The sequence below is a fragment of the Nitrospirota bacterium genome (genome assembly GCA_030684575.1).
Taxonomy (GTDB): domain Bacteria; phylum Nitrospirota; class Nitrospiria; order Nitrospirales; family Nitrospiraceae; genus Palsa-1315.
The window spans coordinates 1-55,047 of sequence record JAUXVD010000012.1 but is presented as its reverse complement, the minus strand read 5'-3'; the positions used below and the strand labels follow the sequence as shown (position 1 = coordinate 55,047).

The window sequence follows — 55,047 nt, the reverse complement described above, 5'->3', positions numbered from 1 at the left end:
TCATGCCATGCAACGTCTTCTCGGTTTCTACCTGCCTGAGTCGTTGCCATGCGCGAATCGGCTGCGCGACTTTCTGCGTGTCTTGCGCCGATTGAGGGCCTATGATAGGGTACCGCCGCTGCATCTGGAGCGGGAGAGAAGCCTGTGGCTACGGAATCTGAAGAAGGATTTGTCGTTCGTGATCGGCGGGGAGGGAGCGCCCCAGACCGTCCTGCTTCCACGTCGCCTGCCGCTCCCGAGGCGCAGCCTCACCAGCATGCGCCGTCCTCCGATTCGCCCCAGGGCTCCGGCATTCCCGTCTCCTTTTCATCGTTCGTCATTTCGTTGGGCAGTTCCTCGATGATGTTGATGGGGGAACAGCTGGATCCTCAGCAGCCTCCGATGCCGCCGAATCTACCGCAAGCCAAAGACATTATCGATTTGCTCTCGGTCTTGGAGCAGAAGACCACGGGCAACCTCACGACAGAAGAACAAGCGGTGCTGCGGGATATGCTCTACGCTCTTCGGATGAAGTACGTGAGTCTCACTGCCAAATCGTAGCCCCGCTCCCGCCGGTCGACTCCAGACCTGTCTGTCAGTTACCCTGATTCAAGGATCGTACGGAGAGAACCGTTCCTGTGTCGAGTTGCTGACAAGAGGGAATACCGGATGTGAGTGAGCGTACGAAAGAAACAGGCCCCTTGTTTTCGGTAAAGACGGTGACGGGTTCCGTACCCGGGGGTGAGGTCTCTCCTGCCGGGGCGAAGTCTTCTCAGCGATCCGGACCGAGTCCTGGGCCTGAACGGCGGAAGGGGCATTTACGGCCGGTCTGGATTGTCCTGCTTTTCCTGCTCCCCTGCCTGGCGCTGACGCTGTACTATCTCCAGATCGTGATTCCCGGCGGCGAGGAAACAGATTCCTTTCTGCCTACAACGAGCTACGCGTTTGTGCTCCTGCTCCTCAACCTCGATCTGATCGGGTTTGTGGTGCTGCTGCTGCTGCTCTCCCGCAACCTCATCAAGGCCTACTTCGAACGAAGGCATCGGCTCTTCGGGTCTGGATTTCGAACTAAATTGGTGGCGTCCTTCATTGGCTTCTCGCTCATTCCAACCGTGCTCCTGGCGTTGGTCGCGAGCGGATTGGTCAATAAAGCGGTCGATGTGTGGTTCAGCGATCAGATCGAACAGGTCATGCGGGATTCGTATGACGTGGCGCGGATGCAGCATGCCGGCCACATTACCCTGGCGGTGAACAGCGCCAGAGCCATCAGCCATGAAATCTACCGTGAGGATATGCTGCTGGCAGAGCAGCGAGATTTACTGGTGGCGGCCATGGCGCGCAAGCGGGCGGAGTTCGGCGTGGCCGGCATTGAAGTCTTCTCGTCCAAAATGGAAACGCTGACGAAGGCCCTGGATCCTGACGTGCCCTCATCGGTGCTCGATTTACCGATCGGGCAGCTGGTGCTCCAAGTGATTAACGGAAAGCAGGAAGTGAACGCGGTGCAGGAGGCCCAAACCGGGCGCTTGGTGCGGGCTGCGGCACCCATCGCCGCGACCGGGCGGAGCGGCGAGATCAGTGGCGTGGTGGTGGTGGAGGCCTTCGTTCCCGAATCGTTGCTGGCCAAGATGGAAGGCATCGGCCGTCAGTACGACGAATACAAACAGACCAAGGCGATGAAAAACCCGATCAAGGCCGGGGCCTATCTGTTTGTCGCCGTGATCACGGTGCTCATTTTGTTCGGGGCGACCTGGTTTGGATTCTATGTGGCGCGGAGTATTACGGTGCCGATTCAACGGTTGGCTGAAGCCACGGAGGCGATTGCGCAAGGCGATCTCTCAGTCCGGATCGATGCCAAGGCCACGGATGAAATCGGCACGTTGATCGAGTCGTTCAACCGCATGACGGCAGATCTACAGGGGAGCAAATCCAAGATCGAAGAGGCCAATATCTCGTTGCGTCACAACAATCTTGAACTCGACCGCCGTCGTGCCTATATCGAAACCGTGGTCGATACGATTGCGGCGGGCTTACTGTCCATCGATAAGCACGGGCTGATCACGAACTTCAATCCGTCCGGTGAACGGATCCTCGGGCTTGCGGCGGATCGACTCCGTGGCAGACCGGCCAATGAGGCGTTCAAGGAGTTTGGCCTCGGTCTGTTCCAGACGGTCTACGATCGGATGTTGGCCGATCAGCGCGATACGCTGGCGCTCGAGGGACCGATGGAGGTCGAAGGACGATTTTTGACCATTGGGCTTCATGGTTCGCGTATGAAGGATGAGGCGAATAAGGATCTCGGTATCGTGCTGGTGTTCGAAGATCTGACAGAGTTGATCAAAGCGCAAAAGGTGGCGGCCTGGCAGGAAGTGGCGCGGCGGGTGGCCCATGAGATCAAAAACCCGTTGACGCCGATCCAATTGTCCGCGCAGCGGTTACGGAAGAAATATTACGAGAAGTCGCCGGACTTCGATGCGATCTTCGATGAGACCACGAACGTGATCGTGAATGAAGTGACGAGCCTCAAACATATGGTCGACGAATTTTCGAAGTTTGCCCGGCTGCCGACTCCGCAGATGGCGCATCAGTCGCTTCACGATGTGATCAATGAAGTCACGACACTTTATCGAGGAGGCCATAAGGATATTGAGTTGGTCGTGGCGCTGGATGAAGACCTCCCGTCGCTCAACTTCGACCGGGAGCAGCTTAAGCGGGTCATGGTCAATCTGCTCGACAATGCGATTCAGGCGATGCAGCAAAAAGGGCGGGTGTGGCTGTCGACCAAGTACGATACGAAGCGTCGGCGGGCCGTGGTGAGCGTGGCGGACGAAGGGGTGGGGATTGCGCCGGAAGACCAGGAGAAGCTCTTTGTGCCATACTTTACACGGAAGAAGACGGGGACAGGGCTAGGGCTGGCCATCGTGCGGCGCATCATTACCGATCACGACGGACAGATCCAGGCCGGCCAGAACCAGCCGAAAGGGGCCGTGTTCACGTTCGAATTACCGGTGTAGCTGAAGAAGTGCTGAGAGGCAGGACGCGCGTCGCCTCGCCGAGCATCGATCACGTTTTACGGGGGATTCATGTCTGCATCGATCTTAGTGGTAGATGACGAAGAGGCGATTCTCTCATCCTTGAGCAGTATTCTGCGGGATGAAGGGTATGAGGTTGCGGTGGCGAAGAACGGCGTGGAGGCGTTGCGCGCCTTTACGCTGGACCCGCCCGACCTCATGATTCTCGATATCTGGATGCCTGAAATGGACGGCATGGAAGCCTTGCGCCGGATCAGGGAATTGGCGCCGACGGCACAAGTGATGATGATGTCCGGGCATGGCTCGATTGAAACGGCGGTCAAGGCGATCAAGCTGGGGGCCTACGATTATATTGAAAAGCCCCTGTCGCTCGAGAACGTCATTCTCCGCGTCAAACATGCGTTAGACCAATATAGGCTGGAGCAAGAGAATCGGACGCTCCGGACGACGGTTCAACGGAAGTTCGAGCTGGTGGGACAGTCGTTCGCGATGCAACAGCTGCGGCAATTGATCGAGACGGCTGGCCCCACGAATAGCCGGGTGTTGATCGGAGGAGAGAACGGGACGGGGAAGGAACTGGTCGCCAGAGCGATTCATATGCAGAGTGCCAGGTCCGCTCGACCGTTTGTGGCGGTGAACTGCGCGGCCATTCCTGAGACCTTGATCGAGAGTGAATTGTTCGGGCATGAAAAGGGCTCCTTCACCGGCGCGACCTCGATGAAACGCGGACAGTTCGAGCAGGCGGACGGAGGGACGCTGTTTCTGGACGAAATCGCCGACATGAGCCTGAGCACCCAAGCGAAGGTCTTGCGGGCGTTACAGGAACAGCAATTCACTCGTGTCGGAGGAACGAAGCTCCTCAAGGTGGATGTGCGGGTCTTAGCCGCGTCCAATAAGGACTTGCTCAAAGAAATCGAGAAAGGCACGTTTCGCGAAGATCTCTTCTACCGGCTCAACGTCGTGCCGATCGTGGTGCCGCCTCTCCGGGAGCGCCGGGACGATATCCCGCTGCTTATTCGCCATTTCATGAGGGTCCATGCGGAGGAGCAGGGATTGCGGAGTAAAGACATCGCACCGGATGCGATGGCGGTCTTTCAGCAATATGAATGGCCGGGGAACATTCGGGAGCTACGAAACCTGATCGAGCGATTGATGATCATGGTGCCGGGACCGGTCATTGAGGCGGCACAGGCGGCCAACTCGTTGCAGGCGCGCCCAGGCGGGTCGGGGAGCCATGCGGCCATTCCTGCAGTGAATCCGATCTTTACTCAGTCGTATGACTCGCTTCGGGACGCGCGCAATGCGTTTGAAAAGGACTATATTGGGCGAAAGCTGCGCGAGCACCATTGGAACATTTCCCGTACGGCGGAAGATTTGAAAATCGAGCGGAGCCATCTCCACCGGAAGATCAAGCTGCTTGAAGTGGAGATGCGGCCGGAAATTTAGAGGGACATTGCAGAGGCAGTCTTGGGGGTCTGTGCTGGAGTTGTGCGGGGACTTAGGAGCGACCGGCCTTTGCAAAGACCTCTTTCAGCAGATCGGTGACCCGTGCGGCAGGGTTCGTCCTGATTTTCCGTTCTTCCTCGGCGAGCATGAGGAAGAGGCCGTCGAGGCTCTTTCCCACCACGTAGCGATCGATGTCGACGGAGTCGCTTTTGGCGAACGGAATAGCCTTGAAGTGGCCGACCAGTTCTTTGTATTGCTTGGTCACGCCGACGTCGTTCATCGCTTTTTCTACTTCCGGTCGGAAGGCGGCGGTCAGTTTCTCGGTCGTCTTGCCTCTAAAGTAGTCGGTGGCAGCAGTCTGACTTCCCTCTAGAATCTGGTTGGCATCGGCGAAGGACATCTCTCGAATCGTTCCCAGGAAAATCTGTTTAGCCTGTGGTGCGGCCCGTTCTGCAGCCCGATTCATACTCATGACGAAATCGTCGATCTTCGGACCGAAGCCAAACGTACGGAGTCCTTTCTCGAAGGCCTGCAGTTGGTCCGGCATCAGAATCTTGATCGCTTGGTTGTGAAAGTAGCCATCCACCGTACCCGTCACATTCACCGCGTTTCCGGTCCCGATCTGCAGGGCTTCCTTGAGGCCCGCGGCGATTCTGTTCTCGTCCAGGAGGCCTTTCCCTGATGGGAGCCCGAGCACGTTCAACGATTGGTCAAGTTCAGCACAGGCTGGAAGGGTGAGGAGGAGCCATCCAATGAGTGCAAGGCGATAGAGCATAGGCCTGTTCCTTCGTAAGATGAGGGGAAGTCGCATCTGTATGCCCTGTGATCAAGGGGCCAGGACAGTATAGGCGAAATTAGGCCTGATGTCTTCTTCTGCGATCGGGGATCTGTGCGTTGACCTCTGCAAGGGTCGTCCGCTAAGATGCGCCCTCTTATGACAACCTACCGAGATGCCGGAGTCGATATTGATGCGGGCGACGAATTCGTCGACCGTATTTCGCCGTTGGTACGTTCCACATTCCGTCCTGAAGTCCTGACGGACATCGGCGGGTTCGGGGGATTGTTCCGGCTGCAGGCCCATCGTTATGCCGAGCCCGTCCTGGTCTCCGGCACCGACGGAGTCGGGACGAAGCTCAAGATTGCTTTCCTCACGGATCGCCACGATACCGTCGGGATCGATCTGGTGGCCATGTGTGTGAACGACATCGTGGTCAGCGGCGCGGAGCCGCTGTTCTTTTTGGATTATTTCGCGACGGGGAAACTGGCTGTTCCCAAGGCTGAGTCTGTGCTCAAGGGGATCGCTGAGGGCTGCCGCCAGGCCGGCTGCGCCTTGATCGGCGGAGAAACCGCCGAGATGCCGTCCTTCTATGCCGAGGGCGAGTATGACCTGGCAGGGTTCGCCGTCGGCGTGGTGGATCGGCCCAAGATGATCGATGGCCGCAGCATCGCGCCGGGCGATGTGCTGATTGGACTGGCCTCAACCGGTTTGCATAGTAACGGCTATTCCCTGGCCCGCCGGGCTTTGTTGGACAAGGCGAAGCTGGACATGACCAGTCGCCTGCCGGAACTCGATCGGCCGCTCGGGGATGTCTTACTGACACCGACCAGAATCTATGCCAAACAGGTTCTCACGTTGATTCAGGAATATCCCATCAAGGGCATCGCCCATATCACCGGCGGTGGCATTACCGAAAATCTCCCGCGCGTGTTTCCCTCCGGTGTCCGGGCTCAGGTGCAACGGAGTGCCTGGACCATGCCGCCTATTTTTCAGGCGATTGCCCGGCTTGGACAGGTCGAACGGGAAGAAATGTATCGTGTCTTCAACATGGGGATCGGGATGATTCTCGTGGTGCCGGCGTCGGCTGCTGAGGCGGTTATTGCGCGGGCCACGGCGTTGGGCGATCCGGCCTGTCAGATCGGGACCATCGTGTCATCGACCGGCGATGGACCATTGGTGGAGTATGTCGACTAAGCGGACGGATGCGCTGCGAGTCGCCGTGTTGGCATCCGGGCGCGGATCGAATCTTCAAGCGGTGATCGACGCGATTGAAGCGGGGACCGTTCAGGCCAGGATCGTCGCCGTCATCAGCAATAAGAAAGATTCCCCGGCGCTCGAACGAGCCAGCCGGCACGGACTCTCCGGTCTTTTTATCGATCCCAAACCCTATGCAGGCAGACCCGATAGCCGCGAGGCGTACGATCTCGCGCTCCTCGATGTGCTCAGGCAGCACGACGTGGAGTTGGTACTACTAGCCGGGTATATGAAGATCGTGACCAAAGTTTTGGTGGAGGCCTTCGCCAACCGCATGATGAATATCCATCCGTCGCTGTTGCCCTCGTTCCCGGGGTTGGATGTGCAGAAGAAAGCGATCGAGTGGGGCTGTAAGCTTGCTGGATGTACCGTGCACTTTGTGACGGAAGGTGTGGACGAAGGACCGATCATTCTGCAGGCGGCGGTGCCGATTCTCGACGAGGATAGCTCCGACACCTTGGCGGCTCGGATTCTTGTCCAGGAACACAAGCTCTACCCGCGAGCGGTTCAGCTCTTCGCCGAAGGGCGATTGCTGGTTGAGGGGCGCCGTGTGTTGATCGAGCAGGGGAAGCCGGTCGGCGATGCGGTGATCGGCCCATTCTAACTCCGTCGTGGAACGAACTTCCGGTAGAGTCTCAAGGAATGGTTGTGTATAATGCGTCGATTGGTGAGGCGTTCGTCTCGCCGGTTGTCGGTTGGTTGCGTGGGGGGCTAGCTCAGTTGGGAGAGCACTACGTTCGCAACGTAGGGGTCGGGGGTTCAATTCCCCTGCCCTCCACCAAACCAAGCTAGCTGTGTCGTTTGTTCCTCTTTCCTCTTACGTCCGATACACCACTGTCACGCGGGCGAGGTAGTCGACAAGTTCGGCGATCTGTCGTTGGATTACATCACGGTCTTCTCGTGCTGCCGCTTGCTCCAGGATGCCTCCGATGACACTGATGGCGTCGAACCCGTATCCTCCTCCATCCCCCTTCAGGCGATGACCGATCAGATGAATCGCGGGCAGGTCATTCTCTTTCAACGCACGTTCGAGGGTCTGCACGTCACGTCGACGATTTGCTAGAAAGCCTGGCACAATCTCTTTGAGTCCCTCGTCGATCTGCACGGTAATGGGTCCCTCTGCGCGTTCGTTCTGTCCCCTTGTCATGAGGTGCAGCGTCCTTTACAAGCCTGGAGCACTTCTAGGAGCGTGTGCTTCTTGATGGGTTTGGTCATGTGGGCATTACAGCCGGCGTCGAGAATCTTGATCCCGTCTTCTTTCAGAGCTAGTGCGGTTAAGGCAATGATCTGTGTCGGAGGGAGATCATGCTCCCGCTCCCAGGCCCTGATGGCCTTGGTGGCGTCATAGCCGTCCATGACCGGCATCTGTATGTCCATGAGGATCAGATCGTAATGGCCATTTTTGAATAGATCAAACGCGATGGCTCCGTGATCCGCGATGTCGAGGCGATAGGGCGTCTGCTTCAAATAGGAGCGGACGAGTACTTGATTGTCAGGGGAATCTTCGGCCAATAAGATACGAAGCCCTCTGATTTCGACCGAAGGTGAGGAGGTCGGGGGTGCTGAACCAGTGGTATGTGGGATACCCGCAGCACGGTCGAGGGCGATGCTGACGGTCTGCAGCAGATCCGATTTTCTAATGGGTTTGATCAAATAGCCGCCGAGTCCCATGTCATAGGTGCGGGCAATGTCGTCGGCCCAATGGTGAGAGGCCAGCATGACAATCGTCAGGTCACGTGAAGGGCTGGCCTGCCGGATGGTTTCAGCGACCTGGAATCCGTCCATCTCCGGCATGCGACAGTCGAGAAGCAAGAGCTGGTAGGGGCGTGCCGACGTAGAGACGCGCTGCCATTCAGCGATAGCGTCGCGGCCAGACGCAACATCTGTCACCTCTGCTCCCAAGGCAGCCAGGATTTCGCGAAGGATCAGGCGGTTGGTGGCATGGTCATCCACCACAAGGGTTCTGATCCCCTGAAGATTGACGAGAACCTCCTCCTGTGTGGGCAGAGGACTGGATTGCACCGCTAACTGCACAGAGCAATGGAACGTGCTGCCCTGCCCAAGGGTACTGTCGACCCAGATGCGTCCGTTCATGAGTTCAGCTAACTGCTTCGAAATGGTGAGGCCTAACCCGGTGCCTCCATACTTACGCGTCATGGAGGCATGGCCTTGGGTGAAGCTCTCAAAAATGCCATCGAGTTTGTCGGAGGGAATGCCAATGCCGGTATCGCTGACAGAGAAACGAATCGCTCCAGGCATGGGGGAATCAGGGTCTTGTAGGACCCGCATGGTGATAGACCCGCTGTCGGTGAATTTGATCGCGTTGCCGATGAGGTTGAGGAGTATCTGGTGGAGCCGGTGGGGGTCTCCGATCAAGGCGCAGGGAACGGTAGGCGACAGATGACAGGCCAGTTCGAGGCCTTTTTCATTGGCCCGCATGGCAAGTATTTCGATGGCCTTTTCAATCAAATCACTCAAATCGAAGTCGATCAATTCCAATTCTAGACGGCCGACTTCGACTTTCGAGAGATCGAGAATGTCGTTGATTAGATTTAGGAGGTTGCCGCCGGCTCGGCGGAAAATTCGCAAATACTTCCGCTGATCGGGGGTGAGGTCTGTTTCCCATAACAAATCGGCCATACCGATAATCGCGTTCATCGGTGTCCGGATCTCATGACTCACGCTGGCGAGGAACTCGTTCTTGGCGTGGCTGGCGACTTCCGCCGCTTCTGTTGCAAGGACAAGGGCCTGTTCGGCCTCGTGCCGTTTGAGGGTTTCACGCTTTCGGGCCGCCCGCTCCCGGTTGAGAGAGGCTTGGACCCGTGCCAAGGACGTTTTTGGTTTAGGCGTTTTCGCGGTGGGGGCGAGTGTGGACTTGGTCGTGGTTCGGGGCATGGTCAGCAGGCTATCACGATCAAGGCTATTGCTACGTGTGGGTCTGGATCCTCGTGATGGTCAATCCTCGTGGGAATGCGGGACGAGCGTGAGCATACCGGCCTGCTTGGCTCGATTGCGGCCTTCTTGTTTCGCTTGATACAGCGCTTGGTCCGCGGCTTTGATTAAATCGGTGGGGGAGGCGGTTCGGCTTGGGATGATGCTGGCAAAGCCGACGCTGATCGTGATGAATTTGCCGTCAGAATGTGTCACCCCGAGGGCTTGAATACGCTGGCGCAGTGTCTCCGCCACTTGGGCCGCTCCGTCCGTGCGGGTGCCGGGGAGGACGACTACGAATTCGTCGCCGCCGTATCGAGCGACCAGGTCTCCCGGTCTATTGACGGCTCCCGAGATCGCAGCCGCCACTTGCCGAAGGCATTCGTCGCCCGACGTATGGCCATGGGCATCGTTATAGGATTTGAAGCGATCGATGTCGAGCATGATCAGGGAGAGCGGCGTCGATTCGCGAACGGCCCGGCGCCATTCCTGATCCAGGAAGTCGTCGAATTGCCGGCGATTGGTAATGCCGGTGAGGCCGTCGAGGCAGGAGAGGCGTAGGAGCATCTGGTTCGCTTCCTGGAGTTGGCGCATGACCTCAAGGAGCTCCTGCTCGCGCGCCTGCCGGCGATCGATTTCGTGAACCAGCCGTAGGACAGATCGGACGCGCGTCAGCAGTTCAATCTTGTTGATGGGTTTCCCGATATAGTCGAGTGCGCCTGCGGCAAAGGCGAGCTGGAGATCGACAGGATCGGTTTTGACGGTGACCATCATAATGGGGGTGTCACGGAATCGCTCGACCGCTTTGATTTGGCGGCAGGCTTCGATGCCGTTCATCTCAGGCATGATGATGTCCATGAGGATCAGGTCGACTCGCGAGGCGCTGTGTTTCCCGTCATCGAGCCCGAGCAGACTGAATGCGGAGGCGGCAGAATCGGCGACCAGGATATGGTCGTAGCCGGCTGCTGAGAGAATCGATTGAAGCAGGAGTCGGTCGTCCGCCGAATCATCAACGATTAAAATTGCCATGCGTGCGGTGTCCCGTGAATACAAGTGGTGAGCCTGAGAAAGCGTAGCAACTACTCCTGATAAACTCCAGGATAAAGCTTTTTGACGCAGGGCTGGCAGATGCCGTGGCTGAATTCAGCCTCGGAATGTTCACCGATATATTCTTCCAATTGTTGCCAGAATCCACCGTCATTCCGGATTTTTTTGCAGGAAGCGCAGATGGGGATAAGTCCTCTGAGGACTTTCACCTCCCCCATCGCCTTCTGTAGCGCATCATTGCTTCGACGGAGCTCTTCTTCCCGCGCTTTACGGCAGTCCATTTCCTTCTTCAGCGCCAGCGCGGAGGCGGCACGGGCGAGGAGTTCTACGCTCGTTACGGGTTTGGTGATGAAATCGACGGCTCCGGCCGCAAAGGCTTCTTGGAGATTGGAAAGGTCGCTCTTGGCCGTGACCATGATAATAGGAATGTCACGAAGATGCGGTCGCTTTTTGATCTGACGGCAGGCTTCGACTCCGTCCAGTTCGGGCATCATGACGTCCATCAGGACCAAGTCGATCTGGGGTGGCGGTCCCTGGCCCTCCATGTTGAGCAGGAGAAACGCCGCCTGTGCTGAGTCGGCACTCTGGAGATCCGTATGGCCGGCTTTTCCGAGGATGGCTCGGAGGAGTACTTGCTGGTCCGGGGAATCGTCGACGATAAGAATACCCATGCTGTGTCCTGTCAGGCGCTTACACGGAATGTGTGAGCAATTACCTTCGAGTATAGCAGGTGCCGGTCGGGCTACTGGAGCTTGGCGCGCACGAGTTCGCTGATCTGTTTGCCGTCCACCGTTTGACCGGCCACTAGGACCATTACCGCTTTCATCACCGCTCCCATTTCTTTGAGCGAGTGCGCGCCGGTTTGTTGAATGGCGGTGTCGACGATGGTGGCAAGTTGTTCAGGCGAAATGGCTTGCGGGAGATAGGATTCGAGGATGGTGATTTCTTGTCGCTCTTTAGCCGCGAGCTCGACGCGGTTACCCTTTTCGAATTGCTCGACGGATTCACGACGTTGCTTGATCATGGTCGTCATGACGCGGCTCATTTCCGCATCGTCGAGGTCCTTTTTGAGCTCAAGCTCCTTGTTCATGACGGCGGCTTTGACCATGCGAATGACGTCCATGCGCAGTTGGTCGCGGGCCTTCATGGCGAGCTTGAGATCTTCTGTCAGGCGGTCGTGTAGCGACATGGATCCTCGGGGGTTCAGGTGGTATGTCGGGCACAATACCCTGTCGGTCTGACCCAGTCAATGCGGACGCATCTAGGGCGAGCGCGGAGGCCAGGGGGGAGGTAGTGTTCCGACTGTGAGGGGCGTAAAGTAAGCAAATATGCCGTTGAAGTCATGGGTCTCAATGCGGGAGGAACGATATGGTGATCGATCGTACAAGCGTGAAGCAATGGCAGCGAGTGGCGGGTGCGGGCTTGATGGGCTTCGTTCTCTGCTCGGTCGTTGGGGCCTGCGCCGGTGACCAACCCAAACCCACGCCACAGCCGACTGCGGATCAAGTTCGTGGTCATGCCGATCGGACGTTCGAGAAACTCAAACATGAGGAGCAAGAGCGAGCTGCCCAGCCACCGGTTCCACGGTAGCGGGACCGACGTTCTAGCGAGTTGTTTTGGGGCGCGTCCAGGTCGCAAATTGAGCAAGGGGTTTCACCAGCGGCAACTCCCAGAAGAGTTGTTGCCGCGGCAGCGCCTCCACTTGCCGTGCTTCATGGAAGGTGCCAAGAAGGCAGGCCGAAACCAGCAGCCGCAGGAGGCCTGAGAGAAAGAAGACGAAGGGCAAGTTTGATGCATAGGTGAGTGTGACACCGGCCCATTCGACGTGCGAGGGCAGGCCTTCGACCAACCGACTGCCGAGCAAGGCTCCCACCGACCATCCTACGGCATTGACCGTGCTGTACAAGGCAATGGCTTTCGCGCGGTCCTCAGGACCGACCGAATCGAATACATAATTCTGCAGACTCAAGGCCAGGCCTGCCCAGATCACACCGCCCAAGAAATTGACTGCCATCAGAAAGCCGAAGTTCGTGCTCACGAGGTAGAGCATGGGAAGAAACGGCACAGTGAATCCGGTGATGGACATCAATGCCTTGTTGCCGAAGCGGTCTCCGAATTGGCCCCAAGCCTGTAGGGTCATGAGCTGACCGAGAAGTCCTGCCGCCAGCCATCCTCCGTACCCGAAATAGGACAGATGGATTTCTTGCAGCATGTACAGGACGAAAAATGGGCCGGCTACTAACACGGCGGCATGCATGAGTCCTGCGAAGAGCAGGAAACGGCGAAAGTCTTTCGTGAGCCGCTGACGGAAAAAAACGCGAAATCCTTGTTGTGCCTCGCGATGGGCGGTCGGATGTATATCCTGAATAGGCGACAGGGCCAGGACCGAGAGCAGGCGAGCGGCTCCCGCAATGGAGAAGATGACGACGAACCCCCACCAGGCCGCAGTGGAATCCTGCCAGAGGCTGAGGACCCATCCGGCTCCGCAGAGTGCGAAGAAGCTGAGGATGGCGATGATTTGAGCTCTGCGCGCGAAGTAGGCACCCCGTTCATGCTGATCGATCCAGTCGGCAATCAAGCTGTTCCAAGCCGGTGTCGTGAAGTGGGCGCATGCGAAATAGGCGGCGGCACCGCCCACGATGAGCCATGGCCCCCACTGCGGAAGCAGCAGCGGCAGGAGCAGGATGGGGATCCACGCGAGGGCTTGCCCTACGGTGCCGACAGAGATGAGCACTTTGCGATTGGGGAACCATTGCAAGAGTTTGACGGAGGCAAGTTGAGCCCCCGTTCCGATGAGTTGGGGTAGCGCCGACAATGCACTCAACTGGAATGGGCTGGCATGCAGGAGCAGCGCAAAGGCAGAGAGGTATTGCTCTCCGCTGCCTTGCGTGATGGCCTGGCAGGCTCCATCCCGAAGGCCATATCGAAGGCCCTGTTCGCCTGCACTCGGAGATCGGGGAGTGGTTGGCGTAGTTTCGTGAAGGGTGGTGGTCGACGTCAGCGGCACTGGGTCCTTTTCGAGAGGGATATCTGATTAAGCGTAGCATAGACGCTGGGTCTGAGCGTATAAAGATGAGCCACGCCGTCAGTCGACCATTGACCCATAGCGGCGCTCCCGATACCATAACTACATGAGCAAACAGCCGTTAAAGGTGGCTTCCATGTGTACGCGAAGCAACAGTAGTACGCAGGTTCTGCTGAGCATATTGGCCGCTGTGGGATTTGGACTCTGTGCCTGGGACGGAGTCGAAGCGCGGGATTCATTCGTCTCGAAAGAGCAGGCCAGCACCGAGGCTGATCCCACGCAGAGCCCGTCATTCGACGTACAAAAGAAGGGCATCCCGCAATCCCTGTTTACCTGGATCAAGATGGCCAGAGGATATGAGGTCGAGTGGGATACGTTCGGCCGCAAAGGCTGGTATACCCAGGATCCCCGCTTGAAGCCCGTTGAGCCTGGCGCGATCTTTACGCCTGAGACGCCAGTGGTCTACATTGTGTTTGAGGTGGCTCCGTTAGAAGATCCCGCGCTGTTCGGCGTGCAATGGTTTCTGGATCAACCGGGGGAACAGTTGAGCGAGATGCCGGTAGGGAAAGATGCCATTCAGCTGCCGGGCCATGAACGGTACGGCTATCTTGAGTTGAAGAAGTCGGGCGAGAGATGGGCCGTGGGAAATTATGTGGCGAAGATTTTCATCACGCCGCTCGGACAGCAGCCGTTTCACGCGGCCAATCAAGTAGGCACCATGCGGTTTGTTATTGTGGAGCAGGCTGCTCCTGCCGGTATAAATCCGCACCAGTAAGCATGGGGAGCGGTTATACGTCGCGTCTTTTCCTCGTTTGCGACGCGATCCGGCGCGGTGGGGGGCTCGAGTCCTGCGCCGGCCGGTTTGGACCTGACAGGCATTCCTGCCCCGTCACAGATGCCGGGCGGCGGGAAATATAGCGGCGACGGCCATAGTCATTAAACGGAGAAAAGGAGCAGGATGGGAGAGCGTATTAAAGTGACGGATGCGGAGAAGCTGGCGCTGCTCTATGAACGATTCAGAGACGTGTGCCTGGTCGAGAAGGAAGTGTGGAAAGAGATTTTCATGCCGCGGGATATTACGCAGGGGCCGGTCAGGACGAACGTCCAAGACCGGTATGATGTGGAAATCGACGATCAGGCGATTGAAGATGCGCTGGATGCAAATATCCCTCGCGGCAGCCAGAGTCTGGCCGCCGCGATTCAGGAATACCGAGCCAATATTTCTTTTTATCGAAAAACGTGAGGCGTTAGCGGGCCGCGAGCATACGTTCGACATCCTGGACGATCTCGGAGGCCAAGGGCTTCGTGCGGTGCGGGTATCGCGCAACGACTTTTCCTGACCGGTCGACCAGATACTTCTGAAAGTTCCACTCCACTTCACCGGGGAACGGGCTCTGTTCGGTCAGGTACCGGTAGAGTGGATGTTTGTCGTCGCCTTTCACGCTGATTTTGCTAAAGAGTGGAAACGACAAGCTGTATTTAGTGTAGCAAAACGTTTTGATCTCAGCATTCGTCCCCGGCTCCTGCTGTCCGAAGTTGTTGGCAGGGAACGCCAGGATCTCAAAGCCCTTCTCCCGATACTGCTCGTACATTTTTTCCAGATCCGTATATTGCGGCGTATTGCCGCAGAAACTGGCCGTGTTGATCAACAACAGCACCTTGCCACGGAACTGGCTTAGTGAGACCGGTTTGCCATCGATATCGTTCAGCGTAAAGTCGTAGACCATGGGCGTCTGTGCTGCCATGAGTATGCTCCCTTCTTCTCTCGCCTGAGCGGAGCTTGGCTCAAGCAGGTCGCTTGAGCCCATGCCGACGATCGAACTCATTCCTATGAGTAATCCCACCAGACTCTGACGCAGTTGTTCCATCGGGACCTCTCGGTTAGAGTCGCTCCAAGGCATCGATACGCGCTTCAATCGGCGGATGGGTGGCGAAAATATGCATGAACCCTGTGGTTTTACCGGAAATCTTCATGGTGGCGAGCGCATCTTGCGAGGAATATTCCACTTGCGAACGGCTGACCCACCGATCGATCGCGCGCAGAGCCGAAATCATCGAGTCCTTGCCGTACACCTTGGCTGAGAAGGCATCCGCGCCAAATTCACGTTGCCGCGAAAACCAGCTGATCAGGACTGAGGCGAGGATGCTGACGATGATCTGGAGCACGATCGACAGACCAAATCCGAGCATCGCCTGATCGCGATCTGCAAAGAACCGGCGCACCCACATGGCGATGTAGTACACGAAGGTATTCATCAATCCTGCCAGCACGGTCGTTGCGAACATGTCCCCGTTGTAGACATGTCCCATTTCGTGGGCGAGGACGGCGCGCACTTCCTGCTCGTGTAAGTTGCTTAACAAGCCAGTCGAGACCGCGACCATCGAGTTGTTCTTGCTGGGGCCGGTTGCGAAGGCGTTGGGGTCGGGAGATTCGTAGACCCAGACCTCAGGCATCGTGATCTGGAGCCGCTGTGCGATTTCCTGGACTGACCCGTAAATGACCTGCTCCGCTTGGGTCCGTGGTTGTGTGATCTGGCGGCAATCCAACATGGCCCGCGCCATTTGTTTGGAGAAGGCCAAACTAATAAAGGCGCCGCCGAAGCCGAGCACGAGAGCCCAGACCAGCGAGCTGAGATCGACCGATCCCCGGAGATCGATCCCGAACATCGGCAGGACGATGTTGATAATTAACGGCACGGTGAGCGACAGCGTCACCATGATCAGAATGTTGGCGGCCAACAACAAGAACGTACCCTTCATCCACTTCATCGAGATCCTCCTTCAAGACCACGTTCTCGCCCCCTCATCGGGCGAGTCATCACTGAGGGTGATTATACTAACCGGTTCCCCGAATTGCATCTCAATCAAAGCAACCAGTGACGATGTCATGGTGTAATAACTCCGAAGTTGCCAAGGTCAAGGCGCTGGAAGTCCATGAAACTCCTAGGCAAAGTTGACCCATTCCAGCCCATCCTGTTAGAACAGGATCATGCGGAAGGCACCAGGACAACTGTTTCAGCTGTTGGTGACGGTCGGATGGCTCGCGTCTGTCGGCCTGACGGTCCTGTCTGCAGCGGAACCGCTTCTGTCCCAGGTCCCCGTCGTGGTCCCGGTGGCCGCAGATGGGGTGCAGCGAGCCACGGTCACACTCGATAGTTACTCGTATACGCCAAAACATTTGATTGTCGAAGCCGGGAAGCCGGTCGAGTTGACGCTGACCAGCGTGACGTGGATTACCCCGCACAATTTTATCATCAAGGACCCGGCCGGCAGCCTATTCGTCGAACAGGATGTGAGCGCCGACAAGACCGTCACCATTAAATTCACGCCGACTCAGCCTGGCACCTTTCCCATCTACTGTGACAAACGTCTCTGGCCATTGCCCAGCCATCGCGACAAAGGGATGGAAGGGAAGTTGGAAGTGCGATAGCTGTGGCGACGAACGTAGAAGCTTCGAAGCAGGAACTGCTCCGCGATCTCCTCAAGCAAGTCTCCCGTCTCTTCTATACGACCTTGGTTGTAGTTCCGGCAGATGTGCGCGATCAAGTCAGCCTCGGCTACCTCTTTGCCAGAGCCGCGGATACGATTGCGGACACGGATTTGATCGACCGTCCGCGGCGGTTGGATTTACTTAGCCAACTCAAAGCGCAGTTCGCGAGCGACCAGATCGTCTGGACTCAGGTGCAAGAGATCCAGCGAGCCGTGGGACCAGTCCAACAGAACTCTGCCGAGCGTGTCCTGCTTGAACGGCTTGAAGATTGCTTCAGGCTCTTCCTGACTTTTTCGCCGGACGATAGACACCGCATTCAACGGCTCATGACCACGCTGACGCAAGGCATGGAGATGGATCTCATGGCCTTTCCCGGCAGATCGGCAGCAGATCTTACAGCGTTGAAGACGCTGGACGATCTGGATCGCTACACCTATTACGTGGCTGGTTGTGTCGGCGAGTTCTGGACTGATTTGATGTGCGCACATCGGAAGGCCCTGGCTTCGTGGAAGGTGCGGGACATGGCTGAGGTCGGGGTGCGGTTTGGGAAGGGACTCCAACTCACAAACATCGTGAAAGATATTGCACAGGATCTTCAGAATGGCCGCTGCTATGTGCCTGCGCCCCTGCTGGCCGAAGCTGGGCTCACCGCACGAGACTTACTGGACCAACGAAACCGTACGCGTTTTCAGCCAGTCCTGAGTAAACTGGTTCGTATGGCGGTGGAACATCTCGATCAAGGCTGGCTCTACGCCATGTCGATCCCGCGCCACGAAATGCGGCTGCGGCTCTCCTGTATGTGGCCGATTCTCTCCGCCGGCGAATCGCTGAAGCTGGTCATGCAGTCACCTGACCTCTTGAACCCGGCCGTCAAAGTGAAAATCCCCCGAAGCAAGGTCTACCAGATCATGGCGCTCACGACATTTACCGGCGCCTGTGGCCATGTAGGGACGGCCTACTGGGGTCGGCTCCGGAAGCAAATCATCTAGCGCTTGGCACGAAGGGCTTTCATGCAGACTCAAACTGGGTGGACTCAGAGGATCGCGCGAACGCAGGCCATCATGTCGGCTGCCTGGCAGATTCTCTGGGAAGACAAGACCCTGTTGCTCCTGCCCATTGCTTCGTCTGCCAGCCTCATGTTGCTCACGGCGTCGTTTGCCGTGCCTGCGATCCTCGGAGCATTGACCGGGGCCTCAATGACTGATGGGCGTCAAGAGATGGAGTCCTGGTCCTACGTCGGCATGTTTCTATTCTATGTGGTGGCCTATGGCGTCGCCATTTTTTTTAATGCCGCCCTCGCGATCTGTGTCTTGCGGAAACTGGAAGGAAAACAGGCGACGATACTGGACGGGCTGCGCGAAGCCCTGTCCTGCTTCCCCCAGATCCTCGGTTGGGCCCTGGTCTCTGCCACCATTGGAGTGGTCCTCAAAACGATCGAACGAAGGTCCGGTTTTGTCGGGAACCTGGTGGCGCGCATGCTGGGTCTGGTCTGGACCGTCGCCACATTTCTCGTGGTGCCGGTGTTGGTGGCGGAACGAAAAGGCCCGCTCGACGCCATTCAAACGTCGGTACAGCTCCTCAGGCGAACTTGGGGCGAAGACCTCTTGGCCGGTCTCGGATTCGGGCTGCTCTACTACTTCTGGGCCATCCCAGGCGTTTTTGCCCTCATCATCGGCGCAGGCATGATTGCGACTCAGCCCATGTTCGCCATTGCGATCATGGTCCTTGCCATCCTCTATTTTCCGCTCCTAGGCCTCGTCCTCTCCACCATGTCGACCATCTTCGACGTCGTCCTCTACCTCTATGCCAGCACAGGCACCATCACCCCTGGCTTCGACCGCGAGCTGCTCGACGCGTCCTTTGTCGCCAAGTCGACATAGCCGTCATCAGGGTCTCGACAACAAGGATTGTCGCAGCGTGACGAATTACTCATTTAGGTATCCCCCTCGTTTGTAGGGGGGCTTGACGGCACTAGAATGAGGGGTCATAACCTGATTCACATGAATTGCTGATGTCCTCAGGTCTTGGAGCACTCTTAGATGCAGAGTCAGCCAAGGAGTAGTCTCCACTCACCCCTCATTTCTGGCTTGCTTGCATTCACAGACGTCTGCCTGCGTGAGAGAGTCCGTTTCCGCGCTTCGCCGAGACAGGGGATCACGGTTCACTCGACCGAGTTGAGCGGGAGCCTCTCGACCACCGACCATCACCAAGGGGTACTATGAAAATGAGGAAGTACGCTGTCATAGATTTGAGGGGCCTCACGCTCGCCGTTGCCGTGAGCTAGGAACCTGCGGCCAGGTCCGTAAGCAGCAACTCCCCTGCCCTCACTTATTCCGGCAGTACCATGTTCGGAAACTTCACAAGGAGATCACCATGCAGCGGATCACCCAGATTGCCTTGAACTGGCGTAAGGAGAATGAGCGGGCATGGGGAAAAACTAAAACAAGACTACAAGCAACCACGGTAGTTGGTGGACTAGTGCTATTGGTCGGGAGCGTCCTGTGCTCCACGTCCGAGGCCGTTCTCATAGAAATCGAAGCGGATAACTACGCGGTTGGGATAAACCTGTCCAATCTATTTGAAGGGGTGACGATCAATACATTTGACCATAACTTTCGTAGCGTTGATCCACCGACGTACGGGCCAGTCTATGTGACTGACACCTCTTTCCGAGGCTTGGTGCCACCCACAGGGACGCATTACTTTGGTGCGTACACCAATGCGTCTTATGCAGTTTCTTGCTGGAGTACGGGGCAATGTTCTGGATCTTCAAATAGCGATTTTCATGCGTTGATTGTCCAATTTGCCAATCCGACTAATTTCTTTGAGGTTGAGACGTTTTGGCAATCAGACCCCTCTGCAATTTTTGCTTTTTCTGTCTATGATGCGAGTCACCAATTGGTGGGCTCGTGTAATACCTTTGGGACAGACTGTATCGGTGCTGCACGTATTTTAAATTACCGGTACGGTGCTGCTGGTGGTTACAGTATGTTGCAAGTCGGCAGTTTGGATTCTGCTCCGAATATCAGGACCGTCATCATCGGAGGAATCCCTACCGACGTTCCTGTGGGTATCGATACGATCCGCTACAATACTGCCCCAGTATCCGCTCCACCAGTTTGTAGGGATGCGCAGGCTTTTCCTGCTGTCCTCTGGTCGCCCAAGCATCAGTTTGTCCCGATCGTCGTGATGGGCGTGACCGATCCAGACGGTGATGCGGTGACGATCACCGTCACCAGCGTGACCCAGGATGAGCCAGTCAATGGACAGGGCGATGGCAACACGAGCCCCGACGCGGTGATTCAGGCCGGTGCCGTATCGGTTCGAGCTGAGCGATCCGGGAAAGGCAACGGCCGTGTCTATCAAGTTTCGTTCCGTGCCGAAGACGGCAAGGGAGAGTCCTGCTCCGGTGCGGTTAGGGTTGGCGTTCCCCACAGCCTGGGGAAGGGGCTAACCGCGATCGACGATGGTCAGGTCTATGACTCGACCATCCCTTAGCCCAAGCTTCACGTGAGCTAGCAGGGCTACCCATCTGGCAGCCCTGCTGATCAGAGCCGTTCTGATTTCTGCCTGTGTTTTCTCCATAGGACTCTCACAAGGTTGTGGTAGGGCCCTGGCGAGGACTCCCGCCGGAAGTGCTTAATCGTGAGCTTGGGTTAGGGGGTAGGAAGGCGGAAGCTGACAGGGCTCTTTCTTTTCTCTTTGTCTCTTTCAAGGGGTGGATTGGCTGATCCCCCACTGCGCGCGTCCAACCAGGGGTAAGAGTTTCGTTCGTGTTTTCCATGTATGTCTGGCGAGAAGAGTTTCGAGGCGATTTTGCCGAAGGAGCGAAGGAGTTGAGGCGGCGAGGGAGAAGGAAAGCGGAAACTGACCGAGTCCGCGAGGGAAATTCCGAAGGCTTCCGCTCCCCCTCGCTGCCTCAGCCGCTCCGGAGGCGTGGAAGCCTCGAACTCTTTTCGCCAGACGCTACTTTTTTTGCGGCTCCAACATCTTCTCGCCCTTCTTGAACACCCCGTAGATCGCTTGCGAGGGACAGGCGTCCAAACAGAGGCGGCAGCTCTCCAGGCAGCGGGAAGGATCGAACTTGTAGGGAGGGGTCGAGAGCCAGGCGCCGGTTGGGCAGATGGGCATACAAATACCCTGGTGCGTGCAGCGGTCTGGATGGCGGACGAGGTGATCGCGAATGATCATCATAGGCTTGACTCCTTCAAAGAGACCTTGGGAAAAGATGTCGAACATGTTTCTGTTGGGGAGGCTGTCGCTCACTTCCACTCCTTCACAAGTTCCTTCAGGCGATCCTTCAGTTCTGGAATCTGTTCCAGATTGTTCTGAATCGCTCCCAGGATCTTGTCGGCTCTGGCAGACATCAGGGCGTCTTTGTCTTTCTTGGCCAGCCGATCGTATTCCATATAGGCCTGCTGGTGCGCTGGTTCGAGGAGTGCCCGTGCCACCGTCAGGGCCTCGCCGATCTCATAGGGCTCCGGCGCCATTGGGGGGACGATCGTAAAGGTGCCGTCGGTGAAGACGAGCACCGCGGCTCCCTGTTTCCCCTTGAGGGGGATGACGGCTTTGACGGTCTTCTCCGCCAAGGTTTCCCAGTTCCCGAGCAATCCTGGAAACTGCTTCATGAAGGCCACCTTTTCCAGGTTGGCTTTCCATTTTTCTTCGACGGCCATCAGCATCCTTTTCGGTCGACGCTACAATGTGAGCGGAGGGAGTATCGTGGGAATTGGGTGGTCGGGCATGACGAGACGGGTCACGACTTCGCCCTTGACGACGTGGTGCTCCATGATTTCTGTCACGTCGGCATTGGTCTTGACTTGATACCACACGCCTTCAGGATAGATCACCACGCTCGGCCCTTCTGCACAACGATCCAGGCACCCCGCTTTATTGGCGCGGACGACGTCTTTCAGGTCCAGACGTTTCGCTTCTTGCTTGAAGTGGGCATGGAGGGCTTCGGACCCCAGTTTGGAGCAGCTCCCACGGGGATCGTCCGGTGAACGCTGGTTGGTGCAGACGAAAATATGTCTCTTGAATCCGGGCATGAATTGACTCCCAGTTAGGCAGGCATCGTGACGGTGTGCATGCGGCCGATGAGTTGGGTAACGTCGGCAGAGGTCAGAAATGGGGAGTGCGTCGACGTGCCGGTGAGAATCGCGGTGATTTCACGTAGCCGTAGCGAGGCCCGTTGAAACTCTTCTTGGTCGGACAGGGCTGAGCCCTGCCCGGCTGAAAGTTTATCGAATTCCCCACTGATATCGCGAAAGTCTCGCTGGAGATTTTTCTGCATCGAACAGCCTTCGCAGTACCATTTCGGGCTTTGATCGGTCGAGGGGGACAGGCGGTCGTAGGTCCGGCCAAAAAAGTCCTTCCCGAGCGATAATTTCATGAGTGCGGTGCCGGTCGCGCCGCAGGCGTTGCAGGATGATCCAGCTGCGGAATCCATAGAGCCTCCCTCTGTCGATCGTGAGCTGAAGAGGGGCGAATCTTACACTAGGCCCGCGCGCACTGTCCACCCGATGGGCCGGTTCGCGAGAGACAGTCGGTGCATTTTTATCAGCGTTGTAGCAGAATGGACTGAGATGTCGGCGAAGGAGTTTTGCGAGGAGGGAACGACCATGGTCATCGGGGTGCCAAAAGAGATTAAGGATCATGAATATCGAGTCAGTGTCACGCCCGATGGGGTGCGGGCCTTGCGTCAGGCCGGCCACGAAATTGTGGTTGAGCCCTCGGCTGGAGTCGGCAGCGGATACTCGGACGTCAATTATCAGAGCGCGGGCGCGACCCTGGCCACATCAAAAGAGCAATTGTTTGAGCGCTCGACGCTGATTGTAAAGGTCAAGGAGCCGCTCCTGTCCGAATGTGCGCTCTTTCGTCCCGGCCACGTTCTATTCACCTATCTCCACCTGGCCTCTCTTCCAGAGCTGACCAAGACCCTGTTGAATACAAAGATTACGGCGATTGCGTACGAAACGATCGAGGCTAAAGACGGCGCGTTGCCGATGCTCAAGCCGATGAGCGAAATCGCGGGGCGCATGTCGGTGCAGATCGGCGCGCGTTATCTGGAGAAGACGCAAGGCGGGCGCGGGCTGCTCTTGGCCGGTGTGCCTGGCGTGGAGCCGGGAAAGGTCGTAGTGTTGGGGGCTGGGGTGGTCGGGAGTGCCGCGACTCGGATTGCGGTTGGGATGGGGGCTCAGGTGACCGTGATCGATCTCGACCTTGAACGGCTGCGGGCACTCGATGAATTGTATCGGGGCCGCATTGTGACGCGTGCCTCCTCCCAGGCTGCGATTGAGGAATCCGTGATGGTTGCCGATCTGGTGATCGGGGCGGTGCTCGTGGCTGGAGCTCTCGCGCCCAAGCTGGTCTCACGGGCATTGGTCGCGCGCATGAAACCAGGATCTGTGGTGGTGGATGTCGCGGTCGATCAAGGCGGATGCTTCGAGACGACGAAACCCACGACCCATTCTGACCCGGTCTATGTCGTGGATGAGGTGCTCCATTATTGCGTGGCGAACATGCCGGGGATCGTTCCTCGCACATCGACCGTCGCCTTGACGAACGAAACGCTCCCGTATCTGCTGCGGTTGGCCTCGCTGGGCGTGGCGGAAGCCACCCGGGCAGACGCTGGTTTGGCGAAGGGTGTGAACCTGTCAGGCGGAAAAGTTACTTGCCGGGGAGTGGCCGATGCGCATGGCTTGCGTTTTGACCCTCTGATGTAAGACAATCCCCCCTCGCTCGGTGGTGCTGTTCTTTTTGTCGGGGCGTAGCGCAGCCCGGTAGCGCATTGCGTTCGGGACGCAAGGGTCGGAGGTTCAAATCCTCTCGCCCCGACCAAACAGAACCGGTTTGTATCGTTCGCTCATGGTTGTGTTCGCACACCTGATGCGGGCGAATAACCCCCTCCAACGTTTCCGTTCTCCTTCTCCAGTGATCTCGCCCCGAATGTTGCCTGTGCGTTTCACGCAGATCGAACGTCTCGCCGCCCATCCATTTTTTATTTTGTGAACCAGTATGTGAAATTTACTCGCGCCGAATCGCAAATCGCGTGACGCCTCTGTAGAGGTGTGAGAGTATCCGTTCGTTGGATAGACTGATTTGGAAACCCCGCGTCTACCTGGTTGTATGGCCGAACCGACTGAACCGATAGCATGCCGGGCAAAGTTGTATGTGAAGGGGCGAGTGCAGGGGGTCGGGTATCGAGCATTTGCGTTTCGGGTGGCCTCGCAACGAGGCCTCTACGGTGGTGTCAGGAATCTTGATGATGGCCGAGTCGAGCTTGAAGTTGAAGGCACCAAAGAACAGATTGTGTTGCTGATCGAAGAGGCCAAGGTTGGACCGCCGGCGTCGCGAGTAACAGAGGTCGAAGTGGAGTGGAGTCCGGCGACCGGGCGATTTTCAGATTTTCAAGTGTGGTACTGAGCGAACAACGTAGGAGCGAAGGAACAGATGGCGCGAGGAGGCGAGGAGCTACATAGTTCGGGCGAAGCGCGCCGACACGTCGCCGATCGTGACGACGAGGAAGTCGCCGCGTCGTCGCCGGAAGTGGATGAATCGTCGGTGGAAGAAGAACGGACAAGCCAACGCTCCGAAGGACTAGATACCCTCAAGTGTTACTTGCGCGAGGTTCGCCACTCGACCTTGCTGACGTTTAAGCAAGAACAACAATTGGGTAAGCGCGTCATGGCGGGCGACGAGCAGGCGCGCCAAGAGATGATCGAATCGAATCTCCGTCTGGTGATCAGCATCGGCAAACGGTATATGCATCGAGGGTTCCCCTTTTCCGATGTCATCGAAGAGGGCAATCTCGGGCTCATCAAGGCCGTCGAGAAATTCAACTACAAGCGCGGGTTTCGGTTTAGTACCTACGCCTCCTGGTGGATCAGGCAATACATCGAACGCGCCATCATCAATCAGGGCAAACTCGTGCGGCTGCCGGTGCATGTCGTCGAGCGGCTGAATCGTTATCTGGGCAAAGTGGAGGCGCTGGTTCAGGAACTTGGGCGAGAACCGACCGCATCGGAAGTCGCGGCCAAGATGAAGACGACGGACGAAGAGGTGTTGGATCTGAGGCAAGTGGTTCGCACGACCTGTTCGTTGGATAGTCCGATCAACGACGGCGCGGATACATTCTTGCGCGATGTGATTGAAGACTCGTCCTGTATTTCGCCTGCCGATACGGCCGAAGGGGTCATGCGCCGGGCCGAGATGATGGAGTGGGTAAAGGAGTTGCCTGAGAAGGAGCAAACTGTTATTGTGTCGCGCTTCGGGCTCGATGGGAGTGAGGCCAAAACGTTGGAAGAAATCGGCCGGGAGATGGGGTTGACCCGTGAGCGGGTCCGGCAGATTGAAATGGCCGCCTTGGCGCGTTTGCGCCATACCATTGAGCGCAGAACCATGACACAATCCGATTTGCTCTGATCGATGTCCGCTATCAATTATCACGCCCTCATCCGCGAAGTTCCCGACTTTCCCAAGCCTGGGATCCTCTTCTACGACATCACCACGCTGCTCAAAGATGCTCGCGCTTTGTCGTCGATTGCCGATGAGTTGACCGCCTTTTATCAGGGGCAGCGAATCACCAAAGTCATCGGGATTGAATCGCGTGGGTTTATTTTTGGTGGGATCTTGGCGGACCGATTGAACGCCGGGTTCGTGCTGGTCCGGAAGCCTGGGAAATTACCGGCTGACTGTTTTGAAGTCAAATATAGTCTTGAATACGGATCGAACTCCCTGGCCATCCACCGCGATGCGATTGCGGTGGGGGAGCGCGTCTTGATTGTGGATGACTTACTGGCCACGGGGGGCACGGCAGCTGCGACGGTGTCTCTCATTCGACAATTGGGCGGCGAGATTGCCGGGCTCGATTTTCTCGTCGAGCTTAAGGGCCTGAAAGGCCGAGACAAGCTGGCCGGTCACCCCATCCATTCAACGATCCTCTACCCCTAGGGCCTCCCAGCACCCACACTACAAGGTCTTGTCAAAGATCCTAGCGCCGTGATATGAATGCCGAACTTTTTTCGGCTATTCGACGTTTACCCCAGGAGTAGGATCTGTCATGGCAACAAAAACCCCCGCCAAGAAGAAACCGGTGGCGACAGTGAAGGCGACGGCTAAGGTGGCGGCGAAGACTGAGAAGCCTGCCAGCAAATCGAAGCCTGCTGAAGTCGTGGTGGTTGAAAAGCCCATCAGCATGGCTGTCTCTCCCCTGGCTGCCAAACCCAAAGAATCGCCCAAAGAACGCGAAGACCGGGAGCGCCGCCGCCAAGTTCTTCAGCAGATGCTGATGCGGAAGCGCCAAGAGATCATTAAAGAGATCGAGGGGAGTCTGGGGCAATCCCTCATTGAAGATAAGCAGCGGCGGCTTGAGTCTGCACGCGACGTGGGCGATCAAGCCCTCATGGACCTCGATCGTGAGCTGGGCATTTCCTTGATGGAAATGCGCAATCGCCGTCGGCAGGCTATCGATGAAGCGTTGACGCGGTTGACCGAAGGTACCTACGGCATCTGCGCCGAATGCGGTGTAGAGATCAGCGAACGACGATTGGAAGCCGTGCCTTTTGCGAAGCTCTGTGTCGAATGTCAGTCGAAAGAAGAGCTGCTGGAGAAAATCGAGCGAGAAGAAGATCGCGACTAGCCGATCCTCCACGCGATCGGTCTAGTACTTCCCCTCACCGGATGCTGAAAAAGTCCGCCAGCTTCGTTCTCGACTCATCGAAATCCTCAACGTACCCCCGAGGGTACGCCTCTGGTTTCGATTCGTCTGCGGCCTTGCTGGACGGGCTTTTTGAGCATCCTGACCGGTATTCTCCCTTGCCCCATACGCGGGGATCATTGAATTTTCACCCTTCCACAATTGTCCTTTCCCTGCCTGCTGGTTGTTCTCTCGTTAGGCGAGCCTCGCGTTCTATGACCACCCTTGGTACCCTGCGTCGTATGCGGGAGTGGATGAAATGAAGCTACCGAGTCATCGAGCGGTCGTGCTGGCAAGCGGAGGGCTGGATTCCACCGTCACCGCGGCGATCGCCAAGCAGGAGGGGGGCGAGCTCTTCTTCCTCACGATCGACTATGGACAACGCCATGCCGTCGAGGTGGAGCGGGCTCGGCAGGTTGCCGCCGCTTTGGGCGCGGCGAACCATCTGGTGATGTATCTGGACCTGCGCGCCATTGGCGGGTCGGCGCTGACCGGCCAGGAGGCCGTGCCCAAGGATCGAGCAGGTCACGAGCGCAGCCAGGGCATTCCAGTCACCTATGTGCCGGGCCGGAATCTCATCTTTCTCTCGATTGCGGCCGCGCATGCGGAAGTCGTCGGCGCGTCGAGTATCTATTTTGGCGCGAACGTGTTGGACTATTCCGGTTATCCGGACTGTCGGCCCGAATTCATTCGCGCATTTGAAGCGGCGGTGAAGGAAGGGACGAAAGCCGGCGTGGCAGGGAGCCAGTTACAAGTAAAAGCCCCCTTGCTGATGCTGACGAAAGCAGACATCATCCGGCTGGGCATCGAACTGCATGTGCCGTTTCACTTGACCCATAGCTGTTACGATCCGGTCGGGGCGCAGGCCTGCGGGCGATGCGATAGTTGTGTGATCCGGCGGGAAGGGTTTGCGAAGGTTGGGGTTGTGGACCCCATCGCATATGCGATAACGTAAGCTATGTGGCACGATGTCTCCTGAAGAATTTTTCATGTATCTCACGATTGGCCTGATCGTGCTTGTGCCGATCGGTGCCAGGATCTATCGCCGAACGACGCTTCACCGTACGCAACAGATGCTGCGCGATCAGTTTGGACAACAGAAGGGGCCGGACCAGCGGTCTTGATGACATGACAACATCACGGTCTCATATCGGAATGTGGCTGTTCTTCGTGGGCCTCCTCGTGGCCTGCGATTCCTCGCAGCCGAAGCAAGCGGTTGGAGGGGCCCCTGTACCAATGGAATTCCAGGCCGGTGAGGCGAAGTTCACCGCCAACTGCGCAGCCTGTCATGGGAAACAAGCGGCGGGGACCGACCATGGCCCTCCGTTGGTGCATAAAATCTACGAACCGAACCATCATGGCGATGCCGCGTTTCAGCGGGCTGCCGCCAACGGCGTCAAGGCGCACCATTGGGAATATGGCAACATGCCGAAGATTGAGGGCGCCACGGCTGATGACGTCGATCAGATCGTGAAGTATGTGCGATGGCTTCAGCGCCAGGCCGGCATCCAGTAGGCTCTCCCTCCTCTTCAGTTTTCCATTCGTTTGACATTCCAAATAGCTGGTTCGCAAGGTAGTGCGTAGGTTACTGCGTGGGCACCAACTCATCTTCTTGAGGCTGTCATTGCGTGATGGCCTGCACCAGATGAGGCGGTTATCACGCGCTCAGTGAGAGGGGGGATGGAGTGTCGGCGGCGTCTGTTTTGCTTCTGATGTCCTCCGTTTGTGCCGTAGGTGCGGTCGATGCAGGGACTGAAGGGGTGTTGGTCGAGAAGCCTATTTTCTTCAGTCACGGCGGCGTGGAATCAGTCCTGGTTAAGACCAGCCTTGTGGACATCGCTCCAACGGCTTAGATCATCGCTGTCGTTTCTCGGGGACATCTCCTGTTCGTCGTATCCCCTTCATTTCCCACGTTAGCTATTTGTCGTGATTCTGGCCATGCGATTCAACGTCGACCATTCTCTATGCTATTCCGGTTGGGCCATGGCAGGGTCCTTTGTGGTTCTGCTGACTTTGTCGTTGGCCAGCCATCGCTATTTCGAAATGCCCATGCAAGAGCTTTTGCGTAAACGGCTCTTCCATCGCTCCTGAGTGGCGACGAATCTCTGGGAAGAAACAGAGGGCCATTCTGAATTGTCGATCGAGGCAGGGGGTGTGAGCTGAGGGGTATGCAAGGGCTGTACGGGGTATCGATCGGGGCAATGCCCGTATCGAGGTCTTTCATGCGGAGGAGCGAGGAAGGTCTATGCCGCCTTTGCTAACGGATAGATACAGGCAAGGGTGTCCTGGAGCTGAGCTTGCGCTTCTTTGAGCAGGGCGGGGTGTTTGTCGGCTTTGAATTGCGTGCAGGCGAGGGCGAACGCATCGAATGCGGGCGGTTGGCTTGCCTTGGCCTGGACTAATTCGGCGTGATCGACTGTGGCACCGGCTAGGTGAACGATCGATGCATGGAGCGTAAATTCGCCGGCTTCGTTGGGGCTCAGTTGGTGGCGAATCGATTGCTCGATCTGGCTCGGCATGCTCCAGAAACGAATCAGTTCCGCGCCGACTTCGGTGAAGTCGCACCCGATGTTGGCTTGCTCCACTTCCGCTAACGGTGCGCTCAGGTTCCCGGCTTCCACGAGGGCCGATTGGGCCCGTTGCGGCACGGTTTGATAGAGCACCAGGTGTCCGATATCGCGCAATAGCCCCGCGATAAAGAACCGCTCACTATCCTCGATGCCACTGGCTTTAGCAATTTTCCCAGCCATCAGCGCGCACAAGACACTCTTGTGCCAATAGGCTGACAGATCCATGAGGTTGGAGGTCATGCCGGTAAAGGTCCGCCCGATGGTGCTGGCCGCTACCAGGTCACTGACGGCCTGCATCCCGATTAGATTGACGGCGCGTGTAACGGTGTCGATTTGTTTGGGGAAGCCGTAGAGGGGGCTATTGACGATTCTCAGCAGCCGGGCGGAAATAGCCGGGTCGATCTTCAATGCATCGGCCAAATCGTCCATCGTCGACTGCGGGGCGTCGACCACGTCCCGGACGCGAAGATAGATTTCCGGGAGGGTGAAAATATTCGAACATGAGCGAACAAGTTCTTGTGCTGACGACATGACCGTGCATCCTCCCTGCGTCTGATTCGAAGAGGCGTTCGGTTATCGTTATCGGTTGTTACTCATTCGAACTAAAGGGGTGAGGCCGAAAGTGTTCTTGCGGTGGGATTGAAGCAGGGGTCTGGCATTATTTCACCAGCCAGACACGATGGGTGTCGGCTCCGGTTGGTTTGGCCACTTTCAGGATCGCGGTGGTTCCGGGGCTTAGGACATCGTCGCCGGATGCGGTGCGTCGTGCTGGAAACCGATCGGTTCGGATCAGCAGACCCTGGCCGTCGTAGAAGTCCACCATGATACCGGCCGATTCTCTCAGCCCACACTGTACGCGGATGGAGTACATAAGAAGGCTGCTCGGTGAGAAGCGGCCTGTTTTCAGTTGTTCACGAGCCTGGACATGGCGTGTGAATTGGTCTGGTGGTCAACCAACTCATCCTCCCACCATAGGCAAAGGAACTGGTGCTACATCGAAGAGGGATTGAGGTGTGGGCTGGAAAGGGGGTTTCGAGTAATTCTTCTGCAAGAACAATAGGATAGCTTGACATGACGATTGTCTTCACGCAGACTCTCGCTCATGCAGGACCAGACCGAACAGACCCTTCTTGCCAGACTCGCTGAGCGAGTCGGCATCGCGGCTGAGTATCACGATATCGCAGGGACGCGGCACCTCACCTCCGATGACACCAGGCGCGCTATTTTGACTGCCATGGGCGTGACGGTCGATTCGACCGCATCCCTGACACAGGCGCTGCGAGAATGGGATGAGGCACCGTGGCAGCGGCCCTGCGATCCGGTGCGGATTCTGCGTGACGATGACCCGGGCGCTCCCCTGTCCTGTTGTCTCGCCTTTGAAGATGGGAAAGAACAATCGGTTGCGGTGGAGTGGCAGCTTCGCGATGAAGCGAACGCTGTGGTGCAGGAAGGGCTGGCAGGGCCTGGTCTCCCTGCCGTAGAGGTGCGTTTCCTCAATGGTCGACGGCATGTGCGTGTTGAGATCCCGACCCCGAAGGGGCTCTCGCTCGGGTACTACAGTCTCACGGTACGGGCCGAAGGTTTAGTGGGCGGGACTGTGGGGACGATGCGTATCATCGTGGCGCCTCGCCAATGTTATGTTCCTCCGTCGCTCGAAGCGAATCAGCGGTTGTGGGGATTGGCCTTGCAGCTCTATTCGTTATCCTCCAATCGGAATTGGGGCTGCGGGGACTTTACGGACCTTGGACGGATTGTGGCGTGGGCCGGGAAGGGGCTCGGGGCTGGAGTCATCGGGCTGAATCCGTTGCATGCCTTGCGGAATACCACGCCCTATCACATCAGTCCCTATGCACCGTTTAGCCGGCTCTATCTCAACGAACTCTATATCGATCTTGAGCGGTTGCCGGAGTTTTTTGGGTCGGAGGAGGCGCAAGCACAGTTCCGCGCTCCCGAGTTTCAAGCCAGACTTCAGGCGCAGCGTGAGAGTCGGCGGGTGGACTACGATGCGGTTGCGACGGCCAAGCGCACGATGCTCGATTTGGCGTACCGCAAGTTTCTCAACGATGCCTATGAAGGAGAGGAACCGAATCTTCAACCGAAGACGGCCCGCGCTTGGCTCTTGGAACGATTTATCCAGGCGGAAGGCACGCCGCTCGAATTGTATGCCACCTTCCAAACGTTAGAAGAAGAACGCCGGCTGATTCAATCCAAGTCCACCACCTGGCATGAGTGGCCGAAACAATTCCTCACCCCGGGCCCGCCGGTGCGTGAATATGCGAAACGGCACCGGAAGCGCATTCGGTTTTTTCAGTACATCCAGTGGGTCGCGAGTGAACAGCTGAACGAGGTTCGGCAGACGGCCGAGCAGCAGGCGATGCCGATCGGGCTGTATCACGACCTGGCGCTTGGCGCTGATCGGAATGGGGCCGAAGCCTGGGTCTATCAATCGGTGCTGGCGTTCGGGGCCGATTGCGGCGCTCCGCCCGATGCCTTTGCTCCAGAGGGGCAGAATTGGGGCTTGCCCCCGATCAACCCTCACGCACTCCGTGCCAGCGGCTATGAGATGATGATTCAGCTGTTACGGCATAATTTTCGTTCGGGCGGAGCCATTCGCTTGGACCATGTGATGGCGTTCTGCCGTCTGTTCTGGATCCCACGAGGCAGGCCTGCATCCGAGGGGACCTATGTGCAGTATCCCTTTGAAGATTTGTTGGCGATTGTGGCATTGGAGAGCGTGCGATCGAAGACCTTGGTGATCGGGGAAGACCTGGGTACAGTCCCCGATTGGGTGAGAGAGCATTTGGGCAAGGCGAGAGTGCTCTCGTATCGCGTGTTCTACTTCGAGCGCGGTGGGGACGGTGGATGGAAGTCGCCGGGCGATTATCCTGCACAATCATTGGCGGTCGCCACGACGCACGACTTGCCGACACTCACAGGGTTTTGGTCCGGGGAGGATCTCCAAGTCCGGGCAGGATTGGGCGCGTTCCCCGATGACGCGGCGCGCCAGCGGGCTTGGGAGGAACGGCTGCGCGACAAAGGGGGGATTCTCAGTGCTCTCAAGCGGGAGGGCCTTCTGCCGAATGGCGTGACCGAGGATCTGGCGACCGTGCCTGCCATGACGAACGAGCTCTGCCGGGCGATTCATCTCTATCTGGCTCGCACGCCCTCCTGGCTCGTGTTGGCAAATCTCGAAGATGGCTTGGGTGAGCTTTCGCAAACGAATCTTCCCGGGACGGTAGACAGTCATCCGAACTGGACCCGCAAGTATGCGGTTCCAGTGGAGAAAATCCTGGAGGATGAACGGATGCGAGAGCTCGGAGCTGTGTTGCGTTCGGTGCGCCCGCTAGGGTAAGACCTTTAGGCCGGATGCTGAAACAGGCCGCCAGCTTCGTTCTCGACTCATCGAAATCCTCAACGTACCCAGAGGGTACGCCTCCGGTTTCGACTCGCCTGCGGCCTTGCTGACAGCCTGTGTGAGGATCCGGCAACGTTCTGCTGTGATGAAATGATCGTTCGCCGCTTGCTAGAGACCTAGCCATGATTCATCTTCTGTGTGCGGATTCCCCACTTCCATGCTGAAACACAATCGCATTGTATTGGCGATCGCAGGGGCGGTGTTCCTGGCGATCATGGTGCTTGAAACGGTTGCTCCGGCAAATGTAGTCGGCGCGTATGGCTTTGTGTTGCCGATTTTGCTGGTGGCGACGGTGCGCAGTCGCATCCTGATGCTCGTCACGGTGGTCGCCTGTGTGGGGGCGACCTATTTGGGGCTGATGCAACCGACCAAGCCGGGGCGGTTTCAGGCGGCGGTGATCAATCGCAGCCTGGTTGCAGGGGTGCTGCTGGTCGTGGCCTATATCGGAATGACCTGGGAAGAACGCAAGGCGCGAGAGGAGGCGGCGCGTGCCGCGCTGGCCCAGGAAACGGAAAATCTTCTGAAGGCCAATACGCAGCTGGTCGATGCGAAAGACCAGCTGAATCGCTCGGAACGGTTAGCCGCAGTGGGGCAGCTGGTGGCGTCCGTGGCGCATGAGGTCGGTACGCCGCTGCATTCGATTGCCTGGCATGTGCAAGCGCTGGCTGAAGAGCCGGGTGTCACGCCGGAGATGAAGAAGCGGGTGACAATCATTGATGAGCAGCTCACACGGGTGGTTCGGATCATTCAGGATTTGCTCTCCTCCACCAGACCTCGTCAGCCTGAACCGACGTGGTTGCCCGTGGAGCAGGTGATCAGTCCGGCGACCGTGCTCATGGAGCCGGCTTTTCATGCAAAAGGGATCTCCTTGACGGTTGAGATTCCCGTGGACCTTCCACACGTGTGGGCTGATGCAGAGAAAATACACCAAGTGTTGGTCAATCTGTTGGCTAACGCCCTAGCAGCTACCCCACCGCATGGCGCGGTGAGCGTCGTCGTCGGGACTCGTGCCGCCTCCTCGGATGAACTGGACCTCGGTCGGCGAGTGGCCGAGGCGATGTCCCCTCTGGTGATCACGGTTGCGGTGCGGGATACCGGATGCGGCATGCCAGAGGCCAATGTGCAAAAAGCCTTTGAGCCATTTTTCACGACCAAGGCGGTTGGCAAGGGCACCGGATTAGGGCTATTCTTGAGCCGCGAAACGGTCTTGGCTCATGGCGGCAGTCTGTCGCTTGAGAGCGAACTGGGGCGCGGCACTACGGTCACGGTGATCTTGCCTGGACTAGAGGACGGCTCGACGAGCGTGAGAAAGAGGGATTGATGCCACCAGCGAATATTCTCGTAGTTGATGACGATGCAGTTGCCCGGGAGCTCTTGGCGGAGGCCTTGAAGAAGGAAGGATATGCTGTTGAGGCCTTTGCCAGCGGAGAAGAAGTCATTGCGCGTGGACGCCAGGGGCGCGTGGATTTGGTGCTGACGGATATTCGAATGGGCGCGGTCGACGGATTGACCGTGTTGCGTGAGTTCAAACGGATGAGCCCGGACACGGCGGTGGTCGTGCTGACTTCCTTCGGATCGCTTGAAGGGGCGATCGAAGCGATCAAGCAAGGAGCCTACGACTACCTGGCCAAGCCGTTTAAGAAAGAAGACATCAAGCTGGTGGTCAAGCGGAGTCTCGATCACTGTCAACTTGTCCGTGAAAATGCCAGGTTCCGGGAAGAGTTGAAGAGCAAGGATGATTGGTCCCCGTTAGTGGGGAGCAGTACCGCCATGTTGGAGGTGTATAAGCTGGTCGCGCGGGTGACTGAAAGTAAGAGCACGGTACTGCTACAAGGGGAAAGCGGGACCGGCAAGGAGTTGATTGCACGGGCGATTCACGCGAATGGATCCCGTCGTGACAAGCCGTTCATTCCGGTGAATTGCGGAGCGTTGCCCGATTCTCTGCTGGAATCTGAAATGTTCGGATACGAAAAGGGCGCATTTACCGGCGCGGTGGGGAATAAGATCGGCCTGTTCGAATCCGCGAACGGCGGTACGTTGTTTCTCGACGAAATCGGCGAGATGGGCCAGGCATTGCAAGTGAAGTTGTTGCGGGTGATGCAGGATCACGAAGTTCGCCGTGTCGGAAGCACGACATCGGCGAAGGTCGACGTCCGTATCATCGCGGCAACGAATCGAGATCTCGAGCAGCTGGTCAAAGAAGGGAAGTTTCGAGACGATTTATTTTATCGGCTCAATGTCGTACGGATCACGTTGCCGTCGCTGGTGGAGCGGCGTGAAGATATTCCGATGTTGGTGCATCACTTCTTGCAGAAATGCGCGGCGGGGGCGGCGCATGCGGTGCGTGGAGTGCTGCCCGAGACGATGACGTTGTTGACGCAGTACCGGTGGCCCGGCAATGTGCGCGAGTTGGAAAATGCCATTGAGCGGGCTGTCTCGTTGAGCCATGGTCCACTGCTCACGCCGGACGATTTGCCGGCGTCGTTACGCCAGACCGAGCTGCCGTCGAAGGAGACCGCCGGAGCGATCGATCACAAAGATGAGGTCTGTTTGACGCTTGAGGAGGTCGAGAAACGGCATCTGGTTCGCGTGCTGAAGGAAACCAAGGGGAATAAAGTCAAAGCGGCTAAGATTCTCGGCATCGATCGGCGGACGCTCTATCGGATGGCTGAGCGGTTTGGATTGGACCTCGGCGACGATGCCGATAGCGGAGAGAAAGAGTAGGGCTACAGAATTTGGAGTGCGTTCTTGATCAGCCGCAATTGATTTTCTGCGCTTTGGGGTGTTGCGGAGGGTGACTCTTCCCACCTGGTAAAAATCCCGTCTTTCCCTTCATACCGCACGTGCAGTCGAAGTCGGCTGCTGTTCTCGGATGCCGACGTCACCAGTACGTCCACACGGCTTCGTCCGGTACCGAAACGCCAGCGTAGCAACCAGTCCCAGGGGCCGTTAATTTCCTCTCGATAGCCGGTTGTCAGGTTCTCGTCATCCGTTCGATCGACGATGTAGCCTCCCTCGGTCAGGACCTGGGTCACGGCTGTTTTTACCTGATCGGACGTCGCGTGCAGCGTGACATCGATCACGTCCGGTTCATGGGGGATGGGAGGGCCAGCGCAAGCCGATGCCCAGATGACGAGGAGGGCGAGGCTGAGTATGCGAAAGGTGCCGGTCACTTGGCCTTGCTGTCTTTCAATCGATAGACGAGATGGGTGTCGGTTTGCGAGACGCCGTCGATCTCATGAATTCGCTTCAGGACTAGCTGGGTCAAGGCATCCTGGTCGGTCACTTCCACCACCACAATAATATCCGGCTTGCCCCAGCAGGGGTCGATGGTCTTGATCTGCTTGATGGCGGATAATGCCCGCACCACTTCGCTGGTCTGTCCCGGCATGACATTGATGAGCACATAGGCCCGATCCGACATAATGATCCCGCCATCGACTGGAGCATGAATCGTACAGGGTACCGCAGGAATAGCGGGTTCGTTGCCAACGTAGCGGATGCCCGTCGTCTCTGTCAATCCTGGAGCGCGTCCTGTCGATTTGCTGAGTGTGACGTCGGCAGACTTCGACCTCTTCATTGCTATCCTCATTTCGGGGCGACGAGTACGTCGATGATAAATGAATCACTGACACTGGTGAGATCCGCTTCAAGGCCTCGCGGATTCCCGATGCGGCCTTCGGGGTCGTACATAAAACAGAGAAGCGTCGCGCAGCGCTCGTGGGATCGATACCGGTCTGCATCAATCTTGAGTTGGGCTGTGAGGTCTTTCGCGCTGAGGCCTGGGCGTGTTTTTTTGACAAGCACAGCCAGCCGGCCGTTGTTCAACAAGAATGTCGTGCGCGGGGATCCCGCGGCATAACTCGGGGCCCATTCATCCGTGCCGATATCGTCGAAATGGGTCCGCAAGATTGCGTGCAGCAGATCTTGTGCGTCGAACTCGTCCTCCACACTTAACGTTGCGCGGTGCTCCCCACGGAGCCGCAATTGCCGAGCCACAGCATGGAATCGACTGCAGAGTCCCTTGACGAGGTCGAGCGGATCCGACTCAGCCAGAAGAGATTGAGGCATTGTCGCTTGGGTGCGGGCAGGGGTAGCCGGCATTGAGGGAGAAGGCTGTTGCGCCTCCTGCGCTGGTCTGGCCGAGAGCATTGGAGGAACGACAGTCTCGGTGGCATGTCGTGGCGGAGCGGTCTGCGGAGTCGATGTTGACGGATGAAGGGCTGCCGGGGCAGGGAGAATCACCGGGTGAGGTGGCGCAGACGATGTCGCTGTCTGAGTCTGTGCCAGAGGATCCGTCAGCGGCGGGGGCACATCCGGTGCTGCGGTGGCTGATGATGGATCGAGAGGGGTCGTCATGGCGACAGACATGATCAGTGGCGGTGACGCAACTGGTGCCGTGTGCAGCATGGCCATCTGGACCGTTGGAATCGATGCCGGCACGAGCGTCATCTGTGGAGGCCCTCCTCCCTGTAGCTCATGTTTCTTTTGCTCAATCTTGGCAATTAGCGTCTTGATCAGGGCAATGCTCCGTTGGGTCTCCTCAGGACTGTCCATGAGAAGTTTGTGCTGGCGGTGTTCCTGAAACTCCGTGGACTTCTCGCCGAAGGTGCGGCGAACACATTCACGGAATTGTAACTCTGTTCTTGCCCTGGCTGCGTCCATATAGGGAAAGCCTTCTCGTCCGAGGTCTTCCACCTGTGAGAGAAATTCCTGGAGCTTTCCAACGCCACGGGTGAGCTCTTCAACCGTGGCAGTTTTCGATCGAGCGCGTGATTGGTCCGATGTTTTGGCGCGTGGCATAGGTGTGGAGAAAGTCTAGCCCAGCCGCTACAACGCGGCAAGAAAACATAGGAAAGTGAACAGGTCAGCTGGACGTCGGTTGAGGGAGGAGGTTGGTTCGTTTCACTGAATGGTGATGGTGCGAAGGCAGGGGCGAGGTTGATTTGGTGCCCCCGATACGAATTGAACGTACGACCTAGCGTTTAGGAAACGCTTGCTCTATCCAACTGAGCTACGGGGGCAACGGGGGCTACGATACTGCAGGAATCGAGGAAAGTCTAGCGGGGAGTGTGGTCACAGTGGCCTGGCTCCAAGAGGATTCCGTGAAGATTGATCTGGGGTTGGGAGGGGCGGAGTTGAGGTGCATTGGAACGAGCGGTCAGCCATACCATCGAACGTCTTGCTTGGCAATCGACGCGCCGGCGGATTCGTCGATTGAAAGTGGTGCTGCGGCGAGCACCTCATGGACCAGTTGCAGGAGGGTTTCAACGGAAAATGGTTTTTGGAGAAAAGGGACGTGGTCAGTGGAGAGGTGATAGGCCTTGCGATCTTGTTCAGACAAGCTCGACATCAGGATCACCCGGAGCGTCTTTTTCATATCCAGGGTTCGTTGGATGATTTCGTGACCATGGACCCGCGGATAGGGATTTTTGGTGGAGGCAAACTTAAGGCCTGGCGGTGGAAGCATCAGATCGGTCACGAGTAAATCGATCGGCTCTGTATGGGTAGCTAAGATCTTTAATGATTCTGAGCTGCCCTCCGCTTCGAGGACTGTAAATCCCTCGGCTCGGAGGGTTTTCACGCAGATCAGGCGCATTGACGGGTCATCGTCAACGATCAGAATTATTTTGGTGGAGGATGGGGGCACAGGTGCCTGTTTCTTCATGAGGACCTCCTGGCTCGGTCAATCGCCGAACGGGTTGAGCCAACCGTCGTATCTGTAGGTCGTAGATGTTCAAGGTCTCTATCGGTCTTGCTCCAGGAAACTTAAACGGGCAGGCAGGGGCCTAGTGAGGATAGAGATCTAGCCGTGGCTTCTTCCTGTGTTATCAGGTGCTGGTACCTGTGAAATCGCTGGGAGCGGCTGTGTTGAGGGAGCGAACGCGATCGACTGCGACTACGGGGTTGTTGGCGTCTTCCCGGTTTTTTGAGCGAAGAGATCGCTCTTTTCAGGAATTTGCGTGAGCAGGTCGGCGCGAATCTGAAAGATGCCGGGGGTCCGTTGCCCCATCGCATAGGCCAGGCCGTTGGCATGGCTCCCGATCAAGAGTTTTCCGGCAATCTTTCCATCCCGCCCTGTGGCGATGAATTCCGCTGCCGGTGCCACGAGCCCATAGGGCGCCAATGGTCCGGCCTGTTTGATAACCCGTTCTTCTGCCGGCACATTCGCGACACGGCTGACAAAGAGATCGGTGGCCTGTTGGTCCAATGGTTCCGGCCGATCTTCCATGACCCATTCTTTTTGTTGATTGATCAAGACATAGTGTTCGGTTGCGGTTTTCACCGAGAGCATGGCGATATCCGTGTAATCGATGCCGAGCAGCCGCTTGTCTTGGAAGGAAAAGAGCTCTTTGGTCAGGTCTTTGATCGCGGTGGGATTGATGCGGTACAGCGGGCCAGTGGGGGTCATTTCCGCAAAGGCTTCGCCGCTGGCTGGGTCCGGCTGGTAGAGCTTGACCGTTTGATCCCCATCGGACGTATGGATGGCGATTTTGACTTTTGGCGCGGTGAGTGTGTTCGCCAAGGCGTCTCGTTCGGGGCCCGGATCGACGATGCCCAACGCTTTGAGGTCTTCGAGTCTGAACAACAGGGTTCGCACCTCCGTTTGATCCGCTTCTGCTTCAATCGGGTAGCGAAGCCTCCATTTGCTCTTGGGTTTCTCCTGTGTCTGATAGAGCGCGATTTCTGTGGTCGGGTAGGTCAGTCGGATCTGTTCGACGTTGCCTTGTGAGAGGCGCAAGAGGTCTTTGCGTCGAAATGTCATCAAGGTTTTGTTGACGAAGTCTTTGGGGGCCAGATTGGTGAGCAGGACCTTGCGATCCGATTCACGAAGGACGTACAGCGTAGAGGAGAGAGGTCCGCTATCTCCGATGGAGAGCGTCTCCCGTTCGGTGCCGGCCATGATGGTGATGGTGGTGATCGGGTCGTCGAGTCCATAGGGGGCCAAGTTCGCGGGGCGGTCTTCGACGATACGGGTCACGGCACCGGTGACTAAGGCTCTGATGAGATTCTGTAGTTCCCGCTGATCTGCGTCAGTCTTGAGGGGCGCGGTCATCATCCAGCCCTTCTCAGGAGTCCTGGCAAAGACGAGTTCGTGCCGGTCGGTTTTGACGGTGAGTCCTGTGAGCATTTGCTGGTCAAGGAGCAGGACCTTCTTGTCGGCAGTCTCTTGCTGCTCGTGCGACTCTTGCTGGGGGAGTTCGATGGCATAGAGGTAGAGGCCGAGCCCAGCCAATACGAGTGCCATGACGAATGTGGGCCAATAACGCATCGTTCTATAGGCGCCGACGTTTTCGCCAGACCATGATGCCGGCGATACACATGGTGGCCGGCAGGAGGATGACTTGTAGATAGAGCAGGGCTCGTTCCTGTAATGGGTTGGGCGTAAACGGTCGAAGCGCGGAATCTCTCGGGGCGATCGCCATCATGTTCCGTTCTTCAGCCAACCATCCAGCCGTATGGAGGAAAAAATCGCTGTTGCCGGGAAAGTTGACGAAGGCATTGGTCGCAAACGTGGAATTGCCGATGACCACGATGGCTGGACGGGGCTTGCCTTCTTCCGGTGTGATTTTTGGTGTAAGGGCCGCAGCCATCGGTAGGGGGCCTTTGATGTCTTCCTTTTCATCGAGGTTGACGACACGGCCCTTCAAGTCGGTTTCTGCCCAACTGTTTGGGGATGTGCGGGCAAGCGGCACGTAGTCCCATGCCGCGCCAACCTGTTCGTCAAAGGTGATATGCCGTGCAAGGGGAAAGAGCACGGCCGCGGAGAGGTCCTGCGTAATTTCATGTTCGGTGAACGTGCGGACAAGCAGGGAGGTGAGATCGCCTTGGGCCAGTCGATCTTGTAAATCGACCAGAGATCCAGGGCCGACTCCCAGGCCCCACCGCTTGAGCAAGGGATTCAGGTCTGCTTGCGTATTCGGGTCGAGCAGCAGCAGCAGATGGCCGCCTTTTTCCACATAGCTATGAATACGTTCTTGCTCCTCGATGATCACCGGACGACGGGGGCCGGCGACGACGAGGATGGCGGTGTGATCCGGTACGGCGGTTTCTTTCAGCAGGCTGACGGTGCCGACGTCGTACCCCTGCTTGACCAGGATTTCTCTGGCGGTAGACAACCCGGTTCGTTCCCGATCGTCGAGACTTGGTTCACCATGCCCTTCGAGAAAGAGTACGCGCTTCTTGCTGTCTTGAGACACGCGGATAAATGCTCCGGTCAGTTCCACCTCCGAAGGAGCGGTGATACGAACCATGTGTCCGCCGCTTTCGAATACGGCTGTGTCAGTTCTGGAAATACCATAGGTTTGAGCAATTTTCGGCTGCCGTTCCGGGTCGACGAATTCCACGGTAATCTTTGAGCTGGCCTGCCGATAGCTATCGAGCCGTTCCTTGTAGGACTGGTAGCCGGGGTCTTTTTCTCTGGTGAACACGGTGACGAGCACCTCGCGCGGGAGATTTCTGAGCACGCGATGTGTTTGCGGGGAGAGGGAGAAGTTTTGGTTTTCCGACAGGTCCCAACGAATGGAATGACGGGCCGGGAGAAAGTTCACGATGGCGAGGATGCTGATGAAGAGAAGGATCATTAGCAGGCTGTTGGCGCCCATACGTGTCGAACGGCGAGTGGAGAAGGCTTTCAGGCTGCCGAAATGGACGACGGCGAAGAGGATGAGACAGAGCAGCGCGGATCCCTCCATGAGGGTGACGAGCCAGAGTTTCTCCGGAGCGAGGCTGTAGCCGACCGCGCCGGCTACGGCCAGGGCTACTCCGACTACGCCAAGTGGAATCGTTTTGAGGCTCATTTCCATCGTGATGAATCCACGACTCGGTGAGACAGAAAGAGCATCAAGGCGAGGCCGCTAAAAAAGTAGACGAGGTCCTTCGTGTCGACCAACCCACGGACTAAATGGTCGTAATGTTCCATAAATGACAAGTATGAGATGGCCTGCCCAATGGCCGTTTCTCCGAGGAGTGAGCCGACACCGGCGAGGAGCCAGAGGACCAGTAGCAGGCCAAAGCTGATAAAGGCCGCGACGATCTGGTTTTCTGTCAGGGCCGAGGCTAGCAGGCCGACGGAGAGAAAGAGGGCGCCAAGCAAGACCAGTCCCAAGTAGCCGGTCAGCACGGGATACCAATCGAAGTCGCAGAAGAGCGCGAGTACAAGCGGCATGAGCCCGGTCAGTCCGAGCAACCCCAAAAAGACGAGGAAGACACTCATGAATTTGCCGACGACAATTTCGTTGATGCCGATCGGAGAGGTCAAGAGGAATTCAAAGGTGCGGAGTTTCCGTTCTTCGGCGAAGAGCCGCATCGTCAGGATCGGCAGAATAATCAATAGGATGAATCGCACGCTGGAGAACAGATTCCGGAAGACTAAGTCGTTCAGATTGATCTGAGCTGTTCCCTGCATCTGCATCAGCTGAATTGCCTGGGCTCCTGCAAAGACGACGTAAAGATAGGAGAGCAGTCCTACAATTAAGAGAAACACCGCCCCTACGACATACACTACGGGTGAGACGAAATAGGAGCGCAGCTCTTTGGCGATGATGGCTTGGACTGGTGTCATGCTGGCTGGCCTGATGGTTCTGCTGGCGTCACCACCTCGTCTTGTCCGAGGCCGGCTTCGTCTTTTGTCAATTGGAGAAAGACGTCTTCCAATGTCATCGAGATGGCTTTTAACTCAAGCAGTCCCCATCCACTGATGACTGCCAGCCGAGCCACCTCTTCCCTTGCATCTCGGCCCAGGTCGCATTCCAGAAGAAAGGTGCCGGGGATGCCGCTCGCAAACACGTTCTGGACCCCTTGGACGGCCTTCAGGCGGCTGTCGGTATCTGCCGCGGGAGATTTGAGCGTGAGCGAGATTTTTTCGGACTGGCGCAACCGCGCAGAGAGTTGGTCCGGCGTGTCTTCGGCCACGATCCGTCCGCCGCTGATGATGACGACGCGCTGGCACACGGCGGTGGCTTCAGGAAGAATGTGGGTGCTGAGAATCACGGAATGAGAGCCGGCCAGATTCTTGATCAACTCCCTGATCTCGATGATTTGTTTCGGGTCGAGTCCGACAGTCGGCTCGTCCAGGATTAATACTTGAGGATCGTGGAGCAACGCTTGGGCTAAGCCGACGCGCTGGCGGTATCCGCGGGACAGATTTCCGATGAGCCGGTACTGCACCGTGCCAAGGCCGAGCCGCTCGATTTCGCGTTGCATGGCCGAGGTGAGCGTTTTCCCGGTCAGGCCACGGAGGCGGCCGACAAACTGAAGATATTCTGTGACGGTCAATTCGAGGTAGACCGGGGGCGTCTCCGGCAAGTACCCGATCCGGCGTTTTACTTCGAGCGGCTGGTCCGCACAGTCGAATCCTGCCACTCGTGCCGTGCCCTCGGTAGCCGGCATGAAGCAGGTCAAGATACGCATGGTGGTCGTTTTCCCTGCCCCATTGGGACCCAGGAACGCCAACACCTCGCCTTTTGCGACAGAAAAACTGACCCGATCGATCGCGGTATGGTGCCCATACCGCTTCGTGATCTGTTGGACTTCAATCATATGCGCTGACTTGGATCGTGTGAGTTTGTGGCGCACAGCCGGCGGGTTGTGTATTCGCACCCGAACAGGCAACAGATCGGCATCTTACTCAGTCGGATTGAGGCAGTCAATATCGGGCTCTGCCTTCTGTAACTTTACAGGTTTTCACCATCCTGTTAGAGTCCGCGCGCGTACGGAGTCTCTTTGCTAGAGGGGATTGAACCATGATCTGGGTGCCATAAGCATGAGGGGACTATTCGCCGTCGTTGCGTTGGTGCTGTTCATTTGCCTGCCGATCGAGAGTCGGGCGGCCGCTGGGCGCAGCTATCGGGTTCATGGCCAGGTCGTGGCGGTAAACGTCGCACAGGCTCCGCACACGATTGTCGTTAAGACACCCTTGAGCAAGCACAATGATATGACCGTGGGGGCCCGGGTGACAGGTCAAACCAAGGTGACCCGAAAGGGAAAGCGGGTCGGGCTTCAGACCATCCGAGTGGGTGAAGCGGTGTGGCTGACCTATATCAAGCAGCGGGATGGGGTGGTTGCTCAGGTTATCCAGGTTCAATAACATTTCGGGTGTACCTCGCCAGCCAACCAGCCTGTGATGCCCTGGCGGGGGCGGTTTCGACCCGAAGGGTTGTATCCCATTCTTAGGTACGGGCACATTCATCCATCCTAGTTTGAGCTGATGTGGGTTGACTATCGCACGTAGTTTCTTCTATATGGATAGAGCCGTGTAATCTTCAAAGCTCGGACGTCCGTTCTTTTTCGAACAATCCCTCTTCGATTTTCCCTTCCTTCTTCATCCAAATGTAGGGGGTGGGGCTACGCTCTCGGTATTGTTGGACTGCCGGTTGGACCGTATTGTGAGGGTACACAGGCCAGGGCCTGTGGGATAGTTGGTTCAACCTGGGATATGAGGTCTTCGATGATCGATCACATGCGTGGAAATAGCCGCCAGTTACTAGGGGCGATGAGTCTTAGCCTGGGGATACTTATGGGGGCCTGCTCGTGGGTTCCTACGGGGGTGTCTCACTTGGACGTGGGGGCTGAGGATCGTGGCGTGGCGTCCTGGTATGGCGAGTCGTTTCATGGCAAGCAAGCGGCGAACGGAGAACTGTTCGATATGGATGGTCTGACCGCTGCCCATCGGACCCTTCCGCTCGGCAGTGTGGTTCGGGTGGTGAACTTAGTCAACGGGAAGCATGTTCATGTTCGTATTACGGACCGGGGGCCCTATATCAATGGGCGGATTCTCGATCTTTCACGAGGTGCCGCAGCTCGGATAGGGATGTTATCAGGGGGGCTCTCCGTGGTTCGGGTGCAGTTGGTTGGAGAACGACGGCCAGTGGCTTTGCTCTCATCAGAAGCGATGGCGACGGTCTCGACGTCGCTTCTTCTTGGGCGAGAGCAACTCGGTTCGGAGGCGCTGGCATTCCCGTGGGGCCAGTCAGACCCTCTTCTCGTCTATCCTGTTCGACTCTCTCCTGGCGATATCTGGGTCTCGCGGCGTGCACGCCGGTTGACGGGGCTACAGACAGCCGATCATACCGATCATACCGAAGTGGCGACGGTCGTCATTTCCTAGGTCTGCTGCCTGCCGGTCGAACCGCTGGTTGACAGGGCGTGAAGCTCTCCACTAGACTGCCGACTCCCGGTGGGAGCCGGGAAATAATTCAGATCAATTTGGTATACATGGAGGCCCGAATCCGGATGGCGAAGAAAACGGCGACTGAATCGGACGAAACCAGACTTAAAAAGAAGGTGGCGGAGAAATTAACCGGCCACAAAAACCCGAAAGAGGACGAAGCCCTTCGTTCGTTGAAGAAGCGGCTGCGGCGGACGCAACGGAAACGGCGTACGGTCACGTTACGCAAGAAGAATTCGGCTAGCAAGAAAACCGCTGCTCCCGCAAAGTAATGTCCACGGCTTGGGACAGTGATGGGCGAGTGAATTATTAAGGTAGTACCTATGGAACAACCACAGCACAAACAAGAATCTGCCAGCCCTATTGCTCCTGAGACGGTGAGCGACGAATTCACCGATCAGGTAGCCGCGGATTTGACCGGAGAACTTCCAGTCCCAGATTTTCCGATGGCGGAGTTCACCGAGGAAGTGGTCCTTGAAGAAGAGAAGGTCAAGGACGAGATCGAGATTCAGATTGATCTGCTCAAGGACTCCGATTGGGTGGTCCGTCGCGAAGCCGCAATCACACTCGGGGAAATGGGTGATGAACGCTGCGTGGAGCCGCTGTGTAATGCGCTGCGTGACGGCGACTGGCAAGTCAGGGAAGTTGCCATCGAGGGGTTGGGCCAGATCGGTTCTCCTGCTGTCGAACTGTTGATCAAGTTGCTTCGCGATTGGGATGTCAGAAAGTATGCGATTGCGGCGTTAGGGAAGATTCGCGACGAGCGCGTGCTCGATCCGTTGATGCTGCAGCTGAAAAATGACGAGTTTAAGGACGATGCCACGAATGCGCTCGTCGAACTGGGGGAGCCGTCAGTCTCTCGGTTGGTCAAAGCGCTCAAGGACAAGGATGAGATGGTTCAGAAGCAGGCGATCATGGCCTTGGGCCGGATCAAGAGCGCCGAGGCGATTGATCCTCTCATCGTGATGCTCGGTGATAAGGATTGGTTTACCCGGTTGACATCCGCGGCGGCACTCGAGGCGATCGGCGATGACCGGGGCCGCGATGCGATTAAGCCATTGATGAAAGATTCGGATATGGTGGTCAGGATGCGGGTGGAGCGGATCCTGGCGAAGTGGAAGAAGCAGCCCGCCAGCGCGTAGCGGCTATTTACTCAGTTGCCGGTCGACTTCCCGTTGAATGTCATCGATCTTCTTCAGTGAGACCGGTTTCCCCATCGACAATTCCAGCCTGACTTCTTGAATCGTGGCGGTGAGTGCTCGCACGGCGATGGTCGACTCGTCTTGCTTCGCCCCTTTAATCGCATTCTCCAGGGTTTCGACCGCCGCACTTAACTGCTTCGCGGCTTCACCAACATTTTTCTCGAACAGTTCTGCTTTTGCCTGCACCACTCTCGATTTGCTGTCGAGTAGTGCCTGTCGCCTTCGGAGGTCCCATTCGATCCCTCTTGTCGTGTCGTAAATGTTTCGCGACATGTCTGTGATGGAACGTTGGAGGTCTGAGATCGTGTGTTGTAATGTGCCGACCGGGCGTTGGCCGAAATAGAATCCGAGGCCGAACGATGTGGCGGCCAGGAGGAGGGCTCCAACGAATTTCCACATGGCGAGATCCTTTCGACTAATGGGACTTGGTGGATGGCGCGGAGCGTCGGAGTTGTTGCAGGAGACTTCCGGCGGCTGCCAGCCGAATGGCGACGTCTGAGTCCTGCAATCCTTTCTTGAGCAACGGCATCACCGGAGCGGAGCTCTTTCCCAGGGCTTTCGCGGCCATGAGGCGCGGCTGTGGTTGCTGGTCTTGCAAGAGCATTTGTAAAATAACGGCGGCTTGCTTATCGGGCGTTGCGGCCAATGCATGGGCTGCAGCGGCGCGTATAGAGGGATCCGGGTGTCTCGCTAAGTCGGCCGCGAGCAAGATGGCCGATATGTCGCCCAATCGAAGTAGCCCTTCTGCCGCACTGGCTCGTGCCTGCATGCTGGCATCGCGCGTGAGGGCCTGCAGCAATGGTCGGTTCTCCCGTATCCCCAATCGTCCAAGACTCGTGGCGGCGATGGCGCGTACACGCGCGTTGTCATCGTCCAGCGCATGGGTTAAGGGTGCGACCCCACCGGATTGCCCAAAGTCACCCAATGCCCCGGCGGCGAATGCGCGGACCGATGGCTCGGGATCGTAGACCCCCTGGCTCAGGACCGACAGACTGGCTGGGCGCTTCAGTTGTCCCAGCACTCCCAGGGCCGCCATCCGGACCTCGGGGTCCGGAAGCGTTGCCGCGCCGGTAATGTCGGTCAGCATATCCCGTTTGCCGAGCCGATAGAGTGCGGCATAGGCGAACACGGCTTCCGGTCCGTCGTCCGTCCTGGCAATCGCGATGAGCTGAGGCATGATGGCCGTGACCTTGGCCTCGCTCAGCGCGTTCATGGCGGCAATACGTACGGCCGGCATGGCATCGTTCATCGCCCGTTGTAGGGGGCCTGACTTTCCTGCGAGGCCGGCCTTTCCGATCGCTTCAGCGGCGCGCGCTCGGACTAAGACCGATGTATCGAGGAGCCCGTCTTCCAGTACGGCTCGTGTCTCTGCGAGGCCGAGTTCGGCTAAGACGGTGTAGGCTGTGATCCGGACATATTCCTGTGAATCTCGGACATGGCTGGTGACGAAGCTGAGGGCCAATGGCCGTAAGAGGGCTCGATCGTCTGGCGCGTCAGCTGGGACCAACCGGTGGTAGAGGGTGAGGGCCTCTTCCGGCCGTCCAAGCTTGAGGGCACTGTGGAAGGCGAGGCGGATGAGCGATTTCGATGGGGTGGCTTCTGGCGGGATCGATTGCCAGAGTTTCATCACCTGGTCGTACTCGGCCTGGTTGAACGCATTCGTGGCTTCGCGCTCAAGTGCAGCTCCTATCGGGGAGTTTGGCTTGCCTGCTTCGGCTAAAGGGCGGCTAGTGACGCTAGCCCCAAGCGTGAGCAGCAGCAGTATTTGCAGCCAGATGGTGGCGGTGCGACGCTCGGGTGTGGGACTAGGGTGAAGGTCGTTTACCATGTCGAGGGTGTGTGAACCATAGCCGGCGCATAGAGCTTTTCGACGTATTCCTTGACCATTCGTTTGGTGCAGAATCTAGGCGCGTTGGTCCGGAGGTTTTCCTTCATGAGCTGTACCCAGCCGCGGGGTATCCCATCTAGGTCTCGTTGATAGTAGAGGGGGATGGCCTCTTGCTCCAGCATGCGATAGAGCTGTTGGGCATCATGCTCGTCCTGGGCCTGAATATCCTGGCTTTCGAGCAATGGTTCAATGCCCCATCCATTGGCTCCGTTGTAGCCCTCTTTCCACCAGCCATCAAGGACGCTGAGATTGATGACGCCGTTGAGTGCGGCCTTTTGCCCGCTCGTTCCGCTCGCTTCCAAGGGAAAACGTGGGGTGTTGAGCCAAATATCGACCCCTTGGACGAGAAATTTCGCCATGTGCATATCATAGTTTTCAATAAACGCCACATGTCCGCCCAATTTATGGTCGTCGCAAAAACTCAATACTTCATGGATGAAATAGCGACCAGGCTCATCGGCTGGATGAGCCTTGCCGGCAAAGATCAATTGGACGGGACGCCATTGGTTATGGAGCAACTGTTTGAGCCGTTCGAGATCGCGGAACAACAAGGTGGCTCGTTTGTAGGTGGCAAAACGCCTGGCGAAGCCGATGGTGAGCGCTTCGGGATCGAGCAACGTGCCTCGCGTTAAGACTTGCGAGGCCTGGAGGTGGCCCTGCATCCAGCCGCTTCTCGCCCGTTCCCGGATGAAGCTCATCAGTTTTCGTTTGCTGGTTTGATGCACGGCCCAGAGTTCCTGATCGGGGATATCCAGAACCCGTTGCCACATCGCCGTGTCGTCGCATTTGTCCGTCCATTCCGGGCCCAGGTATTTGCCATAGAGTTGGTTGAGCTCTGGTCCGATCCAGGTCGGGGCATGGATGCCATTTGTCACGCTACGGATGGGGACCTGCTCGGTGGCCAGTCCCGGCCACATATGGTGCCACATCTCACGCGAGACCCGTCCATGTTCACGGCTGACCCCGTTCACATGCGCGGCCATTCGGATCGCGAGTGCCGTCATGTTGAACCCTTGTCCCTGGGACTCGGGTGTGTCGCCCAATCGCAGGAAGTCTTCCCGCGAGAGACCCAGTTGATCCCAATAGCCGGTAAAGTACCGGTCCATGAGGTGATGGGGGAACACGTCGTGGCCGGCTGGCACCGGAGTGTGGGTTGTAAATACGGTGCTTTGGCGGACCGTTTCGCAGGCGTCTGCATGCGTCGATCCTTTTTGGGTCAATTCGCGAATGCGTTCGAGTGTGAGGAAGGCAGAGTGGCCCTCATTGGCATGCCAGACCGTCGGTGCGATGCCCAAGGCACGCAGCATGCGGACACCGCCGATACCCAACAGATATTCCTGACAGAGGCGCATCTCTTGATCGCCGCCATACAGTCGAGCTGAAAGAGCTCGATTCTCAGGGCTGTTCTCGGGGACGTCTGTATCAATGAGGTAGAGGGGCACCCGTCCGGCAAGCACTTTCCAGACTGCAGCCGTGACGACTCGACTCCCGATCTCGACCGTAATCCGGCAGGGCTCTCCCGATGGAGTGAGGGCAGGATGAATCGGGGACTCTGCTTGTTTAAATGGAGCATAGGCTGCTTCTTGCCATCCTTCTGGCGTGATCCGTTGTCGAAAATATCCTTGTGGATACATGAATCCAATTCCCACCAGGGGCACGCCCAGATCGCTGGCTTCCTTGCAATGGTCCCCGGCAAGAATGCCCAGGCCACCACTGTAAATCGGGATGGATCGATGTAGACCAAACTCCGCAGAGAAGTAGGCGATGGTGGGGGCTTTCAAGTCGCCATGTTGTGTTTTAAACCAACTTTGTTTGTTCTGCAGATATTCGTCAAATATCTTGAGGGCGGCAGAGTACAACCGCATATACGAGGGATCTTGGGTGAGGTGCATGAGCCGGTCTGGCCTGACTTTCGCCAGTAGCTCTACGGGGTTGTGGTGGGTCAGTACCCAGAGGGTTGGATCGATGTGCTCAAACAGTCGACGAGTCTCCGGGGTCCAACTCCACCAGAGGTTATGCGCCAGCTCCATGAGACGTGAGAGGCCGGATGGAATGCCATTCGGTACACTGGTTGCTGTTTGCGAAGTATCCACTGCACCTCCAAGTTTCTGATGGGGAGTTGGCGTCGTCGTGTGGGAACGGCCAGATGCAACTGGCGAGAGCGGTTAGGCGTGACCGGCTTTATGCCAGGACGTCCATTCGTCGGAGAATGCCACGGAGGCATAACGTTCACCAAGGATTTTTGCCACGCGATTCATTAGCCTGGTGACTTGTTGCATGTCCTCCGGAGGAAGATCTTGTCGGAATCGCGGGTGCAGTCCCCAGCGAGTTTCGACTTCTTCTCCCTCGACGGTTGACATCACGCTGACTAATTTGATTTCGGTTCCTGTTGGCCCCTGAGGTTCAGGTGTCGCAGGGGGCGGTGACAGGGTGGATGCGGTCGCGGTCGCTGGATCGGCGGTATTGACGGCAGCGGCTGGTGGCGCGTCTCCGGCTAAGACGGCTTTGATGGCTGGAATGACGGCGCTCGCGCAGAGGGTTGCCGCCGAGGATACGTGCTCGTTCCCTGCGATGCCCATCGCATCGGCGACTCGTCCGCCAAAGTCTTTCAGCATCTCGGTTTTCTCGGGGGTATCCTCAGTGACCAGGAACCGGTATCGCTCATAGGTTTGCCGGCTTTCTGCCACCGCCGCGCCGACGGTGAGCATGATTTCCGTTTGGTCGGCGCCAGTACCGAATGCCGGCTCAAGCACACTTTTCAATTGCAGGGTCACGGCGTCTTCGAGGCTGTCCATAAACAGAGGCTGGTCCTTGATCGGCAAGTAGAGAATGGAGAGCCGGTCCGTGAGGTTGAACATGACTTTGAGGAATTCAAGGTAGATGCCCCATTCATCGTGTCGCTTCAATTTCAAGGCTCGCTCCGGGGCGTTCCGTTTCATGACGGTCACGGACTCGCCGGCGACGGCGAGTATGAGTTCGGCGATTCCGCGGAGTTGTTCGCTATAAGGATTTTTGGACGTTCCCACAATGACCTCACATATAAAAAGAGGGGCCATTATATACAGGTTACGGCGTGGTCTCCAAGGGCCGTCTCTCTGGTAGGTCTTTTGATCGGTCAGGCTTGGGTCGGGACCGATGGGTCGATTTGAAAGGGCCACCCCAGTATGCTATAGAGCGCGACCACCTCACGAGCTGCCACATGAACCGAGACAGTACCCCGTATGTGTTGAAGCGGTCGCCGGACCAAGGGCCGGCCTCCGTGCTCTCGCTTAACTATGCCGCGGCGTTGAATGCCCAGCAGCTTGCAGCGGTGACTGCGGGCGAAGGGCCGGCTTTGGTCATTGCCGGCGCCGGCAGCGGCAAGACGCGAACGCTGGTCTATCGCGTCGCCTATTTGATCGACTCGGGGGTCGATCCGTCTCACATCCTGCTGCTCACCTTTACGCGAAAATCGTCGCAGGAGATGCTTGAGCGGGCGGGCGAGCTGATTGGCGTGCGTAGCGAGCGGGTGCGTGGCGGTACGTTTCATTCCGTAGCCAATATGTTGCTCAGGCGCTATGGTCGATCGATCGGCCTGGAGCCCGGCTTTACCATTCTGGATCGGGGTGATGCCGAAGACTTGATCGCCCTGGTTCGTGTGCAGCTGGGTTTGAACGAAAAAGACAAGCGCTTTCCCCGCAAGGGGACGATTGCAGAGATGTTCAGCAAATCGGAGAATACCCTGCGCCCGCTCGACGAGATCGTCGTCGAAGAGTTCAATCATTTTGCGGACCATCTGGAGGCGCTTGGGCAGTTACAGCAGGGCTATCAGGTGTCGAAACGCCAGCGTCAGCTGGTAGATTATGACGATTTGCTGGTGCTGCTGCGGCGGCTTTTGATGGAAGATGACGCGGTCAGACGGACGATTTCATCGCTGTATCGGTACATCCTGGTGGATGAGTATCAGGACACCAATCGCTTGCAGGCGGATGTTATTCGGCACCTTGCGTCCACTCATCGGAACGTCATGGTCGTCGGCGACGACTCGCAATCCATCTATGCGTTCCGTGGTGCGACGTTCAAGAACATCATGGAGTTTCCGTCTCTCTTTTCCGGCACCACGATCTATAAACTCGAAGAGAACTACCGCAGTACCCAGCCGATCCTGAATCTGGCGAATGCCGTTATCGACGTGGCAACCGAGAAATATACGAAGCGGCTCTTTACTCGGAAGTTGGACGGGCCATTGCCGACATTGGTGGAAGCGGCAGGGGAGAATGCGCAATCGCGTTTCATCGCGCAGAAAATTTTGGAGCTGCGGGAGGAAGGGGTCCCGCTCGGCGAAATGGCGGTGCTGTTTCGGTCGAGCTTCCATTCCTTCGATCTGGAAATTGAGCTGTCGCGCCACGGACTGCCATTTATCAAGCGTGGCGGGGTTAAATTTATCGAGACCGCACATGTGAAGGATCTGTTGGCCCATTTACGAGTGGTGGCGAACCCGCTGGATCTTGTCAGCTGGCATCGCGTACTCATGCTCATCGAAGGGGTCGGGCCGAAGAAGGCCCAGGATGTCATGGCGGCGTTGGTGAAGTCTGATAATCCCTATCGCGCCCTTTCTATGATGCCGGGGCGAACGGGGAAGGGGTTGAAGGATTTGGCGTTGACGCTCGAAAGTCTTGCGGGAGACGAAGCGCTGCGGCCGGCGAATTTGGTGAGCCAGATCTATGAGTATTACTTGCCGATTTTCAAGGACCAGTACGACGACTATCCCAAGCGTGCACGGGATCTGGACCATTTGCAGACGATCGCGGAGCGGTATCAAGAGCTCGAAGCCTTCTTGTCCGATCTGGCGCTGGAGCCCCCGGATGGGAGCGCCGCCGGCAATGGGGCTCCCGATCGCGATGACGAGAGGCTCGTGCTGTCCACCATCCATTCGGCGAAGGGGCTTGAGTGGCAATGTGTATTCGTCATGTGGGTTGTGGATGGACGGTTTCCATCGGTCTATGCGTTCGGTGAAGATGAGGAGCTGGAGGAGGAGCGGCGGCTGTTCTATGTTGCCGTGACGAGAGCCAAGCGGCATCTGTACCTCACCTATCCGATCAATGTGTTCGATCGGGGAAGTGGCATGGTGCTCTCGAATCCCTCTCGCTTCCTGGATCCTGTAGCGCCTGCGTTGCTGAATCAGCTGACCCTCATGGAGGAAGGTGGGCGGCCTGACTGGTATAGCCGCGATGACCATGAGATGTGACCGATACTTCCCGCGATAGCCTTCCCACCCTCGAGTGGATCAATATCGATGGTGCCTATGTTGCGTAGAGTGGCCCTGATAGGCCTCCTGTTGGGCGGACTCCTCTCCCTGCCGAATGCGGGGTTGTCGGAGGAGCGGCCATCGTTGACGGACCGGATGTGGCGTCAGCTGCTCAGTGAGGCCCAGACGCTGGGTCTTCCGACGAAGTTCCTCAAGGCGATCCCGCCGAGCTTCATCCAGTTTGAGTTCGACGATTTGCGCACCTATGCCGCCGAGTATCATCTCGGCGAGCATCGGATGGTGCTCAACCGCGCGTTGTCCTTTAATGGCGCCGGCGCCACGTTGCGTCCGCTCGGACGGCTTACGCATGTCGAAATCGAGACGCTGTACCACGAATTGTTTCACGCCTATGTCGATTATTTGGCCACGACGGCGGCTGAGGCGTTGCCGGACCCGATTCTCACGTTCGCAAAAATGCAACAGGGCTGTCGCTATGGAGCGGTCCTGATCACGCCGGTGGTGCAGAGGAAGGGCGAAACGGAGGAGCGATTTCTGACGGAACGTGAATCGTGGGAAGCCCTCAACGAAACCTGGGCGGTGTTTGTCGGGTGGATGGTGTGGAATCAGTTGGAATTGACGAAGGGCGCAGGGCCGTCGATCCAAAAGTCCGGGAGGAGTCAGGACGAATGGGTGCGTCGTCTCAGGATTGCCGATCGTGAAGGGGCCCTCCGAGGATATTACGAGCCTGAAGACCCTGCTGAGAGGGTCGTGACGCACAAGCGATACTTGGCGGCAGCCTCGCGCTTGTCGTCAGAGGAAGCGGTGGTGCTGATGAGGGATGTGATGGGGGCCTCCCCCGGTCTCCTTGCCCGCGCGGTGGGAGTGCTAGCTGGACCGGACGAGAGGGGTCAGCGAGAGGGGCAATGTGACGGCAAGCGCTCGCACTCCATCATGCCATGACATTGTTTCAAGAATAGTAGGGGAGAGGTGAGGCTGGTGGTGCCGAAACTCGTAAAAGAATGGTCATTCGGCAGGGTCGCTTGTGGGTATGTCTGAGAAAAACAAGACAATTCTGATTTTGGGTCTTGACTTCGCCATACCCCATCAATAGAATCGAGCGTTTCCTGAACAAGGCTGTGCCCGCATCTCGCCGCAATTGTCCTTATTTATAAGGACAGGGGGAGATGTGCGTGGACCAGCTTATTCTTCTTTCATCATCATGCGATGAAAAAGAAGCTGATAATTGTGAGAATAGATTTATTGTGCGGGGCGTTTTGGGCAGGTACCCAAGTGGCCAAAGGGGGCAGACTGTAAATCTGTTGCCATCGGCTTCCAAGGTTCGAATCCTTGCCTGCCCACCATCATTATAGTTTAGCTTGTGGGGCGTAGGGGTTGGGGCTTGATTGAGGACAGTTGTGAAGTGTGCTGCAAGGTTTGAGACTGTGGGAAGAATATGGGCGGGCGTAGCTCAGTGGTAGAGTTCCAGCCTTCCAAGCTGGCTGTCGTGGGTTCAAATCCCATCGCCCGCTCCAAACCGAGCTTGCTCGACCCGGAGCGAATACGATGGGCGCGACGGGAAAAGGCGTGAAGTGAAGGCCCACGTAGCTCAGTTGGTAGAGCACGTCCTTGGTAAGGACGAGGTCACGCGTTCGATCCGCGTCGTGGGCTCCAGGTAGGGCTTGCTCGATCAGTGCGCGTATTATTTAGTTAGCGCGACGGGAATAGTGCGTTGGGAGATTTTCAGAAAGGGAGTTGAGGCATGGCGAAGGCGAAATATGAGCGGCGGAAGCCGCACGTGAATATCGGGACGATCGGGCATGTGGACCACGGCAAGACGACGTTGACCGCGGCCTTGACGAAAGTCTGTGCGGAGAAGGGCATGGCCAAGTACATTCCGTAC

57 protein-coding genes and 6 tRNA genes are annotated in these 55,047 nt (G+C 57.3%); 35 read left to right on the top strand and 28 right to left on the bottom strand.

The features are described 5' to 3' along the window. Positions 1 to 144: 144 nt before the first annotated feature. From Q8N00_09545 to Q8N00_09535, 3 genes are all read left to right on the top strand, one after another. The gene (locus tag Q8N00_09545) at positions 145 to 540 is read left to right on the top strand and encodes a DUF1844 domain-containing protein (protein MDP2383033.1); all 396 of its coding nucleotides are present in this window, start codon (positions 145 to 147) and stop codon (positions 538 to 540) included. Positions 541 to 650: 110 nt separating this feature from the next. Next, a complete protein-coding gene (locus tag Q8N00_09540; GenBank protein ID MDP2383032.1) occupies positions 651 to 2,990 on the top strand; it encodes an ATP-binding protein in 2,340 nt (779 codons plus the stop codon). Positions 2,991 to 3,059: 69 nt separating this feature from the next. Then, the gene (locus Q8N00_09535; GenBank protein ID MDP2383031.1) at positions 3,060 to 4,454 is read left to right on the top strand and encodes a sigma-54 dependent transcriptional regulator; all 1,395 of its coding nucleotides are present in this window, start codon (positions 3,060 to 3,062) and stop codon (positions 4,452 to 4,454) included. 52 nt (positions 4,455 to 4,506) lie between these two features. On the opposite strand, the gene Q8N00_09530 is transcribed toward Q8N00_09535, so the two are convergent. After that, entirely contained in the window at positions 4,507 to 5,229 is a 723-nt protein-coding gene (locus tag Q8N00_09530) for a DUF4197 domain-containing protein (protein ID MDP2383030.1), read from the bottom strand. Between the two features lie 159 nt (positions 5,230 to 5,388). Between Q8N00_09530 and purM the strand changes: the two genes are divergently transcribed. The 3 genes from purM to Q8N00_09515 all read left to right on the top strand — a co-directional run bounded on the left by purM (position 5,389) and on the right by Q8N00_09515 (position 7,267). Beyond that, positions 5,389 to 6,426 (top strand): phosphoribosylformylglycinamidine cyclo-ligase, encoded by a 1,038-nt coding sequence (gene purM, locus Q8N00_09525; GenBank protein ID MDP2383029.1) that lies wholly within the window; start codon positions 5,389 to 5,391, stop codon positions 6,424 to 6,426. Beyond that, complete coding sequence (gene purN, locus Q8N00_09520) at positions 6,416 to 7,090, top strand: phosphoribosylglycinamide formyltransferase (protein ID MDP2383028.1); 675 nt, start codon at positions 6,416 to 6,418, stop codon at positions 7,088 to 7,090. The genes purM and purN overlap by 11 nt, the downstream gene beginning before the upstream one ends. A gap of 101 nt (positions 7,091 to 7,191) precedes the next feature. Further along, positions 7,192 to 7,267 (top strand) — tRNA-Ala (locus Q8N00_09515). Positions 7,268 to 7,303: 36 nt separating this feature from the next. Here the strand turns inward: Q8N00_09515 and Q8N00_09510 are convergent. The 5 genes from Q8N00_09510 to Q8N00_09490 form a co-directional block, all read right to left on the bottom strand. Next, entirely contained in the window at positions 7,304 to 7,633 is a 330-nt protein-coding gene (locus Q8N00_09510; GenBank protein ID MDP2383027.1) for an Hpt domain-containing protein, read from the bottom strand. Next, positions 7,630 to 9,381: a response regulator gene (locus tag Q8N00_09505; GenBank protein ID MDP2383026.1), complete on the bottom strand. Its 1,752-nt coding sequence runs from the start codon at positions 9,379 to 9,381 to the stop codon at positions 7,630 to 7,632. Before Q8N00_09505 ends, Q8N00_09510 begins: the two co-directional genes overlap by 4 nt. Before the next feature lie 60 nt (positions 9,382 to 9,441). After that, positions 9,442 to 10,446, bottom strand: a complete 1,005-nt coding sequence (locus Q8N00_09500) for a diguanylate cyclase (GenBank protein ID MDP2383025.1) — start codon at positions 10,444 to 10,446, stop codon at positions 9,442 to 9,444. Between the two features lie 50 nt (positions 10,447 to 10,496). Next, positions 10,497 to 11,135: a response regulator gene (locus Q8N00_09495; GenBank protein ID MDP2383024.1), complete on the bottom strand. Its 639-nt coding sequence runs from the start codon at positions 11,133 to 11,135 to the stop codon at positions 10,497 to 10,499. A 71-nt stretch (positions 11,136 to 11,206) separates the two neighbouring features. Then, the gene (locus Q8N00_09490) at positions 11,207 to 11,653 is read right to left on the bottom strand and encodes a GatB/YqeY domain-containing protein (GenBank protein MDP2383023.1); all 447 of its coding nucleotides are present in this window, start codon (positions 11,651 to 11,653) and stop codon (positions 11,207 to 11,209) included. Between the two features lie 179 nt (positions 11,654 to 11,832). Here Q8N00_09490 and Q8N00_09485 point away from each other — a divergent pair, with 179 nt between their 5' ends. After that, positions 11,833 to 12,054 (top strand): hypothetical protein, encoded by a 222-nt coding sequence (locus Q8N00_09485; protein ID MDP2383022.1) that lies wholly within the window; start codon positions 11,833 to 11,835, stop codon positions 12,052 to 12,054. A gap of 13 nt (positions 12,055 to 12,067) precedes the next feature. Here the strand turns inward: Q8N00_09485 and Q8N00_09480 are convergent, their stop codons facing one another. Next, positions 12,068 to 13,471 (bottom strand): MFS transporter, encoded by a 1,404-nt coding sequence (locus tag Q8N00_09480; GenBank protein MDP2383021.1) that lies wholly within the window; start codon positions 13,469 to 13,471, stop codon positions 12,068 to 12,070. Between the two features lie 154 nt (positions 13,472 to 13,625). On the opposite strand from Q8N00_09480, the gene Q8N00_09475 reads away from it, so the two are divergent. After that, entirely contained in the window at positions 13,626 to 14,264 is a 639-nt protein-coding gene (locus tag Q8N00_09475) for a hypothetical protein (GenBank protein ID MDP2383020.1), read from the top strand. 183 nt (positions 14,265 to 14,447) lie between these two features. Then, entirely contained in the window at positions 14,448 to 14,732 is a 285-nt protein-coding gene (locus Q8N00_09470) for a hypothetical protein (protein MDP2383019.1), read from the top strand. A gap of 4 nt (positions 14,733 to 14,736) precedes the next feature. Here Q8N00_09470 and Q8N00_09465 read toward each other — a convergent pair whose 3' ends face one another. Together Q8N00_09465 and htpX are read right to left on the bottom strand one after the other, a co-directional pair. Then, complete coding sequence (locus Q8N00_09465) at positions 14,737 to 15,357, bottom strand: glutathione peroxidase (GenBank protein MDP2383018.1); 621 nt, start codon at positions 15,355 to 15,357, stop codon at positions 14,737 to 14,739. A 13-nt stretch (positions 15,358 to 15,370) separates the two neighbouring features. Continuing rightward, positions 15,371 to 16,258: a protease HtpX gene (gene htpX, locus Q8N00_09460; GenBank protein ID MDP2383017.1), complete on the bottom strand. Its 888-nt coding sequence runs from the start codon at positions 16,256 to 16,258 to the stop codon at positions 15,371 to 15,373. Positions 16,259 to 16,478: 220 nt separating this feature from the next. Here htpX and Q8N00_09455 point away from each other — a divergent pair, with 220 nt between their 5' ends. The 4 genes from Q8N00_09455 to Q8N00_09440 all read left to right on the top strand — a co-directional run bounded on the left by Q8N00_09455 (position 16,479) and on the right by Q8N00_09440 (position 20,477). Further along, positions 16,479 to 16,919 carry a cupredoxin domain-containing protein gene (locus Q8N00_09455; protein MDP2383016.1) on the top strand — a complete coding sequence of 147 codons (441 nt, stop codon included), beginning with the start codon at positions 16,479 to 16,481 and terminating at the stop codon, positions 16,917 to 16,919. A 2-nt stretch (positions 16,920 to 16,921) separates the two neighbouring features. Then, positions 16,922 to 17,968, top strand: a complete 1,047-nt coding sequence (locus Q8N00_09450; protein MDP2383015.1) for a phytoene/squalene synthase family protein — start codon at positions 16,922 to 16,924, stop codon at positions 17,966 to 17,968. A gap of 21 nt (positions 17,969 to 17,989) precedes the next feature. After that, positions 17,990 to 18,859 carry a DUF6159 family protein gene (locus Q8N00_09445; GenBank protein MDP2383014.1) on the top strand — a complete coding sequence of 290 codons (870 nt, stop codon included), beginning with the start codon at positions 17,990 to 17,992 and terminating at the stop codon, positions 18,857 to 18,859. Positions 18,860 to 19,352: 493 nt separating this feature from the next. Beyond that, entirely contained in the window at positions 19,353 to 20,477 is a 1,125-nt protein-coding gene (locus Q8N00_09440) for a hypothetical protein (protein MDP2383013.1), read from the top strand. Between the two features lie 468 nt (positions 20,478 to 20,945). Here the strand turns inward: Q8N00_09440 and Q8N00_09435 are convergent, their stop codons facing one another. From Q8N00_09435 to Q8N00_09420, 4 genes are all read right to left on the bottom strand, one after another. Continuing rightward, the gene (locus Q8N00_09435; GenBank protein ID MDP2383012.1) at positions 20,946 to 21,173 is read right to left on the bottom strand and encodes a hypothetical protein; all 228 of its coding nucleotides are present in this window, start codon (positions 21,171 to 21,173) and stop codon (positions 20,946 to 20,948) included. A 68-nt stretch (positions 21,174 to 21,241) separates the two neighbouring features. Beyond that, complete coding sequence (locus Q8N00_09430) at positions 21,242 to 21,655, bottom strand: hypothetical protein (GenBank protein ID MDP2383011.1); 414 nt, start codon at positions 21,653 to 21,655, stop codon at positions 21,242 to 21,244. 21 nt (positions 21,656 to 21,676) lie between these two features. Further along, complete coding sequence (locus Q8N00_09425; GenBank protein MDP2383010.1) at positions 21,677 to 22,027, bottom strand: (2Fe-2S) ferredoxin domain-containing protein; 351 nt, start codon at positions 22,025 to 22,027, stop codon at positions 21,677 to 21,679. A gap of 14 nt (positions 22,028 to 22,041) precedes the next feature. Further along, positions 22,042 to 22,428 (bottom strand): hypothetical protein, encoded by a 387-nt coding sequence (locus tag Q8N00_09420; protein MDP2383009.1) that lies wholly within the window; start codon positions 22,426 to 22,428, stop codon positions 22,042 to 22,044. A 172-nt stretch (positions 22,429 to 22,600) separates the two neighbouring features. On the opposite strand from Q8N00_09420, the gene ald reads away from it, so the two are divergent. From ald to Q8N00_09375, 9 genes are all read left to right on the top strand, one after another. Beyond that, positions 22,601 to 23,704, top strand: coding sequence for an alanine dehydrogenase (ald, locus tag Q8N00_09415; GenBank protein MDP2383008.1), 1,104 nt, complete (start codon positions 22,601 to 22,603; stop codon positions 23,702 to 23,704). Positions 23,705 to 23,742: 38 nt separating this feature from the next. Further along, positions 23,743 to 23,819 (top strand) — tRNA-Pro (locus tag Q8N00_09410). 288 nt (positions 23,820 to 24,107) lie between these two features. Beyond that, positions 24,108 to 24,404: an acylphosphatase gene (locus tag Q8N00_09405; protein ID MDP2383007.1), complete on the top strand. Its 297-nt coding sequence runs from the start codon at positions 24,108 to 24,110 to the stop codon at positions 24,402 to 24,404. Positions 24,405 to 24,431: 27 nt separating this feature from the next. After that, complete coding sequence (locus tag Q8N00_09400) at positions 24,432 to 25,403, top strand: sigma-70 family RNA polymerase sigma factor (protein ID MDP2383006.1); 972 nt, start codon at positions 24,432 to 24,434, stop codon at positions 25,401 to 25,403. Between the two features lie 3 nt (positions 25,404 to 25,406). Then, positions 25,407 to 25,931: an adenine phosphoribosyltransferase gene (locus Q8N00_09395; GenBank protein MDP2383005.1), complete on the top strand. Its 525-nt coding sequence runs from the start codon at positions 25,407 to 25,409 to the stop codon at positions 25,929 to 25,931. A 109-nt stretch (positions 25,932 to 26,040) separates the two neighbouring features. Continuing rightward, positions 26,041 to 26,619: a TraR/DksA family transcriptional regulator gene (locus tag Q8N00_09390; GenBank protein ID MDP2383004.1), complete on the top strand. Its 579-nt coding sequence runs from the start codon at positions 26,041 to 26,043 to the stop codon at positions 26,617 to 26,619. A 316-nt stretch (positions 26,620 to 26,935) separates the two neighbouring features. After that, complete coding sequence (gene queC, locus Q8N00_09385) at positions 26,936 to 27,631, top strand: 7-cyano-7-deazaguanine synthase QueC (GenBank protein ID MDP2383003.1); 696 nt, start codon at positions 26,936 to 26,938, stop codon at positions 27,629 to 27,631. Positions 27,632 to 27,665: 34 nt separating this feature from the next. Continuing rightward, positions 27,666 to 27,800: a hypothetical protein gene (locus Q8N00_09380; GenBank protein ID MDP2383002.1), complete on the top strand. Its 135-nt coding sequence runs from the start codon at positions 27,666 to 27,668 to the stop codon at positions 27,798 to 27,800. A gap of 4 nt (positions 27,801 to 27,804) precedes the next feature. Beyond that, positions 27,805 to 28,191, top strand: coding sequence for a cytochrome c (locus Q8N00_09375; protein ID MDP2383001.1), 387 nt, complete (start codon positions 27,805 to 27,807; stop codon positions 28,189 to 28,191). Between the two features lie 728 nt (positions 28,192 to 28,919). Here the strand turns inward: Q8N00_09375 and Q8N00_09370 are convergent. Together Q8N00_09370 and Q8N00_09365 are read right to left on the bottom strand one after the other, a co-directional pair. Then, positions 28,920 to 29,777, bottom strand: coding sequence for an HDOD domain-containing protein (locus Q8N00_09370; GenBank protein MDP2383000.1), 858 nt, complete (start codon positions 29,775 to 29,777; stop codon positions 28,920 to 28,922). Between the two features lie 127 nt (positions 29,778 to 29,904). Continuing rightward, entirely contained in the window at positions 29,905 to 30,117 is a 213-nt protein-coding gene (locus tag Q8N00_09365) for a hypothetical protein (GenBank protein ID MDP2382999.1), read from the bottom strand. Between the two features lie 231 nt (positions 30,118 to 30,348). Between Q8N00_09365 and malQ the strand changes: the two genes are divergently transcribed. From malQ to Q8N00_09350, 3 genes are all read left to right on the top strand, one after another. Beyond that, positions 30,349 to 32,598 (top strand): 4-alpha-glucanotransferase, encoded by a 2,250-nt coding sequence (gene malQ, locus Q8N00_09360; GenBank protein ID MDP2382998.1) that lies wholly within the window; start codon positions 30,349 to 30,351, stop codon positions 32,596 to 32,598. A 220-nt stretch (positions 32,599 to 32,818) separates the two neighbouring features. Continuing rightward, positions 32,819 to 33,982, top strand: a complete 1,164-nt coding sequence (locus Q8N00_09355; GenBank protein MDP2382997.1) for an ATP-binding protein — start codon at positions 32,819 to 32,821, stop codon at positions 33,980 to 33,982. Continuing rightward, positions 33,982 to 35,385 carry a sigma-54 dependent transcriptional regulator gene (locus Q8N00_09350; GenBank protein MDP2382996.1) on the top strand — a complete coding sequence of 468 codons (1,404 nt, stop codon included), beginning with the start codon at positions 33,982 to 33,984 and terminating at the stop codon, positions 35,383 to 35,385. The genes Q8N00_09355 and Q8N00_09350 overlap by 1 nt, the downstream gene beginning before the upstream one ends. Positions 35,386 to 35,387: 2 nt before the next feature. Here the strand turns inward: Q8N00_09350 and Q8N00_09345 are convergent, their stop codons facing one another. The 9 genes from Q8N00_09345 to Q8N00_09305 form a co-directional block, all read right to left on the bottom strand. Continuing rightward, the gene (locus tag Q8N00_09345; protein MDP2382995.1) at positions 35,388 to 35,834 is read right to left on the bottom strand and encodes a hypothetical protein; all 447 of its coding nucleotides are present in this window, start codon (positions 35,832 to 35,834) and stop codon (positions 35,388 to 35,390) included. Beyond that, positions 35,831 to 36,241 (bottom strand): Lrp/AsnC ligand binding domain-containing protein, encoded by a 411-nt coding sequence (locus tag Q8N00_09340; protein ID MDP2382994.1) that lies wholly within the window; start codon positions 36,239 to 36,241, stop codon positions 35,831 to 35,833. The genes Q8N00_09345 and Q8N00_09340 overlap by 4 nt, the downstream gene beginning before the upstream one ends. Positions 36,242 to 36,249: 8 nt before the next feature. Further along, positions 36,250 to 37,464: a hypothetical protein gene (locus Q8N00_09335; protein MDP2382993.1), complete on the bottom strand. Its 1,215-nt coding sequence runs from the start codon at positions 37,462 to 37,464 to the stop codon at positions 36,250 to 36,252. Between the two features lie 144 nt (positions 37,465 to 37,608). Then, positions 37,609 to 37,685 (bottom strand) — tRNA-Arg (locus Q8N00_09330). Positions 37,686 to 37,822: 137 nt separating this feature from the next. After that, a complete protein-coding gene (locus Q8N00_09325; protein MDP2382992.1) occupies positions 37,823 to 38,329 on the bottom strand; it encodes a response regulator in 507 nt (168 codons plus the stop codon). A gap of 231 nt (positions 38,330 to 38,560) precedes the next feature. Then, positions 38,561 to 39,910: a DUF4340 domain-containing protein gene (locus tag Q8N00_09320; protein ID MDP2382991.1), complete on the bottom strand. Its 1,350-nt coding sequence runs from the start codon at positions 39,908 to 39,910 to the stop codon at positions 38,561 to 38,563. Positions 39,911 to 39,938: 28 nt separating this feature from the next. Continuing rightward, complete coding sequence (locus Q8N00_09315; GenBank protein ID MDP2382990.1) at positions 39,939 to 41,468, bottom strand: Gldg family protein; 1,530 nt, start codon at positions 41,466 to 41,468, stop codon at positions 39,939 to 39,941. Then, positions 41,459 to 42,226, bottom strand: coding sequence for an ABC transporter permease (locus Q8N00_09310; protein MDP2382989.1), 768 nt, complete (start codon positions 42,224 to 42,226; stop codon positions 41,459 to 41,461). The genes Q8N00_09315 and Q8N00_09310 overlap by 10 nt, the downstream gene beginning before the upstream one ends. After that, the gene (locus Q8N00_09305; GenBank protein MDP2382988.1) at positions 42,223 to 43,203 is read right to left on the bottom strand and encodes an ATP-binding cassette domain-containing protein; all 981 of its coding nucleotides are present in this window, start codon (positions 43,201 to 43,203) and stop codon (positions 42,223 to 42,225) included. Before Q8N00_09305 ends, Q8N00_09310 begins: the two co-directional genes overlap by 4 nt. Positions 43,204 to 43,426: 223 nt before the next feature. Between Q8N00_09305 and Q8N00_09300 the strand changes: the two genes are divergently transcribed. The 4 genes from Q8N00_09300 to Q8N00_09285 all read left to right on the top strand — a co-directional run bounded on the left by Q8N00_09300 (position 43,427) and on the right by Q8N00_09285 (position 45,972). Beyond that, complete coding sequence (locus Q8N00_09300; GenBank protein MDP2382987.1) at positions 43,427 to 43,750, top strand: hypothetical protein; 324 nt, start codon at positions 43,427 to 43,429, stop codon at positions 43,748 to 43,750. Between the two features lie 360 nt (positions 43,751 to 44,110). Continuing rightward, the gene (locus Q8N00_09295) at positions 44,111 to 44,770 is read left to right on the top strand and encodes a septal ring lytic transglycosylase RlpA family protein (GenBank protein MDP2382986.1); all 660 of its coding nucleotides are present in this window, start codon (positions 44,111 to 44,113) and stop codon (positions 44,768 to 44,770) included. Positions 44,771 to 44,895: 125 nt separating this feature from the next. After that, positions 44,896 to 45,102 carry a hypothetical protein gene (locus Q8N00_09290; GenBank protein MDP2382985.1) on the top strand — a complete coding sequence of 69 codons (207 nt, stop codon included), beginning with the start codon at positions 44,896 to 44,898 and terminating at the stop codon, positions 45,100 to 45,102. Positions 45,103 to 45,153: 51 nt separating this feature from the next. Then, positions 45,154 to 45,972 carry a HEAT repeat domain-containing protein gene (locus Q8N00_09285; protein MDP2382984.1) on the top strand — a complete coding sequence of 273 codons (819 nt, stop codon included), beginning with the start codon at positions 45,154 to 45,156 and terminating at the stop codon, positions 45,970 to 45,972. Positions 45,973 to 45,975: 3 nt separating this feature from the next. On the opposite strand, the gene Q8N00_09280 is transcribed toward Q8N00_09285, so the two are convergent. The 4 genes from Q8N00_09280 to Q8N00_09265 form a co-directional block, all read right to left on the bottom strand. Next, complete coding sequence (locus Q8N00_09280; GenBank protein MDP2382983.1) at positions 45,976 to 46,431, bottom strand: hypothetical protein; 456 nt, start codon at positions 46,429 to 46,431, stop codon at positions 45,976 to 45,978. A 16-nt stretch (positions 46,432 to 46,447) separates the two neighbouring features. Beyond that, positions 46,448 to 47,860 carry a HEAT repeat domain-containing protein gene (locus Q8N00_09275; protein MDP2382982.1) on the bottom strand — a complete coding sequence of 471 codons (1,413 nt, stop codon included), beginning with the start codon at positions 47,858 to 47,860 and terminating at the stop codon, positions 46,448 to 46,450. Next, complete coding sequence (gene glgP, locus Q8N00_09270) at positions 47,854 to 50,013, bottom strand: alpha-glucan family phosphorylase (protein MDP2382981.1); 2,160 nt, start codon at positions 50,011 to 50,013, stop codon at positions 47,854 to 47,856. Before glgP ends, Q8N00_09275 begins: the two co-directional genes overlap by 7 nt. A gap of 72 nt (positions 50,014 to 50,085) precedes the next feature. After that, positions 50,086 to 50,946: a hypothetical protein gene (locus tag Q8N00_09265; GenBank protein MDP2382980.1), complete on the bottom strand. Its 861-nt coding sequence runs from the start codon at positions 50,944 to 50,946 to the stop codon at positions 50,086 to 50,088. A gap of 173 nt (positions 50,947 to 51,119) precedes the next feature. On the opposite strand from Q8N00_09265, the gene Q8N00_09260 reads away from it, so the two are divergent. From Q8N00_09260 to Q8N00_09235, 6 genes are all read left to right on the top strand, one after another. After that, positions 51,120 to 53,147: an ATP-dependent helicase gene (locus tag Q8N00_09260; protein MDP2382979.1), complete on the top strand. Its 2,028-nt coding sequence runs from the start codon at positions 51,120 to 51,122 to the stop codon at positions 53,145 to 53,147. Positions 53,148 to 53,195: 48 nt separating this feature from the next. Further along, on the top strand, positions 53,196 to 54,107 hold the full coding sequence (locus tag Q8N00_09255; GenBank protein MDP2382978.1) for a hypothetical protein: 912 nt from the start codon (positions 53,196 to 53,198) through the stop codon (positions 54,105 to 54,107). Between the two features lie 316 nt (positions 54,108 to 54,423). After that, positions 54,424 to 54,508, top strand: a tRNA-Tyr gene (locus Q8N00_09250). A 96-nt stretch (positions 54,509 to 54,604) separates the two neighbouring features. Then, a tRNA-Gly gene (locus Q8N00_09245) sits at positions 54,605 to 54,679 on the top strand. Positions 54,680 to 54,742: 63 nt separating this feature from the next. Beyond that, positions 54,743 to 54,818, top strand: a tRNA-Thr gene (locus Q8N00_09240). Between the two features lie 88 nt (positions 54,819 to 54,906). Beyond that, positions 54,907 to 55,047 (top strand): GTP-binding protein (locus Q8N00_09235; GenBank protein ID MDP2382977.1); only part of this gene is annotated, 141 nt, incomplete at its 3' end.

What these genes read in the sequence shown, in the direction of transcription:
- Q8N00_09280 (MDP2382983.1), bottom strand. Translation starts at nt 46,431, where the DNA reads ATGTGGAAATTCGTTGGAGCCCTCCTCCTGGCCGCCACATCGTTCGGC.
- Q8N00_09305 (MDP2382988.1), bottom strand. Translation starts at nt 43,203, where the DNA reads ATGATTGAAGTCCAACAGATCACGAAGCGGTATGGGCACCATACCGCG.
- Q8N00_09300 (MDP2382987.1), top strand. Translation starts at nt 43,427, where the DNA reads ATGAGGGGACTATTCGCCGTCGTTGCGTTGGTGCTGTTCATTTGCCTG.
- Q8N00_09315 (MDP2382990.1), bottom strand. Translation starts at nt 41,468, where the DNA reads ATGGAAATGAGCCTCAAAACGATTCCACTTGGCGTAGTCGGAGTAGCC.
- Q8N00_09490 (MDP2383023.1), bottom strand. Translation starts at nt 11,653, where the DNA reads ATGTCGCTACACGACCGCCTGACAGAAGATCTCAAGCTCGCCATGAAG.
- Q8N00_09455 (MDP2383016.1), top strand. Translation starts at nt 16,479, where the DNA reads ATGCGGAAGGCACCAGGACAACTGTTTCAGCTGTTGGTGACGGTCGGA.
- purM (MDP2383029.1), top strand. Translation starts at nt 5,389, where the DNA reads ATGACAACCTACCGAGATGCCGGAGTCGATATTGATGCGGGCGACGAA.
- Q8N00_09405 (MDP2383007.1), top strand. Translation starts at nt 24,108, where the DNA reads ATGGCCGAACCGACTGAACCGATAGCATGCCGGGCAAAGTTGTATGTG.
- Q8N00_09310 (MDP2382989.1), bottom strand. Translation starts at nt 42,226, where the DNA reads ATGACACCAGTCCAAGCCATCATCGCCAAAGAGCTGCGCTCCTATTTC.
- purN (MDP2383028.1), top strand. Translation starts at nt 6,416, where the DNA reads ATGTCGACTAAGCGGACGGATGCGCTGCGAGTCGCCGTGTTGGCATCC.
- Q8N00_09530 (MDP2383030.1), bottom strand. Translation starts at nt 5,229, where the DNA reads ATGCTCTATCGCCTTGCACTCATTGGATGGCTCCTCCTCACCCTTCCA.
- Q8N00_09390 (MDP2383004.1), top strand. Translation starts at nt 26,041, where the DNA reads ATGGCAACAAAAACCCCCGCCAAGAAGAAACCGGTGGCGACAGTGAAG.
- Q8N00_09375 (MDP2383001.1), top strand. Translation starts at nt 27,805, where the DNA reads ATGACAACATCACGGTCTCATATCGGAATGTGGCTGTTCTTCGTGGGC.
- Q8N00_09425 (MDP2383010.1), bottom strand. Translation starts at nt 22,027, where the DNA reads ATGCCCGGATTCAAGAGACATATTTTCGTCTGCACCAACCAGCGTTCA.
- Q8N00_09485 (MDP2383022.1), top strand. Translation starts at nt 11,833, where the DNA reads ATGGTGATCGATCGTACAAGCGTGAAGCAATGGCAGCGAGTGGCGGGT.
- Q8N00_09495 (MDP2383024.1), bottom strand. Translation starts at nt 11,135, where the DNA reads ATGGGTATTCTTATCGTCGACGATTCCCCGGACCAGCAAGTACTCCTC.
- Q8N00_09400 (MDP2383006.1), top strand. Translation starts at nt 24,432, where the DNA reads ATGGCGCGAGGAGGCGAGGAGCTACATAGTTCGGGCGAAGCGCGCCGA.
- Q8N00_09285 (MDP2382984.1), top strand. Translation starts at nt 45,154, where the DNA reads ATGGAACAACCACAGCACAAACAAGAATCTGCCAGCCCTATTGCTCCT.
- Q8N00_09325 (MDP2382992.1), bottom strand. Translation starts at nt 38,329, where the DNA reads ATGAAGAAACAGGCACCTGTGCCCCCATCCTCCACCAAAATAATTCTG.
- Q8N00_09255 (MDP2382978.1), top strand. Translation starts at nt 53,196, where the DNA reads ATGGTGCCTATGTTGCGTAGAGTGGCCCTGATAGGCCTCCTGTTGGGC.
- Q8N00_09395 (MDP2383005.1), top strand. Translation starts at nt 25,407, where the DNA reads ATGTCCGCTATCAATTATCACGCCCTCATCCGCGAAGTTCCCGACTTT.
- Q8N00_09370 (MDP2383000.1), bottom strand. Translation starts at nt 29,777, where the DNA reads ATGTCGTCAGCACAAGAACTTGTTCGCTCATGTTCGAATATTTTCACC.
- Q8N00_09445 (MDP2383014.1), top strand. Translation starts at nt 17,990, where the DNA reads ATGCAGACTCAAACTGGGTGGACTCAGAGGATCGCGCGAACGCAGGCC.
- Q8N00_09430 (MDP2383011.1), bottom strand. Translation starts at nt 21,655, where the DNA reads ATGGCCGTCGAAGAAAAATGGAAAGCCAACCTGGAAAAGGTGGCCTTC.
- Q8N00_09320 (MDP2382991.1), bottom strand. Translation starts at nt 39,910, where the DNA reads ATGGCACTCGTATTGGCTGGGCTCGGCCTCTACCTCTATGCCATCGAA.
- Q8N00_09340 (MDP2382994.1), bottom strand. Translation starts at nt 36,241, where the DNA reads ATGAAGAGGTCGAAGTCTGCCGACGTCACACTCAGCAAATCGACAGGA.
- Q8N00_09290 (MDP2382985.1), top strand. Translation starts at nt 44,896, where the DNA reads ATGGCGAAGAAAACGGCGACTGAATCGGACGAAACCAGACTTAAAAAG.
- ald (MDP2383008.1), top strand. Translation starts at nt 22,601, where the DNA reads ATGGTCATCGGGGTGCCAAAAGAGATTAAGGATCATGAATATCGAGTC.
- Q8N00_09470 (MDP2383019.1), top strand. Translation starts at nt 14,448, where the DNA reads ATGGGAGAGCGTATTAAAGTGACGGATGCGGAGAAGCTGGCGCTGCTC.
- Q8N00_09335 (MDP2382993.1), bottom strand. Translation starts at nt 37,464, where the DNA reads ATGCCACGCGCCAAAACATCGGACCAATCACGCGCTCGATCGAAAACT.
- malQ (MDP2382998.1), top strand. Translation starts at nt 30,349, where the DNA reads ATGCAGGACCAGACCGAACAGACCCTTCTTGCCAGACTCGCTGAGCGA.
- Q8N00_09475 (MDP2383020.1), top strand. Translation starts at nt 13,626, where the DNA reads ATGTGTACGCGAAGCAACAGTAGTACGCAGGTTCTGCTGAGCATATTG.
- Q8N00_09535 (MDP2383031.1), top strand. Translation starts at nt 3,060, where the DNA reads ATGTCTGCATCGATCTTAGTGGTAGATGACGAAGAGGCGATTCTCTCA.
- Q8N00_09420 (MDP2383009.1), bottom strand. Translation starts at nt 22,428, where the DNA reads ATGGATTCCGCAGCTGGATCATCCTGCAACGCCTGCGGCGCGACCGGC.
- Q8N00_09260 (MDP2382979.1), top strand. Translation starts at nt 51,120, where the DNA reads ATGAACCGAGACAGTACCCCGTATGTGTTGAAGCGGTCGCCGGACCAA.
- Q8N00_09505 (MDP2383026.1), bottom strand. Translation starts at nt 9,381, where the DNA reads ATGCCCCGAACCACGACCAAGTCCACACTCGCCCCCACCGCGAAAACG.
- Q8N00_09435 (MDP2383012.1), bottom strand. Translation starts at nt 21,173, where the DNA reads ATGATGATCATTCGCGATCACCTCGTCCGCCATCCAGACCGCTGCACG.
- Q8N00_09510 (MDP2383027.1), bottom strand. Translation starts at nt 7,633, where the DNA reads ATGACAAGGGGACAGAACGAACGCGCAGAGGGACCCATTACCGTGCAG.
- Q8N00_09465 (MDP2383018.1), bottom strand. Translation starts at nt 15,357, where the DNA reads ATGGAACAACTGCGTCAGAGTCTGGTGGGATTACTCATAGGAATGAGT.
- queC (MDP2383003.1), top strand. Translation starts at nt 26,936, where the DNA reads ATGAAGCTACCGAGTCATCGAGCGGTCGTGCTGGCAAGCGGAGGGCTG.
- Q8N00_09500 (MDP2383025.1), bottom strand. Translation starts at nt 10,446, where the DNA reads ATGGCAATTTTAATCGTTGATGATTCGGCGGACGACCGACTCCTGCTT.
- Q8N00_09365 (MDP2382999.1), bottom strand. Translation starts at nt 30,117, where the DNA reads ATGTACTCCATCCGCGTACAGTGTGGGCTGAGAGAATCGGCCGGTATC.
- htpX (MDP2383017.1), bottom strand. Translation starts at nt 16,258, where the DNA reads ATGAAGTGGATGAAGGGTACGTTCTTGTTGTTGGCCGCCAACATTCTG.
- Q8N00_09380 (MDP2383002.1), top strand. Translation starts at nt 27,666, where the DNA reads ATGTATCTCACGATTGGCCTGATCGTGCTTGTGCCGATCGGTGCCAGG.
- Q8N00_09350 (MDP2382996.1), top strand. Translation starts at nt 33,982, where the DNA reads ATGCCACCAGCGAATATTCTCGTAGTTGATGACGATGCAGTTGCCCGG.
- Q8N00_09355 (MDP2382997.1), top strand. Translation starts at nt 32,819, where the DNA reads ATGCTGAAACACAATCGCATTGTATTGGCGATCGCAGGGGCGGTGTTC.
- Q8N00_09295 (MDP2382986.1), top strand. Translation starts at nt 44,111, where the DNA reads ATGATCGATCACATGCGTGGAAATAGCCGCCAGTTACTAGGGGCGATG.
- Q8N00_09275 (MDP2382982.1), bottom strand. Translation starts at nt 47,860, where the DNA reads ATGGTAAACGACCTTCACCCTAGTCCCACACCCGAGCGTCGCACCGCC.
- Q8N00_09440 (MDP2383013.1), top strand. Translation starts at nt 19,353, where the DNA reads ATGCAGCGGATCACCCAGATTGCCTTGAACTGGCGTAAGGAGAATGAG.